The sequence below is a fragment of the Roseateles sp. GW835-FHT13E02 genome, assembly GCF_058794035.1.
This window is the reverse complement of record NZ_JBXAGJ010000029.1, coordinates 1-55,360: the sequence shown is the minus strand read 5'-3', so window position 1 is coordinate 55,360 and position 55,360 is coordinate 1. Positions and strand designations below refer to the sequence as shown.

52 protein-coding genes (1 of these 52 cut by a window edge) are annotated in these 55,360 nt (G+C 66.6%); 37 read left to right on the top strand and 15 right to left on the bottom strand.

Translation table 11 applies throughout. The features are described 5' to 3' along the window. Both AC1Q6P_RS22070 and AC1Q6P_RS22065 read right to left on the bottom strand, forming a co-directional pair. Positions 1–377 carry the 5' portion of an N-acyl amino acid synthase FeeM domain-containing protein gene (locus AC1Q6P_RS22070; RefSeq protein ID WP_102767804.1) on the bottom strand. It extends 457 nt beyond the left edge of the window, so only the first 377 of its 834 coding nucleotides appear in the window; it begins with the start codon at positions 375–377; the stop codon falls past the left edge of the window. A 185-nt stretch (positions 378–562) separates the two neighbouring features. Then, on the bottom strand, positions 563–1,189 hold the full coding sequence (locus tag AC1Q6P_RS22065) for a YqiA/YcfP family alpha/beta fold hydrolase (protein ID WP_492665983.1): 627 nt from the start codon (positions 1,187–1,189) through the stop codon (positions 563–565). Between the two features lie 227 nt (positions 1,190–1,416). On the opposite strand from AC1Q6P_RS22065, the gene AC1Q6P_RS22060 reads away from it, so the two are divergent. Further along, positions 1,417–4,236: a zinc-dependent metalloprotease gene (locus tag AC1Q6P_RS22060; protein ID WP_492665982.1), complete on the top strand. Its 2,820-nt coding sequence runs from the start codon at positions 1,417–1,419 to the stop codon at positions 4,234–4,236. Positions 4,237–4,987: 751 nt separating this feature from the next. After that, positions 4,988–5,998 (top strand): transporter, encoded by a 1,011-nt coding sequence (locus AC1Q6P_RS22055; RefSeq protein WP_492665981.1) that lies wholly within the window; start codon positions 4,988–4,990, stop codon positions 5,996–5,998. 2 nt (positions 5,999–6,000) lie between these two features. On the opposite strand, the gene AC1Q6P_RS22050 is transcribed toward AC1Q6P_RS22055, so the two are convergent. The 5 genes from AC1Q6P_RS22050 to thiD all read right to left on the bottom strand — a co-directional run bounded on the left by AC1Q6P_RS22050 (position 6,001) and on the right by thiD (position 10,930). Continuing rightward, complete coding sequence (locus tag AC1Q6P_RS22050) at positions 6,001–6,411, bottom strand: GNAT family N-acetyltransferase (protein ID WP_492665980.1); 411 nt, start codon at positions 6,409–6,411, stop codon at positions 6,001–6,003. Positions 6,412–6,457: 46 nt separating this feature from the next. After that, entirely contained in the window at positions 6,458–7,846 is a 1,389-nt protein-coding gene (mpl, locus tag AC1Q6P_RS22045; protein ID WP_492665984.1) for a UDP-N-acetylmuramate:L-alanyl-gamma-D-glutamyl-meso-diaminopimelate ligase, read from the bottom strand. Between the two features lie 57 nt (positions 7,847–7,903). Next, positions 7,904–8,578, bottom strand: coding sequence for an HAD family hydrolase (locus AC1Q6P_RS22040; protein WP_492665979.1), 675 nt, complete (start codon positions 8,576–8,578; stop codon positions 7,904–7,906). 17 nt (positions 8,579–8,595) lie between these two features. Further along, on the bottom strand, positions 8,596–9,882 hold the full coding sequence (gene hemL, locus AC1Q6P_RS22035; RefSeq protein WP_492665978.1) for a glutamate-1-semialdehyde 2,1-aminomutase: 1,287 nt from the start codon (positions 9,880–9,882) through the stop codon (positions 8,596–8,598). Positions 9,883–9,955: 73 nt separating this feature from the next. After that, a complete protein-coding gene (gene thiD, locus AC1Q6P_RS22030; RefSeq protein ID WP_102767796.1) occupies positions 9,956–10,930 on the bottom strand; it encodes a bifunctional hydroxymethylpyrimidine kinase/phosphomethylpyrimidine kinase in 975 nt (324 codons plus the stop codon). 280 nt (positions 10,931–11,210) lie between these two features. Between thiD and AC1Q6P_RS22025 the strand changes: the two genes are divergently transcribed. The 9 genes from AC1Q6P_RS22025 (at position 11,211) to AC1Q6P_RS21985 (ending at position 25,213) form a co-directional block, all read left to right on the top strand. Further along, positions 11,211–11,363, top strand: a complete 153-nt coding sequence (locus AC1Q6P_RS22025; RefSeq protein ID WP_102767795.1) for a rubredoxin — start codon at positions 11,211–11,213, stop codon at positions 11,361–11,363. 88 nt (positions 11,364–11,451) lie between these two features. Next, the gene (locus AC1Q6P_RS22020) at positions 11,452–11,865 is read left to right on the top strand and encodes a response regulator (RefSeq protein ID WP_102767794.1); all 414 of its coding nucleotides are present in this window, start codon (positions 11,452–11,454) and stop codon (positions 11,863–11,865) included. A 155-nt stretch (positions 11,866–12,020) separates the two neighbouring features. Next, on the top strand, positions 12,021–12,386 hold the full coding sequence (locus AC1Q6P_RS22015; RefSeq protein WP_102767793.1) for a response regulator: 366 nt from the start codon (positions 12,021–12,023) through the stop codon (positions 12,384–12,386). A gap of 17 nt (positions 12,387–12,403) precedes the next feature. Beyond that, positions 12,404–12,961, top strand: a complete 558-nt coding sequence (locus tag AC1Q6P_RS22010; RefSeq protein ID WP_492665977.1) for a chemotaxis protein CheW — start codon at positions 12,404–12,406, stop codon at positions 12,959–12,961. A gap of 103 nt (positions 12,962–13,064) precedes the next feature. Next, entirely contained in the window at positions 13,065–15,377 is a 2,313-nt protein-coding gene (locus tag AC1Q6P_RS22005) for a methyl-accepting chemotaxis protein (RefSeq protein ID WP_102767791.1), read from the top strand. A 15-nt stretch (positions 15,378–15,392) separates the two neighbouring features. After that, positions 15,393–22,307: a hybrid sensor histidine kinase/response regulator gene (locus AC1Q6P_RS22000; protein ID WP_492665976.1), complete on the top strand. Its 6,915-nt coding sequence runs from the start codon at positions 15,393–15,395 to the stop codon at positions 22,305–22,307. 147 nt (positions 22,308–22,454) lie between these two features. Beyond that, a complete protein-coding gene (locus AC1Q6P_RS21995; protein ID WP_492665975.1) occupies positions 22,455–23,555 on the top strand; it encodes a GGDEF domain-containing protein in 1,101 nt (366 codons plus the stop codon). Between the two features lie 230 nt (positions 23,556–23,785). Continuing rightward, a complete protein-coding gene (locus tag AC1Q6P_RS21990) occupies positions 23,786–24,367 on the top strand; it encodes a porin family protein (RefSeq protein ID WP_133155160.1) in 582 nt (193 codons plus the stop codon). Between the two features lie 219 nt (positions 24,368–24,586). Further along, the gene (locus AC1Q6P_RS21985; protein WP_492665974.1) at positions 24,587–25,213 is read left to right on the top strand and encodes a GNAT family N-acetyltransferase; all 627 of its coding nucleotides are present in this window, start codon (positions 24,587–24,589) and stop codon (positions 25,211–25,213) included. 47 nt (positions 25,214–25,260) lie between these two features. Here AC1Q6P_RS21985 and AC1Q6P_RS21980 read toward each other — a convergent pair whose 3' ends face one another. Further along, positions 25,261–26,025, bottom strand: coding sequence for a Crp/Fnr family transcriptional regulator (locus AC1Q6P_RS21980; protein WP_492665973.1), 765 nt, complete (start codon positions 26,023–26,025; stop codon positions 25,261–25,263). Between the two features lie 190 nt (positions 26,026–26,215). Between AC1Q6P_RS21980 and AC1Q6P_RS21975 the strand changes: the two genes are divergently transcribed. From AC1Q6P_RS21975 to AC1Q6P_RS21930, 10 genes are all read left to right on the top strand, one after another. After that, on the top strand, positions 26,216–28,162 hold the full coding sequence (locus AC1Q6P_RS21975; RefSeq protein ID WP_271008485.1) for an AMP-dependent synthetase/ligase: 1,947 nt from the start codon (positions 26,216–26,218) through the stop codon (positions 28,160–28,162). Positions 28,163–28,185: 23 nt separating this feature from the next. Then, complete coding sequence (locus tag AC1Q6P_RS21970) at positions 28,186–29,007, top strand: ABC transporter ATP-binding protein (protein WP_171829247.1); 822 nt, start codon at positions 28,186–28,188, stop codon at positions 29,005–29,007. Between the two features lie 12 nt (positions 29,008–29,019). Further along, positions 29,020–29,949, top strand: coding sequence for a branched-chain amino acid ABC transporter permease (locus tag AC1Q6P_RS21965; protein WP_102767784.1), 930 nt, complete (start codon positions 29,020–29,022; stop codon positions 29,947–29,949). Positions 29,950–30,065: 116 nt separating this feature from the next. Beyond that, positions 30,066–31,130, top strand: coding sequence for a branched-chain amino acid ABC transporter permease (locus AC1Q6P_RS21960; RefSeq protein WP_492665972.1), 1,065 nt, complete (start codon positions 30,066–30,068; stop codon positions 31,128–31,130). Positions 31,131–31,212: 82 nt separating this feature from the next. Then, a complete protein-coding gene (locus tag AC1Q6P_RS21955) occupies positions 31,213–32,538 on the top strand; it encodes an ABC transporter substrate-binding protein (RefSeq protein WP_492665971.1) in 1,326 nt (441 codons plus the stop codon). A 119-nt stretch (positions 32,539–32,657) separates the two neighbouring features. Continuing rightward, positions 32,658–33,464 (top strand): ABC transporter ATP-binding protein, encoded by an 807-nt coding sequence (locus AC1Q6P_RS21950; protein ID WP_171829233.1) that lies wholly within the window; start codon positions 32,658–32,660, stop codon positions 33,462–33,464. Between the two features lie 45 nt (positions 33,465–33,509). After that, complete coding sequence (locus AC1Q6P_RS21945) at positions 33,510–33,809, top strand: hypothetical protein (protein ID WP_171829232.1); 300 nt, start codon at positions 33,510–33,512, stop codon at positions 33,807–33,809. Continuing rightward, entirely contained in the window at positions 33,806–35,128 is a 1,323-nt protein-coding gene (locus tag AC1Q6P_RS21940; protein ID WP_492665970.1) for a phenylacetate--CoA ligase family protein, read from the top strand. The genes AC1Q6P_RS21945 and AC1Q6P_RS21940 overlap by 4 nt, the downstream gene beginning before the upstream one ends. 98 nt (positions 35,129–35,226) lie before the next feature. Beyond that, positions 35,227–36,207, top strand: a complete 981-nt coding sequence (locus AC1Q6P_RS21935; protein ID WP_102767778.1) for a tripartite tricarboxylate transporter substrate-binding protein — start codon at positions 35,227–35,229, stop codon at positions 36,205–36,207. Between the two features lie 207 nt (positions 36,208–36,414). Beyond that, positions 36,415–37,407, top strand: a complete 993-nt coding sequence (locus tag AC1Q6P_RS21930; protein WP_492665969.1) for an alpha/beta hydrolase — start codon at positions 36,415–36,417, stop codon at positions 37,405–37,407. 7 nt (positions 37,408–37,414) lie between these two features. On the opposite strand, the gene AC1Q6P_RS21925 is transcribed toward AC1Q6P_RS21930, so the two are convergent. The 3 genes from AC1Q6P_RS21925 to AC1Q6P_RS21915 all read right to left on the bottom strand — a co-directional run bounded on the left by AC1Q6P_RS21925 (position 37,415) and on the right by AC1Q6P_RS21915 (position 40,465). After that, on the bottom strand, positions 37,415–38,851 hold the full coding sequence (locus AC1Q6P_RS21925; protein ID WP_492665968.1) for a sensor histidine kinase: 1,437 nt from the start codon (positions 38,849–38,851) through the stop codon (positions 37,415–37,417). Continuing rightward, positions 38,848–39,510: a response regulator gene (locus AC1Q6P_RS21920; RefSeq protein ID WP_492665967.1), complete on the bottom strand. Its 663-nt coding sequence runs from the start codon at positions 39,508–39,510 to the stop codon at positions 38,848–38,850. The genes AC1Q6P_RS21925 and AC1Q6P_RS21920 overlap by 4 nt, the downstream gene beginning before the upstream one ends. Positions 39,511–39,577: 67 nt before the next feature. Further along, positions 39,578–40,465, bottom strand: a complete 888-nt coding sequence (locus tag AC1Q6P_RS21915) for a LysR family transcriptional regulator (RefSeq protein WP_492665966.1) — start codon at positions 40,463–40,465, stop codon at positions 39,578–39,580. Between the two features lie 129 nt (positions 40,466–40,594). On the opposite strand from AC1Q6P_RS21915, the gene AC1Q6P_RS21910 reads away from it, so the two are divergent. Genes AC1Q6P_RS21910 through AC1Q6P_RS21900 form a run of 3 tightly spaced genes read left to right on the top strand, consistent with a single transcriptional unit; the run spans position 40,595 to position 42,653 of the window. Beyond that, positions 40,595–41,020 (top strand): hypothetical protein, encoded by a 426-nt coding sequence (locus AC1Q6P_RS21910; RefSeq protein WP_492665965.1) that lies wholly within the window; start codon positions 40,595–40,597, stop codon positions 41,018–41,020. Between the two features lie 44 nt (positions 41,021–41,064). Further along, entirely contained in the window at positions 41,065–41,940 is an 876-nt protein-coding gene (htpX, locus tag AC1Q6P_RS21905; protein ID WP_102767772.1) for a protease HtpX, read from the top strand. A 38-nt stretch (positions 41,941–41,978) separates the two neighbouring features. After that, complete coding sequence (locus AC1Q6P_RS21900) at positions 41,979–42,653, top strand: tellurite resistance TerB family protein (protein WP_492665964.1); 675 nt, start codon at positions 41,979–41,981, stop codon at positions 42,651–42,653. Positions 42,654–42,665: 12 nt separating this feature from the next. Here the strand turns inward: AC1Q6P_RS21900 and AC1Q6P_RS21895 are convergent, their stop codons facing one another. The 4 genes from AC1Q6P_RS21895 to AC1Q6P_RS21880 all read right to left on the bottom strand — a co-directional run bounded on the left by AC1Q6P_RS21895 (position 42,666) and on the right by AC1Q6P_RS21880 (position 46,960). Then, a complete protein-coding gene (locus tag AC1Q6P_RS21895; RefSeq protein WP_492665963.1) occupies positions 42,666–44,927 on the bottom strand; it encodes a xanthine dehydrogenase family protein molybdopterin-binding subunit in 2,262 nt (753 codons plus the stop codon). Beyond that, the gene (locus AC1Q6P_RS21890; RefSeq protein ID WP_492665962.1) at positions 44,924–45,394 is read right to left on the bottom strand and encodes a (2Fe-2S)-binding protein; all 471 of its coding nucleotides are present in this window, start codon (positions 45,392–45,394) and stop codon (positions 44,924–44,926) included. The genes AC1Q6P_RS21895 and AC1Q6P_RS21890 overlap by 4 nt, the downstream gene beginning before the upstream one ends. Before the next feature lie 217 nt (positions 45,395–45,611). Further along, entirely contained in the window at positions 45,612–46,052 is a 441-nt protein-coding gene (gene dtd, locus AC1Q6P_RS21885) for a D-aminoacyl-tRNA deacylase (RefSeq protein ID WP_492665961.1), read from the bottom strand. Beyond that, a complete protein-coding gene (locus AC1Q6P_RS21880; protein ID WP_492665960.1) occupies positions 46,049–46,960 on the bottom strand; it encodes a cation diffusion facilitator family transporter in 912 nt (303 codons plus the stop codon). The genes dtd and AC1Q6P_RS21880 overlap by 4 nt, the downstream gene beginning before the upstream one ends. 105 nt (positions 46,961–47,065) lie before the next feature. Here AC1Q6P_RS21880 and argB point away from each other — a divergent pair, with 105 nt between their 5' ends. The 13 genes from argB (at position 47,066) to tatC (ending at position 55,159) form a co-directional block, all read left to right on the top strand. Further along, a complete protein-coding gene (gene argB / locus AC1Q6P_RS21875; protein WP_492665959.1) occupies positions 47,066–47,983 on the top strand; it encodes an acetylglutamate kinase in 918 nt (305 codons plus the stop codon). Between the two features lie 83 nt (positions 47,984–48,066). Then, a complete protein-coding gene (locus AC1Q6P_RS21870) occupies positions 48,067–48,756 on the top strand; it encodes a pyrimidine 5'-nucleotidase (protein ID WP_492665958.1) in 690 nt (229 codons plus the stop codon). Positions 48,757–48,928: 172 nt separating this feature from the next. Beyond that, positions 48,929–49,624 (top strand): response regulator, encoded by a 696-nt coding sequence (locus tag AC1Q6P_RS21865; protein WP_171829217.1) that lies wholly within the window; start codon positions 48,929–48,931, stop codon positions 49,622–49,624. 148 nt (positions 49,625–49,772) lie between these two features. Then, positions 49,773–50,444, top strand: a complete 672-nt coding sequence (slmA, locus tag AC1Q6P_RS21860) for a nucleoid occlusion factor SlmA (RefSeq protein WP_102767764.1) — start codon at positions 49,773–49,775, stop codon at positions 50,442–50,444. A 45-nt stretch (positions 50,445–50,489) separates the two neighbouring features. Beyond that, positions 50,490–51,440, top strand: coding sequence for an ATP-binding protein (locus AC1Q6P_RS21855; RefSeq protein ID WP_492665957.1), 951 nt, complete (start codon positions 50,490–50,492; stop codon positions 51,438–51,440). Continuing rightward, positions 51,433–51,900, top strand: coding sequence for an NUDIX domain-containing protein (locus AC1Q6P_RS21850; protein ID WP_263562339.1), 468 nt, complete (start codon positions 51,433–51,435; stop codon positions 51,898–51,900). The genes AC1Q6P_RS21855 and AC1Q6P_RS21850 overlap by 8 nt, the downstream gene beginning before the upstream one ends. A gap of 26 nt (positions 51,901–51,926) precedes the next feature. Then, positions 51,927–52,322, top strand: coding sequence for a phosphoribosyl-AMP cyclohydrolase (gene hisI / locus AC1Q6P_RS21845; protein WP_102767761.1), 396 nt, complete (start codon positions 51,927–51,929; stop codon positions 52,320–52,322). Next, the gene (locus AC1Q6P_RS21840) at positions 52,319–52,693 is read left to right on the top strand and encodes a phosphoribosyl-ATP diphosphatase (protein ID WP_171829215.1); all 375 of its coding nucleotides are present in this window, start codon (positions 52,319–52,321) and stop codon (positions 52,691–52,693) included. Before hisI ends, AC1Q6P_RS21840 begins: the two co-directional genes overlap by 4 nt. Further along, on the top strand, positions 52,686–53,081 hold the full coding sequence (locus tag AC1Q6P_RS21835; protein ID WP_171829214.1) for a DUF4870 family protein: 396 nt from the start codon (positions 52,686–52,688) through the stop codon (positions 53,079–53,081). Before AC1Q6P_RS21840 ends, AC1Q6P_RS21835 begins: the two co-directional genes overlap by 8 nt. A 70-nt stretch (positions 53,082–53,151) precedes the next feature. Continuing rightward, a complete protein-coding gene (locus AC1Q6P_RS21830) occupies positions 53,152–53,499 on the top strand; it encodes a histidine triad nucleotide-binding protein (RefSeq protein WP_171829213.1) in 348 nt (115 codons plus the stop codon). 76 nt (positions 53,500–53,575) lie between these two features. Next, a complete protein-coding gene (tatA, locus tag AC1Q6P_RS21825; RefSeq protein ID WP_102767757.1) occupies positions 53,576–53,818 on the top strand; it encodes a Sec-independent protein translocase subunit TatA in 243 nt (80 codons plus the stop codon). A 79-nt stretch (positions 53,819–53,897) separates the two neighbouring features. Next, positions 53,898–54,377, top strand: a complete 480-nt coding sequence (gene tatB / locus AC1Q6P_RS21820; protein ID WP_171829212.1) for a Sec-independent protein translocase protein TatB — start codon at positions 53,898–53,900, stop codon at positions 54,375–54,377. Next, complete coding sequence (gene tatC, locus AC1Q6P_RS21815; protein ID WP_102767755.1) at positions 54,374–55,159, top strand: twin-arginine translocase subunit TatC; 786 nt, start codon at positions 54,374–54,376, stop codon at positions 55,157–55,159. Before tatB ends, tatC begins: the two co-directional genes overlap by 4 nt. Positions 55,160–55,360: the final 201 nt, after the last annotated feature.

The following is a 55,360-nucleotide window of genomic DNA, read 5'->3' as shown; positions in this document are numbered from 1 at the left end:
ATGTTGCGACGCTCGGCTCGCAGGGCATCGGTTTCGTGGCCGAAGGTTTCATCGACATTGAGGCCGGCCGGCGAATCAAAGCCAATGGTGATGGTGCCGATGATGACTTCAGCGTCACTGGCCACCAAGGTGATGCGTTGTGGTTCGGCTTCCTCGGGCAGGTCGCTGGCGATGTAGCCGCGCGAGGCATAGCGGCGCTGGATCAGCACGCTGGCGGAACTGCGGCGACCTGACGAATCGGCGTTGCGGATCTTGAACAGCCGCTGATTGATCTCCACCCCATTGCCAGCCACCTCGCTCTGCAGCAACTCAGGCAGCAGCGATTGCAGTTTGTGTGGTGACTCGAACGTCACGCCAATGATGGTGTCGCCTTGCAAAGTACTACTTCCTTGTGCTCTCACGTGCAACCTGGCGACTGAGCGTTCGCGCCAGGCTCATTCCGAAGACTTGCGACCTTGGGGCGAGGATTGTCTCCAAATATCGGTCACCTTACACAAATTCCGTGCAATTTGACTCAGTATCGATCTCTAGTTTGATTCAAGTTGTCAGTGTGATTTAGGCGTCAGAGCTGGAGGAAGCGGACCAAGCCTTCCAGATGGTCTTCAAAATCGCTGAGGCCATGGTCGCTGCCTTCCAAGAGCTGGATCGGCCCCGCGGCATAGCGGGCCTGCATTTCACGCCAGTCCAGCAGCTCATCACCCTTGGCCACCACGGCGAGGCAACGCTCTGGGTTTAGCAAACGCTCCGGCCGCAGTGTGCGCAATTCATCGACGAACTCAGGCTGGAAGAAAAAGCGTTCCGCCGGATCCTGCCAGCAGCTTTGCTCGCCGATATAGGCCGCCAGATCGCGAGCCGGGTCGACGGCGGGGTTGATCACGACGGCGCGCCAGCCCGGGCGATCCTGGATCAAGGCACTGGTGTAGAAGCCCCCCAAGGAGCTGCCCATGACGGCCGATCGTTCTGCCGGCCAGTCTTGCGTCAAGGTTTGCAGCAGTGCGAATGCCGCACGTGGCGAGGGCGGCAGTTGCGGGCAGGCGAAATGAAGGTCGGGTCGATGGGCTGCCACCCAGGTCTGCATGCGCACCGCCTTGGCCGAGCGTGGCGAGGAGCGAAAGCCATGAAGGTAGAGCAGGTGGCTGCGGCGTGGCGTTTCAGTGCCTGAGCCGGCTGGATCGGAAGCGATGGACATGCGTCTGAGTGTAGGTCGCAGCCCGATCCGTGTTTACCCGCATGCGGTGGCATCGCTCAGCCATTGACGACAGGCAGATGACAGGACACAGTTGCGCGCTTCGCGCCGCTGCGGGTCGGGCCTGAGGCCCCTCGGGGCCGGTTTCCATGCTGGCACAGCCTCTCGTTTTCTGCGGCCGCGCGACACTCAATCTCTCTCGTTGCGCCTTCGCGCCAAGGATTTGTTGCATGTCCATTCCGAAACAAGACGTCCAGCCCGCTGCGCTGGTGACGACGACGCACCGCGCCCCCGTGCGCTCTGCCTTGAAGCTGTCGACGCTGGCCGCCGCCGTGGCGGTGCTCAGCGCCTGCGCCACCACCACCCCTCCGAGCGGCAGCGCCGGTGCCCCACCGTCTCCCGCTGCAGCTGCGACGCCGGCCGCAACGCCAGCGCCCGCGGCGGGCAGCACGGCTACAGCGGCCGCACCGGCTGCACCCGGCGCCGCGGCACCGGCCGCAGCGGCTGGCGCCCGTCCGCCGGCTGATCCCAGCGCGCCCAAGCCATTTGCCGACATCATCAAGGACGCCAAGGTCCAGGACGGTCTGTTCCCGATCTGGCGCAAGGACGAGAAAGTCTGGCTGGAACTGCCCAAGGACAAGATCGGCAAGCCCTTCCTGTTCACCGTCAATGTGGCCAATGCCATCGGTGAGCGCGGCCTCTACGCCAGCCAGATGGGCATGGACCAGATGGTCGAATGGCGTCGCATCGGCAACCAGATCCAGTTGGTGGCATTGAACACCGCCTTCCGTGGCGAAGGCGGCGGCAAGGCCGCGGTGGCCCAGGCCTTCTCGCCCAGCCTGCTGGCCTCTGGCACGGTGGCCAGTGCGGAGCACCCCGAGCGCAAATCGGTGCTGGTCGACGCCAGCATGTTCCTCGGCGATATCCCGGGCCTGTCCACCCGCCTGGAAGGCGCTTACCGCCTGCCTTTCGCCCCGGACCGCGCCAACTCCTTCATCGAAGCCAGCCGTGCCGATGCGAAGCTGAGCACGCTGACCGCGCGCATGCACTTCTCGACACCGCGCATTCCGGCTCCGCCGCTGACACCGACCCCGGTGCCCATGCCCACGCCGCCGCAGGCCACGCCCGATCCGCGCAGCCTGTTCGTCAGCTTCGTCTACAGCTTTGCGGCCCTGCCCGAGACTGCCATGCGCCCGCGTCTGAGCGATCCGCGCCTGGGTCACTTCATGGAGTCCTTCACCGACCTCGGTGACGACAAGAAGGCCAATGCCCGTGTGCACTACATCAAGCGCTGGCGCCTGGAGAAGAAGGACCCGTCCGCTGCGCTGAGCGAACCGGTGCAGCCCATCACGTACTGGATGGACAAGAACATCCCGGTCAAGTACCGACCTGCGGTTGAGGCGGGCATCGTGGAATGGAACAAGGCCTTCGAGAAGATCGGCTTCAAGAACGCCGTCGTCGCCAAGCAGCAGCCTGACGACGCCGATTGGGACAATATGGATGCCGGCCATGCCTCCATCCGCTGGTTCGTCGGTGCCGATGTGGGCTTTGCCATCGGCCCCAGCCATGCTGACCCGCGCAGCGGTGAGATCCTCGATGCCGACATCGGCATGAGCGATGTGTTCTCGCGTGGCTCACGCCGCATGATCGTGGAAGACGTGGCCACGGGCGCCGCGGCTCAGCCGCTGGCTGCTTTGCCGGGCCACCGCCATGGCGCCCATGAGGCGCTGTGCACCTACGCCCATGACGCAGCCTCCGAGATGAACTTCGCTCTCGATGTGCTGGAAGCGCGCGGCGACATCGCGCCCGACAGCCCCGAGGCCGAGGCCTTTGTGGCAGCGGTCATCAAGGACACCATCATGCATGAGGTGGGTCACACCCTGGGCCTGAAGCACAACTTCAAGGCCTCGACCACCGTCACCCAGAAGCAGCTGGCCGACAAGACCTACACCGATGCCCACGGCATCTCCGGCTCGGTGATGGACTACAACGCCTACAACCTGGCACTCAAGGGCGAGGCCCCGACCACCTTCAACAACACCACCCTGGGTGCCTACGACTACTGGGCCATCGAGTACGCCTACAAGCCCATCAGCGTCGAGAACGAAGCCGCCGAGCTGGCCAAGATCGCCAGCCGCAGCACCGAGCCAGCCCTGGCCTATGCCGATGACGCCGATGCCGGCGGCTTCGGCCCCTACGACGGCATGGACCCGCTGGCCAACCGCTTCGACCTGGGCGATGACCCGCTGGCTTACTACAAGAAGCGTCTGAAGCTGTCCAAGGAACTGTGGACCCGCGTGCAGGACCGCAAGCCCGAAGCCGGTGAGGATCCCTTGCGCCAGCGTCGTGCGCTGATGAGCGGTTTCAACCAGCTCTTCCGCGCCGCCGAGTTGGTGGGCAAGTACGTCGGCGGCATGCACGCCCTGCGTGATCTGCCCGGCAGCACCGGCCGTGCCAGCTTCAAGCCGGTCGAGCCCGCCAAGCAGCGCGAGGCCCTGCAGTTCCTGGCCAGTGGCCTGTTCAGCGCGGACAGCTTCAAGTTCAAGCCCGAGTTCCTGTCCACGCTGACCATCGACTACAACGAGTGGGAACGTGGCGGCCCGCTGAACGTGCCGGCCTCGGTGGCTCGTGTGCAGCTGGTGGCGCTGGATCGCCTGCTGAGCCAGAACACGGCGCTGCGCCTGATGGACATGCCGGCCTATGTGCCGGAAGCCCAGCGCAAGGGCCTGATTTCGCTCAACGAGGTCTATGCCACCTTGCAAAGCGCGATCTGGAGCGAGCTCAAGAGTGGCAGCGAGATCGACCGCCTGCGCCGCAATCTGCAGCGCGAGCACCTGAAGCGCCTGCAAGCCATCCTGACCAAAGGCGGCGGCGCCTCGGGCCAGATGGCCGATGCCTACGCTCTGGCCCGACTGCAAGCCAACAACTTGGCCGCCGAGCTGCGCGCCGCCGTGGCCAAGGGCGGACAAACCGTCGAGACCCGTGCCCACCTGGCCGAAAGCCTGGACACGCTGAACAGCGCCCTCAAGGCCTCGATGTCGCGCTCCTGATCTGACATCAGTTCTTGACGAACAAGGCCGGCGCCGAAGGGCGCCGGCCTTTTTTTGTGCGACTGCTTTTGACGGTAATCGGCATGAGGCCGCCTTTGGTTTTGCTCGTGAGGCCCTGCAGCCCCTGCCGCCACCGGGCTCATGGTCCCGGGGTCGGCCCTGGCGGGCCGACTTCCCTGCGCTGCTCGCGCCTCTGGGCCGGTGCCCATCTCACTTCATTCGCTTCGCTCATTGCGTTCAGACAAGGGGCACCGAGTCAGCGCTTGAGGCGCGCGAGTACGCGCGCGCCCCGAGGCGCTGTGCTGCTCGGCCCGGCACAAATCGCCCGGCAGCGGCACGGGCTGCAGGGCGCCTGCATCGCGGGCGAAGTGCCCCATCAACGGTGGAGCGCGCCACATCCGAAGGTGGCTCGGCTCGCCGACGGGCGATTTGTGCGCGGCCGAGGGCGCAGCGGAGAGGCTCAGGCGCGTGTATCCACGCGCTTCAAGCGCTGACTCGGCGCCACTGTTTGACCACAGTGAGCGCAGCGAACGGAGGGAGATTGGCGCCGCTGAGCCGCGGAGTGAGCACCGAGGGGAGTCGGCTCGCAGAGCCGACCCGCGAACCATGAGCCCGGCGGCGGGACGAGACACCGCAGCGAGAAAAATCAAGACAGCGGAGGTCCGCAATGTGCCAACACCCGCCACAGCAGCCCTGACATCTCCATGACGCACAATCGCGCCCGCAGCGGAGACAGGGGAGGGCCGTCGGTATGAGTTTCAGTTTCGGTACACATCAGGACAGCGCCCTGATTTGCGGCTTTGTGCTGGCACCGGGCCAAGCGGGGCGGGCGATTGGCTTGGCTGAGGCTTTGCGCTGGCTGGGCGACCAGGACGCGCGCGCCAGCAGTGCCGAATTCATTTGGCTGCACTTCAATCTCACCGATGCCTCGGCCCAGGCCTGGATGCAATCGCATCTGAGTTTGCCGCCCGAGTTCTTCGAGACTTTGCGCCAAGGCTCGCGCTCCACCCGCATCGAAGATGCCGACGATCATCTGATCGCCGTGGTCAACGATGTGGCCTACGAGTTTGCCTTCGACCCGTCCGAGATCGCCACGCTCTGGGTCAATGTCAGCCCGCAGGTGGCGGTCAGCGCGCGCAGCCATCCGCTGCGTTCCATCGACCGGCTGCGCGAGGCGGTCAAGATGGGCGCGCATTTCGACTCCACTGTCGCCCTGCTCAACCACCTGTTCCGTGACCAGGGCGATGTGCTGGTGCGCATCGTGCGTGATGCGACGGTGCGCGTCGATGCCATCGAGGACAGCCTGCTTGCCGGCCGTCTGCAAGCCAAGCGCAGCGAGCTCGGCCAGCTGCGCCGGGTGCTGGTGCGGCTGCAGCGCCTGCTGGCGCCGGAACCCGGTGCCTTGTTCCGGCTGCTGCGCCTGCCGCCGCCCTGGGTGGTGCCTCAGGATCTGGATGAGCTGCGTCAGGCAACCGAGGAGTTCTCTTTGGTGATCCGCGACATGGCCGCGCTGCAGGAGCGCATCAAATTGCTGCAAGAAGAAATGGCCGCCCAGGTGGGGGAACAGACCAACCGCAGCGTCTTCACCTTGACCGTGGTGACCGTGCTGGCCTTGCCGATCAACATCATGGCCGGCATGTTCGGCATGAATGTGGGCGGCGTGCCGCTGTCCGACCACCCGCATGGCTTTGCCATCCTGGCCGTGCTGGTGCTGCTGTTCACGGCGGTGGCGGGTTGGTGGGCCTTCCGCAAGCGCGACTGAGCTCAGTCCGTGTCGAGGCGCAGTTCTTCGTCGCCCTGCGCATCACGCCGGCCGCTGGGCCTCCAGCCCTGGGCGCGGTAGAAGCCATGCGCGCGCAGTGCTGGATTGACGCCGGCCATCAGCCAAGGCGGTGGGCTGCCCACCGATTGCAAATGAGTCACCGCCGCCTCCAGCAAGGCGCGCCCCACGCCTTGGCCTTCCTGGCCCGACAGCACAGCCAGCACCAGCACTTCACCGCTGGCCGGGTCCACATTGCAAAAGCCGACGGCCTGAGCTTCGTCATCGACGGCCAGCCAGCCGCAGACCGCGCCGTCATCGAAGGCCGCGCCCAGCGTGGCCGGCGTGATGCCCAGTTCGGCCAGTCTCTCGGATGAGATGGCGTTGTCCTGCGTGTGCGCTCGGATGTGGAACATGGCGCCCACATCGGCGCGGCAAGCTGCGCGCAGTCGCAAGCCCACCTCAGCTGCGGGCGGCGCGCTCGGCCAGGGCCGCCAGCAGCTTGTCGTGAATGCCGCCGAAGCCGCCATTGCTCATGCACAGCAGGTGGTCGCCCGGGCGGGCGGCCTTGAGCACCGCAGCGATCAATGCGTCGATATTCGCCGTCACGACGGCTTGCGTGCCCATCGGCGCCAGGGCCTCGGCGGCGTCCCAGCCCAGGCCGTCCTGGTGGCAGAAGCTCAGGTCGGCGGCCTCCAGGGCCCAAGGCAGCTGCGCCTTCATGGTGCCCAGCTTCATGGTGTTGGAGCGCGGCTCGAAAATGGCCAGGATGCGCTCCGCCGGTGCGATGCGGCGGCGCAGGCCGTCCACCGTGGTGCGGATCGCGGTGGGGTGGTGGGCGAAGTCGTCGTAGACCTTGATGCTGCCCCCGGCAACGGTGACTTCGCCGCGCAGTTCCATGCGGCGGCGCACGTTCTTGAATTCGGTCAGGGCGGCGGCACTCTGCTCGGGCGTCACGCCCAGGTGCTCGGCGGCGGCGATGGCGGCCAGGGCGTTGAGCTGGTTGTGCTCGCCGATCAACGACCACTCGACCCGCGCCACCTTGAGGCTGCCGCGCAGCACATCGAAGGCCTGCGGTTCGCCGCGCGCGCGCAGGGCGCCGCTTTCTTCCTTGCGAGCCCCGAATCGCTGCACCTCGCTCCAGCAGCCGCGGCTGAGCACGCGCTGCAGCGCCTCTTCGCGGGCATTGAGCACGATACGGCCGCTGGCCGGCACGGTGCGCACCAGGTGGTGGAACTGGGTCTCGATGGCGGCCAGGTCGGGGAAGATGTCGGCGTGGTCGTACTCAAGGTTGTTCAGCACGGCCGTGCGCGGGCGGTAGTGCACGAACTTGCTGCGCTTGTCGAAGAAAGCCGTGTCGTATTCGTCCGCCTCAATCACGAATGCAGGACCCGAACCGAGCTTGGCGCTGACGCCAAAGTTCTGCGGCACACCGCCGACCAGAAAACCTGGCTGCAGGCCGGCGTGTTCAAGGATCCAGGCCAGCATCGAGGTGGTGCTGGTCTTGCCGTGCGTGCCGGCGACGGCCAGCACATGGCGGCCCTGCAGCACATGCTCGGCCAGCCATTGCGGGCCGCTGGTGTAGGCGGCGCCAGCGTCGAGGATGGCTTCCATCAGCGGGAACTTCTCGCCGCGCGTGACCACATTGCCGATCACGAACACATCGGGCTTCAGCGCCATCTGCTCGGCGCCAAAGCCTTGGGTCAGCTCAATGCCCAGGGCTTGCAGCTGATCGCTCATCGGCGGGTAGACATTGGCATCGCAGCCGGTGACGCGGTGGCCCGCCTCGCGCGCCAGGGCGGCCAGGCCACCCATGAAAGTGCCGCAGATGCCGAGGATGTGGATGTGCATGGTCGTGATCGTCAATCGTCAGAAACGGGGTGCGAGCGTAGCTCGTGCGGCAATGGTTCAGGCCATGAACCACGCTTCGCTCAGGGGCAGGGCGTCTTCGAGCGAGTTCAGCACCAGGCAGCGCGGTGCGATCTCGGGGTCCGGGGATTTGAGATCGGGCACCAGCACCACACCGGCGCCCGCGGTCAGCGCCCCGCGGGCGCCGAAGCTGGAGTCTTCAAACACCAGGGTCTGCTCGGGCGGGCAGCCCAGGCTGCGCGCGGCCAGCTCGAACAGGTCGGGGTGGGGCTTGCCGCGTGCGACCTGGTCGCCGCCGTGGATGGGGCCGAAAAAGCCCAGCAAACCGGCCCGGCCCAGGCGCCGCAGCACCTCGGCATGGCGGGTGGAGGAGGCCACCGCGCAGGGCACGCGGCGCGCTTGTAGCGCCTGAAGCAGCGCCAGCGCACCGGGGCGCAAGGCAAAGCCCTGGCCCTGGAACTGCACCTCGACCTCGCGGTCCACCGCCTCGTACATGGCCTCGGCGATGGCGTGCGAGCCCAACATATCGCTCAGCACCCGCAGGCTGTCGCGGCGGTTGATGCCCACGGTCTGCAGATAGTCGGCTTCGCTGAGTGGGGTGCCAGCGGCCGCACTCTGGCGCAGCCAGGCGTCACGGATGGGCCGCTCGGAATCGAGCAGCAGGCCATCCATATCAAAGATGGCCGCGGTGAAGCGGCGGCCGGTGTGCGGCATGACAGGGGGCGCTGAGATCAGCGCAGGGCGTGGCGAGCGGCGTCCAGCGTGGCCTGGATGTCGGCCTCACTGTGGGCGGCGGAGACAAAGCCGGCTTCATACAGCGCCGGGGCCAGATAGATGCCGGCGTCCAGCATGGCGTGGAAGAAGCGGTTGAAGCGCTCCTTGTCGGTGGTCATCACGGTCTGGTATTCCTGCGGCAGCTGGTCCATCAGGAAGAAGCCGAACATGCCGCCTTGGCAATCGACGCTGAAGGGCACGCCGTTGTCTTTCGCGACGGCCGCCAAGCCATCGACCAGGCGGCGCGTCTTGGCCGATAGGTCTTCGAAGAAACCGGGCTTCTGGATCTCGCGCAGCGTGGCCAGGCCGCAGGCGGTGGCCACCGGGTTGCCGCTCAGGGTGCCGGCCTGGTAGACGCCGCCCAGCGGGGCCAGGTGCTTCATGATGTCGCGGCTGGCGCCGAAGGCGGCCAGGGGCATGCCGCCGCCGATGACCTTGCCAAACACGCTGATGTCGGGCTTGAAGCCGGGGATCAGGCTGGCGTAATGGCCTTGGGCGCTGTGCAGACCGACGCGGAAGCCGGTCATCACCTCGTCCAGCACCAGCAGGGCGCCGTGTTCGGTGCAGAGCTCTCGCAGGCGCTTCATGTACGCCGTCTGGGTGCGCACGAAGTTCATATTGCCGGCGATCGGCTCGATGATCACGCAGGCCAGTTCCTTGCCGTGCAGGGCAAAGGCTTCTTCCAGCTGGGCCAGATGGTTGAACTCCAGCACCAGGGTGTGCTGGGCCACCTCGGCCGGCACGCCGGCGCTGGTCGGGTGGCCGAAGGTGGCAAGACCTGACCCTGCCTTGACCAGCAGCGCGTCGGTGTGGCCGTGGTAGCAGCCCTCGAACTTGATGAACTTGCTGCGGCCGGTGGCGCCGCGCGCCAGGCGGATGGCGCTCATGGTCGCCTCGGTGCCCGAGGACACCAGGCGCACCTGCTCCATGCTGGGCACCAGCTTCAGGATCTCTTCGGCCAGCTCGATCTCACGCTCGGTCGGCGCGCCAAAGGAGAAGCCCTCTTGTGCGGCCTTGGTGACCGCTTCCAGCACGGCCGGGTGGCCGTGGCCGAGGATCATCGGGCCCCAGGAGCCGATGTAGTCGATGTAGCGCTGGCCTTCGGCATCGAAAATGTAGGCGCCATCGCCGCGGGTGATGAAGCGCGGCGTGCCGCCGACCGCGCGGAAGGCGCGCACCGGCGAGTTCACGCCACCGGGGATCACGCGCTGGGCGCGTTCGAACAAAGCTTGGTTCTTGGACATCTTGATGAGGCTCGGCGAACGAAAAGACGGCCCCGATCGGGGCCATGGGCTTCGGTGCCAGCAGGCACAGGTTTCAGTGCATGCGGCGCGGCGGACGGCCCGGTGCGGGCTCGTCCAGGGTCAGGGTGGGGGTGCTGGCATGGCCGGCAGCTTCGGCGGCCATGGCGGCTTCTTCCTCTTCGCTGGGCGGCAGGGCCCAGAAGAAGCGGTCGGGAACGACATTGCCCATGCCGGGGCGGAAACCGCCATCCAGGGCCTGGTCCAGAAAGGACAAGGCCTCGCCGACGGCCGAGTGGATTTCGGCGCCGACCGAGAGCAGGGCGGCCAGGCCGGCCGAGAGCGTGTCACCGGCGCCGACGAAGTTGACTTCGAAGCGCTCGAACTTCTCGCCCGTCACCGGGCCGGCCGGCGTGGCCAGCACATTGTCGACAAACTGATTGGGCAGCTGGATGCCGGTGACCAGCACATGGGCCGTGCCATGCTGGCCGGCGGCCACGGCCAGCTCGCGCGGTGAGGCCGGGCGATCGGCGTCCCAGTCGGGCAGCAGGAAGTCGCTCAAGGTCTTGTGGTTGCCGACCAGCACATGGGTCTGCGGCAGCACCAGCTCGCGGAAGGCATCCAGATAGCTGGCCTGCTGCTCTTCGTCGAGCCAGGACACATTGGGCAGGTAGGCGACCAGGGGCACGTCGGGGTAGTCCGACAGCACCTCGGCCACGGCGCTCACGCCCTCGGCGCTGCCCAGAAAGCCGACCTTCCAGGCGCTGATCTGCACATCTTCCAGAATCAGGCGGGCCTGCTCGGCGATGGTGTCGGGGTCCAGGGTGTGGTGCTCGAACACCTCGGCCGTGTCGCGCAGCACGATGGCGCTGACCACCGGCAGGCAGTGCGCGCCCATGGCGGCGATGGTGGCGATGTCGCCGGCCAGGCCACCGGCGCCGCTGGCGTCGCTGGCATTGAAGCTCAAGACGCAGGCCGGGGCTTGCGGCTCCTGCTCGTCGGCGGGCGCCGTCGGATCGGCGGCGCTGGGGGTGTCGGTCTTGTGATTCATGGTGTGCGGCGCGGGTTCAGAGGACAGAAATTGCAAGCAAATGCAAATGGCGGGCCGCAGGCGGCGAGGGGCTGGACAAGCTCTTTCTTTGGTCTCAGGTCAGTCTTTGAGGACTTGGTCACGAATTCGTTAGCCTGCTTTCGTGACGGGCGGGACAAGGGGAATCCTGATGTTGCGTCCTTGCCGACGGGAGCGCTCCGGCGGCCCCAGTTGGCGTGGCTACAATCTTCGCATTGTAGATAGCAAACCTATACCCATCGTGAGCGAAGCTAGTACCTGGATGTGCCTGATCTGTGGTTGGATCTACGACGAAACCACAGGGGATCCCGAGCACGGTATTGCACCGGGTACGCTGTGGGCCGATGTCGATATGAACTGGACCTGCCCTGAGTGTGGCGCCCGCAAAGAAGACTTCGAAATGGTTCGCATCTGACGCTGCCTCACAAGGCAGCGCATTCCCACCTGTTTGCTCGTGCCCGTGGCGCAGCCGCCCTGCGGGCATCGCTGTGAGGAGATAAGGCTTGAACGTACAAGTACCTGAAGGCTTTCAAGCTGCCGCAGCCGGCGCCGCGAAAGTGCTGGTCATCGACGACAGCAACACCATCCGGCGCAGCGCGGAGATCTTCCTCAAGCAAGGTGGGCACGAAGTCGTGCTGGCCGAGGATGGCTTCGATGCCTTGGCCAAGTTGAGCGACTACCAGCCGGATCTGGTGTTCTGCGACATCCTGATGCCACGCCTCGACGGCTACCAGACCTGCGCCATCATCAAGCGCAATCCGCAGTTCGCGGCGGTGCCCGTCATCATGCTGTCGTCCAAGGATGGTCTCTTCGACAAGGCGCGCGGGCGCATGGTCGGCTCTCAAGACTACCTGACCAAGCCCTTCACCAAAGACCAGTTGTTGCAGGCTGTGCTGTCCCATCGACGCGCGGCCTGAGCTTGTGTGGGTCTGACGGGCGCGGCCTGAAGGACCTGGACGTAGATGTAGTTACCGTTGTTGTTGCCGTTGTCCAAGCTTGTGTGTGCCGACAAGTCCGTCGGTTGAGTTGCCGAGGCGCAAAAGCTGCCGCCGCGGCGACGTGAGGATTCCAAATGCCGATACAAAAAATCCTGCTGGTCGATGATTCCAAGACCGAGTTGCATGTGCTCAGCGAGATGCTGGTCAAGCGCGGTTATCTGGTGCGAACCGCCGAGAACGGCGAAGAGGCGATGAAGCGCCTGGCCGAGGAAGTGCCCGACCTGATCCTGATGGACGTGGTCATGCCCGGCCAGAACGGCTTCCAGCTGACCCGCAGCATCACCCGCGACGAGCGCTTTGCTGCCGTGCCGGTGATCATGTGCACCAGCAAGAACCAGGAGACCGACAAGGTCTGGGGCATGCGCCAGGGCGCGCGTGACTATGTGGTCAAGCCGGTCAAGGCCGAGGAGTTGCTGGCCAAGATCAAGGCCCTGGGCTGAGCCCCGAGGGCGCTGACATGAGTAGCAACAACAAGCAAGCCCTGCGCGATCTGCAGACCCGCCTCGCGCAGCGCATGCAGGCGGCGCGCGATCAAGAGACCCAGGCGGCCAGCTGGCTGGCGGTCGAATGCGCAGGCGTCGGCCTGCTGCTCTCGCTGCGCCAGGCGGCTGAGATCTTCACGCCGGTGCCTATGCGGCCCTTGCCCTATGCCCAGCCCTGGCTGGCGGGCGTGGCCAATCTGCGCGGCGGCCTGTTCACCGTCGTCGATCTGGCGGTGTTCCTGGGCCTGCGTGAATCCGGTGCCCAGCGCAGTGAAGCGCGTCAGGATGTGGCCCAGGTTCGCCTGGTCTCGCTCAATGCCGAGCTCAATCTCAACTGCGCGCTCTTGGTGGATCGCCTGCTGGGCCTGCGCGGCGATGAGCAGCTGAGCCCTGATCCGGCGCAGGCCGAGGACGGCGGGGCACGCCCGCGTTTCGCCGGACCGCGCCTGCTCGACGCTGAGGGACGCAGCTGGCAGGTGCTCGATCTTGAGGCACTGTCCAAGCACGACCAGTTCCTGCGAGTCGTGGTTTGATCTGATAAGCAAACAGCCCGCCTTGAGCTAGGCTCAAGAGTCAGCGGCACGGCCAACGCCGATCCATGTGGGATCGGCTTCCAAACGTATTCACGAGGGTGAGATGAGCTTCCTGGACAAGATCAAAAACCTGGGCAAGAACGAAACCGAAGGCCAGAACGAGCACGCGGCCGCGGACTCCGTGCCCTCCGGTGCGGTGCTGGTGTCCACGCAGTCGCACACCGGCCCAGGCCAGCTGTCGAACTCCTCCATCATCTCCGAGGCCCTGCCGACCGAGCAGCAAGGCGCCACGCAGTTCGATGAAACTGCGGTCGGCACCAGCACCTTTGCCACCACCAGCGCCGCCCTCGACGGCCCGCTGACCGAACAGCCGCAGCCGGCCAAGAGCGCCGAGAACCGCCGCCAGACCCTGCTGACCGCCCTGGTGGCGGCCGGCCTGCTGGGCACCGCGGTCACCGTCAGCCTGAGCCTGGTCGGCGGCAGCCGCAGCTCGGCCCAGGTGCGTGCGGCCGGTCAGGCCTTGATGCACTCGCAGCGCATGGCCAAATCGGTGTCCACCGCCCTGGTGGGCAATCAGGGCGCGTTTGCGGAACTGCGTGAGAGCGGCAGCGTGCTGGTCGGCGTGATCGGCAATTTGCGCACCGGTGACGGCCCGCTGGCCGCAGCCCCCGGCAGCGTGCAGCCGGTGCTGGATATCGTTCAGCCTCTGGTGGAGCGGGCTGAAAAGAACGCCCAGGTGGTGCAGGCGCAGGAAAAGGTGCTGACCGAGGTCGGCCAGGCCCTGCGCGCCATCAACCGCCAATCCAGTGATCTGCTGGAAAGCGCCGAGGCCGTGGCCTCGGAATCGCTGCAACGCAACGGTTCGGCCGCTGAAATCTCGGCCGCCGGTCAGCTGGTGATGCTGACCCAGCGGATCGGCAAGAGCGCCAACGAATTCCTGACGCAGGAAGGCGTGAGCCCCGAGGCCGTGTTCCTGCTGGGCAAGGACTTGAACTCCTTCAAGCTCATTGCCGAAGCCCTGTTGAACGGCAACTCGGAGCTGCGCCTGAGCAGCGCCAAGGACCCGCAGCTGCGCGAACGTCTGGTCGCCTTGCTCAAGCAGTACGAGCAGACCCGCACCCAGGCCAAGGCCATTCTGGACAATCTGCAAGGCCTGGTGGCTTCGCGTGAAGCCCAGAAGAGCATCCTGGGCGACAGCGAGGCGCTGCGCAAAGGCCTGGAAGACCTGGCCCTCGAGTTGGAATCCGCCGGCGGCGTGAGCTGGTGGCTGGCCCTGTTGATGATTGCCTCGCTGGGCGCGTTGGTGGCAGGTTCGCTGGGCTTCCTGCGCCTCTACGTGGCGGATCAGAAGCAACGGGCTCTGCTGGCGGAAGCCCAAGAGAGCGAGGCGAAGGCGCAGGAGCGTGAAGCCAAGCGCGTCAACGACGCCAACCAGGCCGCAATTTTGCGTTTGATGAACGAGCTGCAATCGGTCGCTGAAGGTGACCTGACCCAGCAAGCGACCGTGACCGAGGACATCACCGGCGCCATCGCCGACTCGGTGAACTACACCGTGGAAGAGCTGCGCAATCTGGTCGGCCAGGTGCAGGCCACGGCCGCCCGGGTGACGGACACCACCGGCCAGGTTGACCAGACCTCGACCGATCTGCTGGCCGCCTCCAAGGAACAGCTGCACGAGATCCGTTCCACCGGTGAGGCCGTGCTGCAGATGGCCGAGCGCATCAACGAGGTGTCCAACGCTGCCCAGTCCACCGCTGAAGTGGCGCGTCAGTCGCGTCAAGCGGCCGAGTCGGGTCTGCAGGCCATGCAGAACAACATCAGCGGTATGAACGCCATCCGCGACCACATCCAGGAAACCTCCAAGCGCATCAAGCGTCTGGGCGAGTCCTCGCAAGAAATCGGCGAGATCACCGAGCTGATCTCCGACATTACCGAACAAACCAACGTGCTGGCGCTGAATGCGGCCATCCAGGCCGCCTCGGCCGGTGAAGCCGGTCGCGGCTTCTCGGTGGTGGCGGAAGAAGTGCAGCGCCTGGCGGAACGCTCGGGCGACGCCACCCGCCGGATTGCTGCCCTGGTCAAGACCATTCAGACCGACACCCACGACGCCGTGGCCGCCATGGAGCGCTCGACCCTCGGGGTGGTGCAGGGTACGCGTCTGTCCGACGCGGCCGGCAAGGCCCTGGAAGAGATCGACGCCGTGTCGCGTCGCCTGGACGAATTGATCGCGCAGATTTCCAGCCAGGCGCTCAGCGAAGCAGCCTCGGCCAATGAAGTGGCTTCCAACATCCAGCACATTTTTGCCGTGACCGAACAGACCAGCGAAGGCACGCGCTCGACCGCACAGATGGTGCACGAGCTGTCCCGTTCGGCCGAGGCTTTGAAGCAATCGGTGGCTCGGTTCAAGGTCGCCTAAGAGGCGGAGCCCGGCATGGATCAGTTCCGCGAGTCCGAGTTCCCTCCCGACCTCAGCCCTTTGGCGTGGGTGCAGGAGGAGTTGCGCCGTTCCCTTGAATCGGTTCACAAGGCGCTGCGGCGCATGCTGCGCGATGGCGACAGCAAGTTCAGCGTGCTGGGCGCCGAGGTTCCCTCCAGCTCCAAGTCGCTGCAGGCGGCCGCCGCCGAGCTGCACCAGGTGGCGGGCGTGCTGTCCCTGGTCGGCCTGCCGGCCGGTGCCACCGTGCTGCGCGCCGCCGAGCAGGCGGTGCTGCGCCTGGCCGATCGCACCGATCTGGTCGACCCTTTCCGGGTCGAGACCATCGAGCGCGCCAATTTCGCCCTGCTCAGCTATATCGCCCGCCTGCTGGCCGGCAACAAGGCCTCGACCCTGAGCCTGTTCCCCGCCTACCGCGAGCTGCAGACCTTCAACGACGCCGAGCGCGTGCACCCGGCCGACCTCTGGCAGTACGAATGGCGCTGGTGCGAGGTGCCGGCCGAGCCCGGCTGCGCGGCCCTGGCTCCCGAGCAGGGCCGCGCGCCCTTCGAAGCGGCCTTGCTCAAGCACATGCGCACGCCCAGCCCGGCCTTTGCCGGCCGCCTGAGCGATCTGTGCGCCGGCCTCGCTGCGGGCCTGATCGACACCCATGGACGCACGCTCTGGCAGCTGGCCGCCGCTCAGTTCCAGGCGCAAGCCCTGGGCCTGCTCGACGGCGATGCCTTCGTCAAGCGCCTGGGCTCGCGCCTGCTGTCCCAGCTCAAGCTCGGTCGCCAGGTCGACCCGGCGGTGCAGGAACGACTGGCGCAAGACCTCCTGTTCTTCTGTGCCCAGGCGCGCGATCCCGCCAGCGAACGCGCCGCGCCCCGCCTCAGCGCGGTGCGTCATGCCTTTGGCTTGAACGCTGATTTCCGCGGCGATTACGAAGACCAGACCTTGGGTCATATCGACCCGGCCTGGGTGGCGCAGGCGCGCCGCCGGGTCGGCGTGGCCAAGGACTCCTGGGGCAGCGCGGCCGAGGGCGACAGCCATCGCCTGGCCGGCCTGGACGAGCAGTTCGCGGCCGTGGCCGAGTCCTTGCAGCGCCTCTTCCCCAGTGGCGAGGTGCTGGGCCAGACCCTGCAGCGCGCGGTGGTTGCCACCCTGCGCTCGGGCCAGCCACCCAGCCCCGCGCTGGCCATGGAAGTGGCCACCAGCATGTTGTATGTCGAAGCGGCGCTGGATGACGCCGCTTTCGACCAGCCCGAACAGGCCGAGCGCGTGCGTGCCCTGGCCCAGCGCATCGACGCGGTCGCCCATGGTGACGCGCCGCAGCCGCTGGATGCCTGGATGGAGGACCTGTACCGCCGCGTCTCGGACCGCCAGACCCTGGGCAGCGTGGTGCATGAGCTGCGCGCCAGCCTGTCGGAAGTCGAGCGCCAGGCCGATGAGTATTTCCGCGACCCCAGCCAGCGCGCCAAGCTGATCCCGGTGCCGGCCCAGCTCTCCGCCATGCGCGGCGTGCTGACCGTGCTGGGCCTCGATCAGGCTGCGCAGGCCTGCGTGCGCATGCGCGATGAAGTCGATGAGCTGGCCAACACCGAGGTTGACACCGAGCGTGGGGGGCCGCGCGAGCTCTTCGAGCGCCTGGCCAACAATCTGGGTGCCCTGGGTTTCTTGATCGACATGCTCAGCGTCCAGCCTCAGCTGGCCAAGCGCATGTTTGTCTTTGACGAGGCCGCGGGTCGTCTGAACCCGGTCATGGGGCGGCGTGCCGATGCCAGCCCGCTGCCGCCCATGGCAGTCTCGGCACCGGCGCCTTTCGATGGCCTGATCCAGCTGGATCTGGACAGCAGCCCCAAGGCCGCCCCGCCGGCCCATCCTGCGCCGCTGGAAGAAGTCGGCGATCTGGGGCTGCCGGCCTTGCATCTCGATGGCGCCGATACGGTGGCCGCCGATGCGGTGGAGACTCCGGCCGCGGCAGCCGCTGTTGCCGCACCGGCACCCCCACCTGCACCCGCACCTGCCGCCTTCGCGCAAGACCCGGAGATGCAGGAGATCTTCCTGGAAGAGGCCACCGAGGTCCTGGCCCATGCGCGCCAGGCGCTGGCCGCCTTGCACGAAGATGGCAGCGACCGCGAACAGCTGACCACGCTGCGCCGAGCCTTCCATACCCTCAAGGGCAGCTCGCGCATGGTGGGCTTCGATGCCTACGGCGAGGGTGCCTGGGCCTGCGAGCAGCTGTTCAACGCGCGCCTGGCCGATGTCACGCCGCATGCCGATGCGCCATTGCTGGCCTTCAGCGCCGAGGCCCTGGACTATCTGGGCCAGTGGTGCGAGCAGATCGCTGGCCGCCAAAGCGGCGCCTTCCTGCCCGACCCGCTGCGTCGCAGCGCCGACGCGCTGCGTCTGCAGGGCGAAGCTCTGGCCCTGGATTGGCCGGGCCGCCAGTTGCCGGAGGCCGAAATGCCGCCCGAGCCGGCGATCGAAGCTCCGGCCCAGGAGCTGTTCCTGCCGGTCGAAGACCTGCCGCCGCTCAGCGATGCGGCATTGGATGAACTGAGCCCGGACGAACGGTCTGTGCCGGGTGTCGAGAGCCCGCAAGCGCTGGAGGCGGTCGCGCCGGAACTGGCCTTGCCAGAGCTGAACTTGCCCGAAGACGCGTCCTTGCCGGCCGTGAGCGTCAGCGAGGAGCTGCAAGCCTTGGCCGAGCTTGCCGGTTCGCTGGAGCCTGCGCCCGTCGAGCCGCCGCTGCCGGCGGTTTCGGTCGAGCCGCCGCTGCTGACCGAGGAGCCCGGGTTGGATCTGGAACTGGAGCTGGATCTGCCGCTGCTGGCAGAGCCTGCCGAGGCCGCCAAGGCCGAGGCGCCCGAGCTTCCGCCTCTGGAAGAAGCGTCTGATGCGGGCGCCGACACCGAGCTGTCGACCCAGTTGTCCACCCAGCTGATGCCGGAACTGCCCGAGTTGACCGATTGGGTGGCGACTGCGCCGCTGGACATGGGCGTCGCAGACGCCGCGTCAGCCGCGGTCGCGAGCGCAGCCCCTGAGCCCGATGCTGCGCAACCGCCCTTGCTGACCGAGTTGCTCGATCTGGCGCAGGCGGATGAAGCCGAGCCCGCTACCGCCACCGAGTTGATGGACATGGCGCCGCGCGAGGCAGACGCGAGTGCGCCCGCGCAGGACGTTCACGCGCTGCCCGAAGGTGGCAGTTTTGAGACCCTGGCGCTGGATCAGCCCTTTGTGCTGGACCTGCCGCAGGATGCGCCAGTGGCCGAAGACGCACCGCCGGCGGCCGACTTCGAACTGCCCGAGTTCGAGCTCGATCTGGAGCTGGGCGAGTTGGTGGAAGCCGCAGCGGAAATGAACGCCGAGGCCGATGCGCCGGCGGTGCCGGAGACCGCTGCTGAAACCGACCTGGAAGCCGGCGTGGATGCCGACGCGGCAGCCGAGCTGACGCTGAATCTCGACGGTGTCAGCGATGGTGCCCTCGACGAGGCATTGAGCCTGGCCGCGGCGCCCGACGAAACTCCGCAGGGTGAGGAATCCGCCGCCGAGCAGGTGCTCGAGGTGGCTGCAGACCCGGTAGACGAGGTTCAGGTTCTTGAGTCACCCGCTGACGCTGCCCACGCCCTGGAGGCCGAGGACGCGGCCGGTGCATCTTCGCCCGACGCCATCGAAGCCGCCGAGTTGCCGCTGGCGCCGGTGATTTCCCTGGTGCCTCACCTCAGCCTGGTCAGCTCGCAAGAGCGTCCGCAGGCCGAGTCGGCCGCTGCAGCGCAGGCTTCGGCCGAAGCAGACGAGGTTGGGCAGGGGCAAGATGTTGGCAGCGATGAAGGCGCCGATGAAAGCGCCGATGAGGGCGTCAAGGTCATTGGCCCGCTGCGCATCAGCATCACGCTGTTCAACATCTTCCTGAACGAGGCCGACGAACTTTCGCGCCGCCTGGCCACCACCCTGGCCGAATGGGCCATGGAGTTGACTCCGCCGGTGCCACCGCAGTGTGAGTCGCTGGCCCATGCCCTGGCCGGCAACTCCGCCACGGTGGGTTATGAGGACCTGTCGACCCTGGCCCGTGCCCTGGAGCATGCGCTGGGCCGGGCCCAGCGTGCCCAGCGCTTCAGCGAGGCCGAAGGCCAGCTCTTCGAGCGTGCGGCCGAGGACATTCGTCAGTTGCTGCATCAGTTCGCGGCCGGTTTCTTGCGCAGCGTGGATGCCTCGCTGGTCGAGCGCCTGCATGCGTACGAGCCCGAGGTGGACAGCAGCCATCTGGGCAGCTTCGATGAGCTGGACGATCTGGGCGAGCCCGAAGGCCCGACCCCGACCGTGGCCGACGACACCCTGGACCTGCATCTGCCGGCCTTCCAGGCGGCCGCGCCTGCACCGGTCGAGCCCACGCCCACGGCCGATCAGGACGAGGTGGAGCCGGGCTTGCCCGACGAGATCGACCCCGTCTTGCTGCCCATCTTCGAAGAAGAAGCCCGCGAGCTGCTGCCGCAGCTGCATGCCGCCTTGCGCGACTGGCTGGCCCGTCCGCAAGACCGCAGTGCAGCCGACGCTTGCATGCGCGCCCTGCACACCTTCAAGGGTGGCGCCCGCCTGACCGGCGCGATGCGCCTGGGTGAGCAGGCCCACGAGCTGGAGTCGGCCGTCGAGGCGGCGCTGGCCATGGACCCGCCGGACAGCGCCACCTTGCAGGCCTTGCAGGATGGTGGCGATGCGCTGGAAGCCGGTCTGGATCGTCTGCTGGCCCGCGAACAAGTGCCCGATCTCGACCCCTTCACCGCCACCGAGGTGGTGGAGGTGCAAGCGACAGCGGCCGCACCCGCCGCCGAGGTGGACATCGCCTTGCCCGATGCGAGCGAGACGCCCACTCCGGACCTGGCGGTCGAACGTCTTGCGGCGGAGAGCGATGCCTCGCTTGAACCCCCGCAGGAACCGGTCCCCGAGCCGGTGGCGCCGCGCCGCATCGACTGGTCGCGTTTCAGCGAGCGCCAGGCCAGCCCGGACGACATCACCATCGAGCTGCCGGGCGCGGGCCCGCAGGCCATGGTGCGCGTGCGCGGCAGCCTGCTGGAGCGCATGACGGCCCAGGCCGGCGAGGTCAGCATCCGGCGTGCGCGCCTGGAGTCCGAGCTGGCGCAGATGAAGGGCTCGCTGCTCGATCTGGACGACAACTTGTCTCGCCTGCGCACCCAGTTGCGCGAGCTGGAGCTGCAGGCCGAAGCCCAGATGGGCACGCAGCAGGAGCTGCATCAAAAGGCCGGCCGCGATTTCGACCCGCTGGAGTTCGACCGCTACACCCGCTTCCAGGAGCTGACCAAGATGCTGACCGAATCGGTCGGCGACGTGGCCACCGTGCAGCGCGCCTTGCAGCGCAATGTGCAGCTGGGTGAAGACGAGCTGGCGGCGCAATCGCGGCTGACGCGTGAGCTGCAGGACGATTTGCTGCGCACGCGACTGGTCGAGTTCGACAGCCTGGGTGAGCGCATGCACCGCGTGGTGCGCCAGGCCTCGCGCGATGCCGGCCGGCAAGCCCAGCTGGAGATCATCGGCGGCCAGACCGAGCTGGACCGCAGCGTGCTGGAGCGCATGGCGGGGCCGTTTGAGCATCTGCTGCGCAACAGCATCAGCCACGGCATCGAGGCGCCCGAGCAACGCCAGGCCCTGGGCAAGCCCGCGCAAGGCACGGTGCGCCTCGAGCTGCGCCAGGAGGGCAATGAAATCCTGCTCAGCTTCAGCGATGACGGTGCCGGCCTGGACCTGAAACGCATCCGCGAACGTGGCGAGCAAATGGGCCTGATCCAGGCCGGCGAGTCGCTCACTGATGCGGCGCTGATGCAGCTGATCTTCACCTCCGGCTTCTCCACGGCCACCCAGGTGACCGAGCTGAGCGGCCGCGGCGTGGGCATGGACGTGGTGCGGGCCGAAGTCAGCACCCTGGGTGGTTCGATCACGACCGAATCAACCCCGGGCCAGGGCACGCGCTTTGCGCTGCGCCTGCCGCTGACCACGGCGCTGACCCAGGTCGTGCTGCTGCGCAGCGGCGACCAGGTGGTGGCGGTGCCCGCCAGCTTGATGGATTCGCTGCAACGCGTGCCTCAGGATCAGGTCGAGGCTGCCTACGCCAACGGCACACTGAACCATGGCGGCGAGACCCTGCCGTTCTACTGGCTGGGCGGCCTGCTGGGCCAGCCGGGCCGGGGCCATGGTCAGGGCCGTTACCTGCCGGTGGTGCTGATGCGTAGCGCGCAGCAGCGCCTGGCCCTGCACGTGGATGAAGTGCTGGGCAACCAGGAAGTGGTGGTCAAGAACATCGGCGCACAGCTGAGCCGCGTACCGGGCCTGGCGGGTGTGAGCCTGCTGGCTTCGGGTGATGTGGCGCTGATCTACAACCCGGTGGCCCTGGCGGCCTGGTACGGTGAGCAAGCACAGCAGCGCCTGGTTGAGGCCCGCGAGGCCGCCGAGCTGGCCGAAGCGACCGGCATGGTGCCGCTGCAAGCGGTGGCCGAGCCGGCCGAGGATCTGCCGCCGCTGGTGCTGGTGGTCGACGACTCGCTGACCGTGCGTCGCGTCACCCAGCGCTTGCTGGAGCGCGAAGGCTACCGCGTGCAGCTGGCCAAGGATGGCCTCGATGCGATGGAGGCCTTGGGTGGCGACGAGTTGCCAGCCCTGGTGCTGTCCGACATCGAGATGCCGCGCATGGACGGTTTCGACCTGCTGCGCAACATCCGTGGCGATGCCCGCCTGCGTGCGCTGCCGGTGGTGATGATCACCTCGCGGATCGCGCAGAAGCACCGCGACTATGCCGAGCAGCTGGGCGCCGATCATTACCTGGGCAAGCCCTATGACGAAGCGCACTTGCTGGAGCTCATTGCTCGCTACACTGCGACGCAAGCGCACAGCAAGACGGAGGCAGCGGCCTTGCTGCCTTGAAGGGGCGGCAGGCGAGGGTGGCCATGCAGGCGGCCCTCGTCTTTTGCTGCTGCTGCTGCGACCGCAGCTCGCAAGCCGAATCTTGGGCCGGCGTTCACCGGCCCTCCGGCCCCGATTCGGGGCCATTCTTTTTTGACCGTAGCCTTCATGTCTGAAGTCGTTGATCATCTCGCCGAGTTGACCGGGTTCCGCGATCGCGATGTCATGGACGTCACCCTGGTGTCGGCCCTGCGCGATTTGCTGGAACCGAGCTCGGTGGCGATCTACCGCTGCATCGGCGAGGCCGGTCATGAACGCTGGTTGACGCGCGCCCGGCTGTGCGCCGACGACGTCGTGGCCACGGCCGACCCGCTCTGGATGGAGCCCGAACGTCTGCCGCTCGCGCAAGACTTCCCCGAGCGCCTGGAATGCATGCGCAGCCGCACCGTACTGCAGTGGCAGCTGGCGCCTGCGCTGGAGGCTGTTGAAGCGGAAGGGGCTGCCAACCCGGCCCCCGGGCTGTGGATCAACCTCTTCCCCATCGCCACCGAGCGTGAGGTGGTTGGCGTGGTGGAGGTCCATTCCTTGAGCCGCCTCAAGAGCAAGTCGCAGCGCATGGTCAGCAGCGTTCTGCGGATTTATCACAACTTCCAGGGCCTGCTGGACTACAGCGAACGCGACACCTTGACGGGCTTGCTCAACCGCAAGACCTTCGAGGAGAGCTTTCTCAAGGCCCTGGGCGAGCTGGCGGCCAACGCCTCCTCGGGCGTGATGTCGCATGACGAAGGCGAGGGCGAGCGGCGTCATGAGCACGGCCAGCCGCAGTACTTCCTCGGCGTGATCGACATCGACCATTTCAAATCGGTCAACGACCGCTTCGGTCACTTGATCGGGGACGAGGTCTTGCTCTTGCTCTCGCGCCTGATGCGTAGCAGCTTCCGCTTTCACGACCTGCTCTACCGCTTCGGTGGCGAAGAGTTCGTGGTGCTGATGCGCTGCGATGTGGGGCTGGACGCAGCCCAGGCCTTCGAGCGCCTGCGCCACAACACCGAGCACTACGCCTTCCCACAGGTGGGGCGGATCACGGTCAGCATCGGCTTCACCCAGGTCCGCGTGGGCGACTCGCCCGCGGCGGCCTTCGAGCGCGCCGACAAGGCCGTCTATCACGCCAAGGACAACGGTCGCAACCAGGTGCACAACCATGCCGATCTGGTCTCTGCCGGCCAGATGCAGGAAGTGGCCCAGCTCAGCGATATGGAGCTGTTCTGAGCTGAAGCGCTGAGTTCGGCCCGGCTCGGCAATCGGGTTCTTTTTTCCAGCCGTCACAGACCGTCACAGAGCACACACCGAGCGTGCACTGACCTGGCGGGCCCCCTTCGACACAATGAATTCATCGCAGCAAGACAGCAAGCCCTGAGGCCTCTGCCCCCGACTTGCCGCGAGTGTTGAAACCCTGTGATGCGGCCCGCCTCGGCGGCCGCGAAGGAAAGGAACCCACCATGACCAAGAACAAGAACTCCAAGATCGCCCTGGCTTCCATCTCGGCTTTGGCCCTCGCACTGGGCGCGGCCAGCGGCGCCGCACGTGCCGCATCGTCCGGTGATTCGGGCTTCTACCTCAGTGGTGACCTGGGTCAGTCCCGCAACAACCTGAGCAGCCCCACCAGCCCGGCAGTCGCCACCGACAAGCGCGGCACCATCTACGGCATCAGCGGTGGCTACCAGTTCAACAAGCACTTCGCCACCGAGCTGAGCGTGCAGCGCCTGGGCACCCACGGCATCGGCAGCACCGAAAGCAAGACCACGGCTTACTCCCTGGACGCCATCGGCCGCTTGCCCGTGAGCGACAAGTTCGCCGTCTACGGCCGTCTGGGTGCCAGCCATCTCGACCGCAAGTTCAGTGGCATCGACGGCCAGAACGCTCACGGCGTCGGCTTCAAGCTCGGCCTGGGTGCCGAGTACGCCTTGGACAAGAACTGGTCCCTGCGTACCGAGCTGACCCGCTACAACAAGGCGCCGGTTGCCAGCACCTACGGTGAGCACATGAACACCTGGACCGCAGGCGTGAAGTACCGCTTCTGATCAAGCTTGGCAGGGCCTTCGCCGCGAATCGAGGCCCTGCATGAGGACACGCCCCGTGCGCAAGCTTTGCCGCGGGGCGTGCTTGCTTTGTGGTGCCGTTACGCCGATTTGTGCGGATAGCGCGCCCCTGTGATCGGGGGGTGTTCGCATCCCCTGCATTGCCGTTAAGGTATGGCCTAGGGTTTTCACTGGTATTTCACCGTTGAAGGGCAGGCATTCATGGCATTGAGCGAGGCTTGGGGTCCCATGGCGAGCGGGCGGCTGTTGTTGCGAGCACCCGTGGCGAGTGATCTGGAGGCTCTGCATCGCATCCAGTCCGACCCGCTGACGCAGCGGACACGGCCTCAGCCCACCTCACGTGAGGCCAGCTTGGAGTTGCTGCAGTCCTGGCAGCTGCACTGGCAGCGCTGGGGCTATGGTTGCTGGGCCATGAGTCTCGGCGGCGATGAGGGCAAGGATCTGCTGGGCTTTGGCGGCCTGATGTGGCAGGCGGTCGATGGCCGGCAAAGCTTGTGCCTGAAGCTCTGGCTTCATCCGCAGTCCTGGGGCTTGGGCTATGCCACCGAGGTCGGTGAACTGGCCTTGCAGCAGGCTTTTCAGGAACTGCACGCACCTTCGGTTTTGGCCCTGGTTCGCCCCACCGATCTGCCCACCCGCCGCACCCTGGAGCGGCTGGGCATGCGCTTGAAAGGCGCTTTGGCCGATGTGCCCAAGCAGGCCCCCAGCCTGTTGTTTGAAACCACGCCGGCGCATCGGGCTCATTTGGCGCAGAGCCGGCGTCAAGCGGCGGCTCTAACCGAGCAAGCGCTAAGCCCAGAATCCTCGTTCGGCGCGTACAGCGCCTGAAGCTCATGCGGCGGCCATGTTCGGCCGCCCTGGTGCAACCGGCGGGCTCAAGCCAGCACCGGAAATCGCCTCAGCCCCTGCAAATCGAGCACCCGCAGGCCGCCGTATTCGATGCGGATCAGGCCATGGCCCGCCAAGGTGTGCAGGGCCAGGTTGACGCGTTGGCGGGACAGGCCGACCAAGTAGCCCAGCTCTTGCTGGGTGATACGCAGCAGGCTGCCCACGCCGGGGTAGAGCTGGGGGTGGAAGAGGGCGGCGAGGTTGCGGGCGACGCGCAGCTCGGGGTCGCTGATGCGGTCGATCTCGCGCGCGGCGATGAACTGGCCCAGGCGCTCGTTCAGCTGGTTGAGCATGAAGCGGTTGAAGGGGATGCTGCCCTCCAGCAGCTCATGAAACGCCTCGATCGGCAGGCCGGCCACCACGCTGCGCCGCAGGGCCTGGATGTTGTAGCGGTAGCTTTCGCGCTTGAGCAGGGTGCCCTCGCCAAACCAGCCGCCAGGCGGCACGCCGGTGAAGGTGATGGCTTGTCCACTGGAGTCGTCATTGCTCATCTTGAGCAGGCCATCGACCACGCCGAACCAGAAGGTCGCCGGCCGGCCGATGCGGCAGACGCGCTCGCCGACATCGGCCTCGGCCACTTGCAGCTGCTGCACGGCGCGCTCGCGCTGCGCCTCGTCCAAGAGATCCAGCCAGGGGATGGCGGCCAGCTCGGCCGCCGTGGCCGGGCGGGCGCGCTGGCGCAAAGGGATGCTGGGGCTGGATGGTGGATGAGGCCCGCCGCTCTCGGAACGGGGCCCTGACGCTGAATTCATACGGCAGTGTCCACCGCCCAAGATGACGCAGCGCTTACAGGCCACCCCCGGGAAAGTACCGGCGGGGGAGTCCCTTGAATTGTCGTTACAACGACAACACAGCGTCAAAGTGACGGCCTACCATGCAGGCAACAGATGTCGGCAGCACCGCTTCTTGCGGGTCTTGCATGCACGACACAGGAGACAACACGTGGATGCGACATTTCCTCGCCTCTTGCTGGCCCATGCCGCCGAGCGCCCCGATGCGCCGGCTCTGCGTGAAAAGGAATACGGGATCTGGCAGACCCTGAGCTGGTCGCAGCTGGCCGTGCTGGTGCGCGAGCTGGCCCATGGGCTGGCGCTCGCCGGCCTGCAGCGGGGCCAGCATCTGATCGTGGTGGGGGAGAACCGGCCGCGCCTGTCGGCAGCCATGCTGGCGGCCCAGTCGCTGGGGGCGATTCCCGTACCGCTGTACCAGGATGCGGTGGCGGCCGAGTTTGTCTTCCCGATCAACAACGCCGAGGTCGCCTTTGCCGTGGTCGAGGACCAGGAGCAGGTGGACAAGATGCTGGAGCTGCGCGAACACTGCCCGCAGCTGCGCCACATCTGGTTTGACGACCCGCGCGGCCTGCGCAGCTACCAGGAGATGGGCCTGCGCTCGCTCGACGAGCTCTGCGAGCGCGGCCGCCACGATGCCCTGGCTCGCCCCGGCTTTTTTGCCGCCGAGGTCGCGCAAGGGCTGAGCCATGATGTCGCGGCCATGTTCTTCACCTCGGGCACCACGGGCAACCCCAAGGGTGTGGTCCACACCCATGCCAGCCTGATCGACCGCGCCCAGGCGGGCGCGCGTTTCGACCGCCTCAGCCATGAGGAGGAGGTGCTGGCCTACCTGCCGCCGGCCTGGATCGGCCAGAACATCTTCAGCTATGCCCAGTGGCTGGCCTGCGGCTATGTGGTCAATTGCCCCGAGTCGACCAGCACGGTCAGCATCGATCTGAAGGAGATCGGCCCGAGCTATTACTTCGCGCCGCCGCGGGTGTTCGAGGGCTTGCTGACCAGCGTGATGATTCGCATGGAAGACGCATCAAGGCCCAAGCGCTGGCTGTTCGCTCGCTGCATGGCCCTGGCGCGGCGGGTCGGCCCGGCGCTGATGGATGGCCGCCCGGTCGGCCTGCTGGATCAGCTGAAATACCAGTTAGGCGATCTGCTGATCTACGGGCCTTTGCGCAACAGCCTGGGCCTCTCGCGGGTGCGGGTGGCCTACACCGCGGGCGAGGCCATCGGCCCCGATCTGTTCAGCTTCTACCGCAGCATCGGCATCAACCTCAAGCAGCTCTATGGCTCGACCGAGACTGCCGTCTTTGTCTGCCTGCAGCCCGACCATGAGGCCCGCGCCGACACCGTGGGTGTGCCCATCGAAGGGGTCGAGATCAAGCTGGCCGAGAGCGGCGAGATCCTGGTCAAGTCGCCGGGCCTGCTCAAGGGCTACTACAAGAACGAGGCGGCCACGGCCGAGGTGCTGACGCCCGAGGGCTGGTTCCACACCGGCGACGCCGGCTTCATCGATGCCCACGGCCATCTGAAGATCATCGACCGCGCCAAGGACGTGGGGCGGCTGCGCGGCGGGGCCTTTGATGGCGCCATGTTTGCGCCCAAGTATGTGGAGAACAAGCTTAAGTTCTTTGCCCACATCAAGGAGGCGGTGGCCTTTGGCGACGGCCGCGACCGCGTCTGCGCCTTCATCAACATCGACTTCGATGCCGTGGGCAACTGGGCCGAGCGGCGCAATCTGCCCTATGCCGGCTACACCGATCTGGCGCAAAAGCCCGAGGTGTACGAGCTGATCCGCGACTGCGTGCAGCAGGTCAATGCCGACCTGGCCCAGGATGCGCTGCTGGCCGGCAGCCAGATCAGCCGCTTCCTGATCCTGCACAAGGAACTCGATGCCGACGACGGTGAGCTGACTCGCACCCGCAAGGTGCGGCGTGGCGCCATTGCCGAGAAGTACGCGGTGCTGATCGAGGCACTGTATGCCGGCCGCAGTTCGCAGTACATCGAAACCGCCGTCAAGTTCGAGGACGGACGCAGCGGCAAGGTGGCCGCCGATCTGCGCATCAATGATGCCCAGACCTTCGCGGCCGTGAAGAGCGCCGCCTGATGATGATGAGCAGCAGCAGCCCGATGGACCCAAACGACATCAGCATTCCCGGCGACAACACCGCGGTCAAGAAGATCGGTGATGTCATCCTTGAGGTGCGCAACATCTCGCTGAGCTTTGGCGGCGTGAAGGCGCTGACCGACATCAGCTTCGATGTGCGCGAGCATGAGATCCGCTCCATCATCGGCCCCAACGGTGCGGGCAAGAGCTCCATGCTCAACTGCATCAATGGGGTCTATCAGCCGCAGCAGGGGCAGATCAGTTTTCGCGGCCAGACCTTCAAGCACATGAGCTCGCGCCAGGTGGCCGAGATGGGCGTGGCCCGCACCTTCCAGAACCTGGCCCTGTTCAAGGGCATGAGCGTGCTGGACAACATCATGACCGGGCGCAGCCTGCACATGCGCTGCAATCTGCTCCAGCAGGCCCTGCGCTGGGGCGCGGCCGAGCGTGAGGAGATCGCGCAGCGCGAGAAGGTCGAGCGCATCATCGATTTCCTTGAGATCCAGGCCTACCGCAAGACCCCGGTCGGCCGCTTGCCTTACGGCCTGCAAAAGCGCGTGGACCTGGGCCGTGCCCTGGCCATGGAGCCGCAGGTGCTGCTGCTGGACGAGCCCATGGCCGGCATGAATGTGGAGGAGAAGCAGGACATGTGCCGCTTCATCCTCGACGTCAACGCCGAGTTCGGCACCACCATCGTGCTGATCGAGCACGACATGGGCGTGGTCATGGACATCAGCGACCGCGTCGTGGTGCTCGACTACGGCAAGAAGATCGGCGATGGCGCGCCTGCCGAGGTGCGACAGAACGAAGACGTGATCCGCGCCTATTTGGGCACCTCGCATTGAGATGGAGTCGTGATGGGATTCGTCATTGAAACAATCTTCGGCGGCCTGATGACAGGCATGCTGTATTCGCTCATTGCATTGGGCTTTGTGCTGATCTACAAGGCCTCGGGCGTGTTCAATTTCGCGCAGGGCGCCATGGTGTTGTTCGCGGCCCTGGCGATGGCGCGCTTTGCCGAGTGGATCCCGCTCTGGACCGGCATCAGCAGCCCGCTGCTGGCCAATCTGCTGGCTTTTGTCGCGGCCTTTGCGGTGATGGTGGTGGTGGCCTGGGGCGTGGAGCGCCTGGCCTTGCGGCATCTGGTCAACCAGGAAGGCATCACCTTGCTGATGGCCACGCTGGGCATCACCTATTTCCTCGAAGGCCTGGGCCAGATGGTCTTCGGCTCGGACATCTACAAGATCGATGTCGGCATGCCCAAGGACCCGATCTTCCTGTTCGAGAAGAGTTTTGAAGGCGGGGTGCTGATCAACAAGGAAGACCTCTACGCCGCGCTGATCGCCGCGGCCATGGTGGCCTTGCTGGCCTTGTTCTTCCAGAAGACGGCCACCGGCCGCGCCCTGCGCGCCGTGGCAGACGACCACCAGGCCGCCCAGTCCATCGGCATCCCCCTGTCCACCATCTGGGTCATCGTCTGGAGCGTGGCCGGCTTTGTGGCCTTGGTGGCCGGCATCATCTGGGGCAGCAAACTGGGTGTGCAGTTCTCGCTCTCGCTGGTGGCGTTGAAGGCGCTGCCGGTGGTGATCCTGGGCGGGCTGACCTCGGTGCCCGGCGCCATCATCGGCGGCCTGCTGATCGGCGTGGGCGAGAAGGTCTCCGAGGTCTACCTCGGCCCGGCCCTGGGCGGCGGCATCGAAATCTGGTTCGCCTATGTGCTGGCACTGCTCTTCCTGCTGGTTCGGCCTCAGGGTTTGTTCGGCGAAAAGATCATTGATCGGGTGTGAGTGGGTGGGTGAGTAAGTGAACGGGTGAACAGGTGAACAGGTGATGGCGGACGGGGTTCCCCCGTTCACTTGTTCACCGGTTCACTGATTTGCCAGCAACAGAGCGTCCAAACGACATGATTTACCGCGAAAACGGCCAATTCAAAACCAGCTACCGCGCCGACAGCGCCATCCTGGCGATCCGCCAGGACCGCTGGGCCATGGCGGCGCTGCTGGCCCTGGCTTTTGTCGGCCTGCCCCTGCTGGGCAATGAGTACCTGTTCCGGGCCATCCTGATCCCGTTTCTGATCCTGTCGCTGGCGGCACTGGGCCTCAATGTGCTGGTCGGTTACTGCGGACAGATCTCGCTGGGCACGGGCGCCTTCATGGCGGTGGGCGCGTACACGGCCTACAACTTCCAGGTCCGCATCGAGGGCATGCCACTGATCCTCTCGCTGCTGCTGGGCGGGGTGTGCTCCACGGTGGTGGGCGTGCTGTTCGGCATTCCCTCGCTGCGCATCAAGGGCCTGTATCTGGCGGTGGCCACGCTGGCGGCGCAGTTCTTCTGCGACTGGGCCTTTCTGCGCATCAAATGGTTCACCAACAATTCCTCGTCGGGCAATGTCTCGGTGTCGGATCTCAGCGTCTTCGGCCTGGCCATCGAGTCGCCGGTGCAGAAGTATTTGTTCTGCCTGAGCTTTGTCTGCGTGTTCGCCCTGCTGACCAAGAACCTGGTGCGCGGCGCCGTCGGCCGTGAATGGATGGCCATGCGCGATATGGATGTGGCGGCGGCCGTCATCGGCATACGCCCGGTCTACGCCAAGCTCAGCGCCTTTGCCGTCAGCAGTTTCATCGTCGGCGTGGCGGGCGCGCTCTGGGGCTTTGTGCATCTGGGTTCCTGGGAGCCGGCGGCCTTTTCCATCGACCGCAGCTTCCAACTGCTCTTCATGGTCATCCTCGGCGGCCTGGGTTCCATCATGGGCAGCTTCTTTGGCGCCGCCTTCATCATCTTTCTGCCGCTGCTGCTGAACCAGATTCCGCACTGGCTGGGCCTGCCCATGAGCACCGAAACGGCTTCGCATCTGGAGCTGATGGTGTTCGGCGCCTTGATCGTGTTCTTCCTGATCAAGGAGCCCCATGGTCTGGCCCGGCTCTGGTCCACGGCCAAGGAGAAGCTGCGGCTCTGGCCCTTCCCGCACTGACCTTGTCCACACTGTTTTTTCGCGCCTGCTGTTTGTTCAACCCATAACGCACCGCTTGAGTGCGCATCGACTGGAGACACGCATGAAACTGAAGCCATCCCTCGTTCTGGCCCTGGCCGCAGCTGCATCGGGCCTGTTCGGCCCGGCCCAGGCCGCGCCCGAAGTCAAGGAGCAGTTCTTCCCCCTGCTGGTCTACCGCACCGGGCCCTATGCCCCCAACGGCACGCCCTGGGCCAATGGCAAGCAGGACTATCTGAAGATGATCAACGCCCGCGACGGCGGTGTGAACGGCGTCAAGCTGACGTATGAAGAATGCGAAACCGGCTATGCCACCGACAAGGGTGTCGAGTGCTACGAGCGCCTGAAAGGCAAGGGCGCCACACTCTTCGACCCGCAGGCCACCGGCATCACCTTTGCGCTGACCGACAAGGTCATCAAGGACAAGATCCCCCTGATCACCCTGGGCTATGGCCTGGCCGCCTCACAGGACGGCAATGTCTTCAAGTGGAACTTCCCGCTGATGGGCAGCTACTGGACGGCGGCCGACATGCTGATCCAGCATCTGGCCAAGAAAGAGGGCGGCTTCGACAAGCTCAAGGGCAAGAAGATCGCCCTGGTCTATCACGACTCGCCCTTCGGCAAGGAGCCCATCCCCCTGCTGGATGAGCGCCAGAAGATGCATGGCTTTGACCTGCTGAAGATCCCAGTCACGGCGCCAGGTGTCGAGCAGAAGTCCGCGTGGCTGCAGGTGCGCCAGCAACGACCCGACTATGTGCTGCTCTGGGGCTGGGGCGTGATGAATTCCACCGCGCTCAAGGAGGCTCAGGCCACCGGCTACCCGCGCGAGAAGATGTACGGCGTCTGGTGGGCCGGCGCCGAGCCTGACGTCAAGGACGTGGGTGAGGGTGCCAAGGGCTACAACGCGCTGGCGCTGAATACCTCGGGCCAGAGCCCCAAGGTCATCCAGGACATCCTCAAGCATGTGCATGACAAGGGCCAGGGCAGTGGGCCCAAGGATGAGGTCGGTTCGGTGCTCTACACCCGCGGCGTGATCATCCAGGCCTTGGGTATTGAGGCGGTGCGGCGCGCCCAGGAGCGCTTTGGCAAAGGCAAGGTCATGACGGGCGAGCAGGTTCGCTGGGGGCTGGAGAACCTGGCACTGGATCAGAAAAAGCTCGACGCCTTGGGCCTGGGTGGCGTGCTGCGCCCGCTGTCCACCTCCTGCGCCGACCACATGGGTTCCACCTGGGCCCGCGTGCATACCTGGGACGGCGCCAAGTGGAACTTCAGCTCCGACTGGATGCAGGCGGATGAGCAGATCTTGAAGCCCATGGTCAAGCAGGCCGCCGACAAGTACGCGGCGGAGAAGAAGCTCGAGCGGCGGACCCCCGCGGACTGCCAGTCTTGAGCGTGATGAACGGGTGACGCCATGAGCAGGTGAACCGGCGATGAACCATCGCCGATCACCTGCCCGTTAACCCAATCACCCGTTCACCCATTCACCGGTTCACTTTCTCCTTCACCACCATGTCCACCCCATTCCTCAACGTCAACGGCATCGAGGTCATCTACAACCACGTGATCCTGGTGCTCAAGGGCGTGTCCTTGCAGGTTCAGGAAGGCCGCATCGTGGCCTTGCTCGGTGGCAATGGCGCGGGCAAGACCACCACGCTGCGGGCGGTGTCCAACCTGCTGGCCGGCGAGCGCGGCGAGGTCAGCAAGGGCAGCATCGAGCTGCGCGGCGAGCGCATCGAAAAGCTCTCCACCGCCGAAATGGTCAACCGCGGTGTGGTGCAGGTGATGGAGGGGCGCCACTGCTTCGCCCACCTGAGCATCGAGGACAACCTGATGACCGGCGCCTACACCCGGCGCGACGGCCGCGCCGCCGTGGCCGAGACGCTGGAGAAGGTCTACAACTACTTCCCCCGCCTCAAGACCCGGCGCAGCTCGCAGGCTGCCTACACCTCGGGCGGCGAGCAGCAGATGTGCGCCATCGGCCGCGCCTTGATGGCCAACCCGCGCATGGTGCTGCTGGACGAGCCCTCCATGGGCCTGGCGCCGCAAATCGTTGAAGAGGTCTTCGAGATCGTCAAAGACCTCAACAGCAAGGAGGGCGTGACCTTTTTGCTGGCCGAGCAGAACACCAATATGGCGCTGCGTTATGCCGACTATGGCTACATCCTGGAGAGCGGCCGCGTGGTCATGGATGGTGAGGCCCAGGCGCTGCGCGAGAACGAGGACGTCAAGGAGTTCTACCTCGGCACCGGTGGCGGTGATCGCAAGAGCTTCAAGGATGTCAAGAGCTACAAGCGCCGCAAGCGCTGGCTGGCCTGATCCGTTATGGCCACGCCCATCTCCCTATCCGACAGAAAGCCGGCCATGAACGAAGACGCCTTCTTCGCCCTACCGCCCTTCAGGCCCGAGGAGGCCTTGCTCACCCTCAAGCGCAATCTGCGCGACCTGCGTGCGCTGGAGGCCCGCGGAGACAGCTTCTGGCTGCAAGGCCAGCCGGTGCTGGAGCTGAGTGCGCAAGATGGCCAACTGCTGGCCCGCCTGGTCAAACGCCCGGCGCGCAGCCCCGAGTGGGAGGCGCGGCATTGCAAGAACGCGGCCGAGGTGCGCAGCCTGCTGGACGAGGTCAAGCGCCGCCTGAACCGCTGGACGGACGAAACACCATGAGCGCCGCAGCCCCCTCGGACGCTTTCTTCGACGCGCTGGAAACCCGCGACCCCGCCGATCGCGAAGCCCAGCTCTTTGCCGCCCTGCGTCTGCAGCTCAGCCATGCCAAAGCGCACACCGCCGCCTATGCCGATCTGCTGGCCGGCGTGGAGCCGGCCGAGGTGGGCGACCGCGCGGTCCTGGCCCGCCTGCCCGTGATCCGCAAGTCGGAGCTGGCCGCGCGCCAGCTGGCTTTGCGCGAAGGGGCGGGCACGGCAGTCGACGGAGCCCATGTTCCCCACGAGGCATTGGGCGGCTTCTCGGCCATCGGCTGGCGAGGCTGCCTGCGCAGCGCCGGTGCCGGCCGTGTGTTTCAGTCCCCGGGTGGCTTGTACGAGCCTGAGGGCCGCGCGCCCGATTATTGGCGCGTCGCCCGTGCCCTGTTCGCCGCCGGCCTGCGCGCGGGCGACCTGGTGCACAACAGCTTCAGCTACCACCTGACCCCCGCCGGCGCCATGATGGAAGGCGGCGCCCATGCCCTGGGCTGCACGGTCTTTCCCGGCGGCGTCGGCAACACCGAGCTGCAGCTGCAGGCCATGCGCGATCTGCGGCCGCAGGCCTATGTCGGCACGCCCAGTTTCTTGAAGATCCTGCTCGACAAGGCGGCCGAGAGCGGCTTGCGCCTCGATTCCCTGCAGCGCGCCTTGCTCAGCGGCGAGGCCTTCCCGAACAGCCTGCGCGACTGGCTGGCCGAGCGCGGCGTGGCCGGCTACCAGTGCTATGCCACGGCCGACCTGGGCCTGGTCGCTTACGAGACCGCAGCGCGCGAAGGCCTGGTGCTGGCCGAAGGCATCATCGTCGAGATCGTCCGCCCCGGCGGCAGCGAGCCGGTGGCCGAGGGCGAGGTCGGCGAGCTGGTCGTCACCACGCTCAACCCCGACTACCCGCTGATCCGCTTCGGCACCGGCGATCTCTCGGCCATCCTGCCCGGGACCTGCCCGACCGGGCGCAGCAACCAGCGCATCCGCGGCTGGCTGGGCCGGGCCGATCAGTCGGCCAAGGTGCGCGGCATGTTCATCCATGCCTCGCAGCTGGCCGAGCTGCAGCGCCGCTTCCCCCAGGCCGGCCGGGCGCGCCTGGTGGTCGAGGGTGAGATGGCGCAGGACCGCCTGACCTTGAAGCTGGAGTTGCCCGAGGCCGTGCCGCGCGAGGGCCTGAGCGAGCAGCTGGCCGCGGCCCTGCGCGACATCACCAAGCTGCGCGCCGAGGTGGAGCTGCTGCCGCCGGGCAGCTTGCCCAATGATGGGCGCGTGATCGAAGACGCACGAAAACTCGATTGACCTTCTCGCTTGGCGGATTACGTAGTTCCCGCTGTCTCCGGCTTCGGCCTGCCGCCTAGGATCACAGTCCTCCCACTCGCCATTCGAGGACTGTTGACATGAAGAAGACTGCATTGCCCCTGCTGACCCTGAGTCTGCTGACCCTGGCCTCGGGCGCCGCCCTCGCCAACTACCCTGAGAAGCCCGTCAACATCGTCGTGCCCTTCTCGGCCGGCGGCCCCACCGACAAGGTGGCGCGCGACCTGGCCGAGGCCCTGCGCAAACCCCTGGGCGCCACCATCGTGATCGAAAACGTCGGCGGTGCCGGCGGCACGCTGGGCGCCACCAAGGTGGCCAAGGCCGCACCCGATGGCTACACCTTGCTGCTGCACCACATCGGCATGGCCACCTCGCCGGCCCTGTACCGCAATATGCAGTACAAGACCCTGGACGATTTCGAGTACCTGGGCCTGATCAACGAAGTGCCCATGACCCTGATCGCCAAGCCCTCGATGCCCGCGAACAGCTATGCCGAGCTGGCCAAATGGCTGGATGCCAACAAGGGCAAGGTCAACCTGGGCAACGCCGGCCTGGGCTCGGCCTCGCACCTGTGCGGCCTGCTGTACCAGAGCACCATCAAGATCGACATGACCACCGTGCCCTACAAGGGCACCGGCCCGGCCATGACCGACCTGCTGGGCGGCCAGATCGACCTGATGTGCGACCAGACCACCAACACCACCAGCCAGATCGAGGGCGGCAAGGTCAAGGCCTATGCCGTCACCAGCAGCAAGCGCCTGACCGCGCCCGCGCTGGCCAAGCTGCCCACGCTCGATGAAATGGGGCTCAAGGGCTTCAGCGTCAACATTTGGCACGGCGTCTACGCCCCCAAGGGCACGCCCAAGCCGGTGCTGGAAAAGCTGGCCGCGGCCCTGAAGGTGGCCCTGGCCGATGCCGATTTCCACAAGCGCCAGGAAGCCCTGGGTGCGGTCATCGTCACTGACAACCGCGTCAACGGCGCCGAGCACAAGAAGTTTGTCGAATCCGAAATCAACAAATGGGGCCCCATCATCAAGGCGGCCGGCCAGTACGCAGATTGATGATTTGATCGCGAGGAAGCCCGCAGACGCGCCCTGCGTCTGAGTCCCAGAGCCCGGCTTGCCGGGCTCTTTTTCTTTGGGGCCGCCGGCCAGGTGCGCGGGCGCTGCCATCTTTGGCTGGCCTAAAGCTTGGCCGCAAAGAATCGCATCTGTCTTCAACCACAGCGACCGCCCGGCGCCGCCGCCATCGGCCCCGGTCTTCATGCGATGCGATTCACACCCCCTGCCCATGCCGTCTCCCGTTTCTCCGCCTTGGCCCTGCGCCTCGGCCTGGCTGCCGCCTGCCTGCTGCCTCTGGCCGCCTGTCAGACCCTGCGCCTGGGCGACCAGGAGTTCATCAAGCCTGACCGCGTCAGCGGCTTCCAGGCTCGCAGCACCCTGCAGTCGACCGCGCTGGCGCGCCAGAACCCGGCCGTGCGCCTGCTGCCGCAAAGCCTGAGCGTGCCGGGCGCCAGCGCCGACGCTGCGCCGGTGCAACTGCAAGGCCTGAGCCTGCAGCGCCCCGATGCCCTGGCCACCGTGCTGTACTTCGGTGGCAATCTCTTCCACATCGACGATGGCGGCGACGCCGTGCTGGACGCCCTGGCCGGCTGCCCGGTCAATGTCTGGATGTTCGACTACCGCGGCTATGGCCGCAGCGGCGGTGAGCCCAAGGTCGAGACGCTGACCGCCGACGCGCTGCGCCTGTATGACCATGTGCGCGACCATGTTCGGGCCCAGCAGCCGGCCGGTGCCGGCCCCGTGCTGGTTCACGGTTATTCCCTGGGCAGCTTCATGGCCGGCCAGGTGGCCCAGGCGCGCCCGGTGGACGGCCTGATTCTGTCCGGCGCCGCCCCCAGCCCGCGCGCCACGGCCGAGCATGCTGTGCGGCGCCGTGCCGGCCTGCTGGCGCCCCTGCTCAAGCTGGAAATCAGCGAGGACCTGGAGCGCATCGACAACCGTCAGGCCCTGGCCGCCTACCGTGGCCCAACCCTGGTGCTGGCCGGGGGGCGGGATGAGACCACGCCGGCCGAGCTGGGCCGCGCGGTCTTCGAGGCCCTGCCCGGAGGCGAGCACAAGCGCTGGGTCGAGCTGCCCGAGGCCAGCCATGCCGGGCTGATCCGACAGGGGCCTGCCCAGCCGGCGTACTGCGAACTGGTGCGGCAGGTGGCCGGCAGCACCGCCACCCCCACAGCAGCCTCCACCGGCGCCGGGCGCTGAGCCAAGCTCAAGCCCGCGAAGCCATCGGCAAGCGCACTCCAAAGGCGCAGCCACGCGGCGGTTTCAGCTCCGGCCGCGGGCTGAGCAGGCTCAGCGAGGCGCCGAGGCGCAGGCTGGCTTGCTGGACGATGGCCAGGCCGAGGCCGGCGCCCTCCACCGGGGTCGAGCCCTCCGGGCCACGCTGAAAGCGCTGGAACAGCCGGCCCTGGGCCTCGGGCGGGATGCCCGGGCCATCGTCCTTGACCCACAGCTCCAGCACATCCGGCTGAGCCGGATCGCGCAGCAGCTGCAGTTCCAGCTGGGCGCCGCGGCCGGCGTAGCGCAGCGCGTTGCCGATCAGGTTGCCGACGATGGAGGCCAGCGCCTGCGGCTCCACCCGCCAGGGCAAGTGCTCAGGGGCATCCAGGCTCAGCTCGATGCCCGAGCGCTCGGCCTCGGGCAGAAAGGTGAGCAGCAGTTCGCGCAGCCACTCGGCCAGGTCCAGGTCTTGCGGCACCGGCGCCGAGGCAGCCTCCATGCGGGCCAGGGCCAGCAATTGCTCCACCAGGTGCGAGGCGCGCGCCACGGCGGCGTCGAGCTGCCGGCCTGCCTGCTCGCGCGCACCAGCGTCTTCGGCGCGGCGCAGCACATGGGCTTGGGCGCTGATCCAGGCCATGGGCGTGCGCAGCTCATGCGCGGCGTCGTCGAGGAAGGCGCGTTCACGCTCCAGATGGCCGCGCAAGCGGCCCAGCAGGCTTTGCAAGGCCTGCACCAGGGGTTGCAGCTCGCGGTGGCGCAGTGCTTGCTGCAGAGCCGGGGGCAGGGGGCTCAGGTCCTCCGGCCGACGCTGGCGCAGCTCGCGGCTGAGCCGGTTCAGTGGCGCGAGGCCGCGCGTCACCGCCAGCCACAGCGGCAACAGGATCAAGGGAAAGGCCAGCAGCAGCAGGGGCAGCAGGGCCTGGTGGATGCCGGCGAAGATCTGCCGGTCGCTCATCGGCAAGCTGATGCGGTGCAGCGCCCAACGGGCGTTGCGGCGGCTGCGCAGCAGGCAGTCCTGGCCGGGCATGCTGCAGCGGCCGGGGCTCAGCTGCCAGCTCAGGCCCGGCAGCTCGCGCAGGCGCTCGGCCACGTACACCGGTGGCGCATCGTCCGGCAGCCGGCGGTCGCGCAGGATGAAGCCGGCCCGGGTGCTTTGGCCGGCATCCTGAAGCTCCTGTTGCGAGAGCTCGTCGATGCTGCGCAGGCGCAGGGCGGCCTCGGCGGCGCTGTGCTCGGGGCGCAGCTGGGCCAGCACCTGGTCCACGGTCTGCTGCAGACGGGCCTCGCGGCCCTGGGCCCAGCGCTGCCAGTAGAGCAGCAGCAGGGCGGCCCAGACCAGCACAAAGGCCAGCAGCAGGGAGACGATCAGCCGCCGCGTCAGGCTGGGCCCGAACCAGCGCGCTCGCAAGCTGCCCGGCCCGCTCATTCCGGCCGTTCCAGGCGGTAGCCCACGCCGCGCAGGGTGCGGATGCGCTCGGGCCCGATCTTCTTGCGCAGATTGGACATGTGCACCTCCAACGCGCTGAACTCCAGCGCTTCGCCCAGCGGCTCCAGGCGCTGGGCCAGGGCGCCCTTGGCCACGGCCCGGCCAGGTTCGCGCGCCAGCTCCAGCAGGATGTTGAACTCGCGCGGTGACAGCTCCAGCGCCTGCCCGCCCACGCGGGCCGTGCGCGCGCCGGGCGAGATTTCCAGATCGCCGATGCGCCAGAGTTCGCTGGCCTGCTGGGCATAGCGCCGCTGCACGGCCCGCATGCGCGAGAGCAGCTCGGGCATGGCAAAGGGTTTGACCAGGTAGTCGTCGGCGCCGCCGTCCAGGCCGCGCAGACGCTCATCCAGACCCGAGCGGGCCGTGATCAAGAGCACCGGCGTCAGCGCGCCGCCGCGGCGCCAGCGGGCGAGCAGGTCGAAGCCGCTGCCGTCCGGCAGGCTCAGGTCCAGCAGCACGCAGGCGTAATCGGCCAGCTCCACGGCCTGGGGGGCGTCGGCCGCGCGGCGCAGCCACTGGCTGCTGAAGCCCTCGGTCTGCAGCACCTGCTGCAAGGCCCGGCCCAGCTCCAGATCATCTTCCACGATCAAGACATGCATGGCGCGGCATTGTCTCCATGCGCCTGCGCGGCCCGCCTCGGGACAAACCGCAGGCGGGGCGAGCCGATCAAGGCGCCCGGCGGGCCGCGTCCAGCAGCTGCAGCACCAGCGGGTGGTGCTGGCCACGGCGCGAGCGGATGGCGTGGATCTCTTCCTTCGCCTCCTCCAGATGGCCCAGCAGGCGCAGGCCGTGCATGCGTTCCAGGTCTTCACCGCCGAGGCGGCTGACCGGGAACACACCCAGCCCGCGCGAGGCGAACACGGCCATCAGGGCGCTGTCCTCGAACTCGCCGACGATATTGGGCAGCAGCCCCTGTTCGGCAAACCAGTGGTCGAGCGTGCCGCGCAGGGCCGAGTGCGCCGTGGGCAGCAGCACCGGCAGGCGGTTCAGGCAGAGCGGGAACTCGCGCAGCTCGGCCGCATGCACCAGGGTCTTCGGCCCATACCAGTCGACCGGGGCCTGCACCAGCAGCTCGCTGCTCAGGCGCAGGCCCGGCTTGTGCGGCGCCGGCCGCCCGGCCAGCACCAGGTCCAGTTTGTGCATGGCCAGCTCGGCCAGCAGCGGGTCGACCTCGCCCTCGTGGCAGAGCAGGCGCAGGGATTCGGTGCCCAGCACCGGCGCGAGCAGGGCGTGGGCGGCCAGTTTGGAGATGCCGTCGCTCAGGCCCACGGCCAGGCGGGCCGCCGGGCCCTGCGCCGCCTGTCGCACCTCCTCCGGGATCAGGCTGCCGAGGCGGAAGATTTCTTCGGCGCGCGCAAACGCGGTCTGGCCCGCCTCGGTCAAAGCTACGCCGCGGCCGGCGGGCTTGAGCAGCTGGTGCCCGAGCGATCTCTCCAGCTCGCGCACCTGGGTGCTGACCGTCTGGATGGCCATGTCCAGCCGCTCCGCGGCGCGCGCAAAGCCGCCTTCCTGGGCCACAACCCAGAAGTAGTGCAAGTGCCTGAAATTCAGCATGGAGCCTCCGCGCTCAATCTGTTGACTTCCGAAAAACAGAAGTGAATCGTATGCCAGCGCTGCTTGTTTGGAAGTGTGGCGCGGCAGAGAATGCAGTCATCTGTGTTTCGGACAAGAAGGGGGAAGACGATGGCCTATTACCTGTTGACCTGGTTGGTGGTGGGGCTGCTGGCTGCGCTCTGGTCGCTGGCCAGCTGGGCCTTTCACAGCCTGGCGGTGTGGACCGTGACCGCCCTGGGCTCGCAAGCGGAAGGTTTGCCCACCCTGGGTGCCCGCCTGTCCGACCTGCATTTGCCGGCCTGGCTGGCGCCCTGGGTGCCCGAGGGCTTGCTGCAAGGCCTGGCCGAGTTTGTGGATCTGTTCGCGCCCCTGCTCAAGTCGGTGCTGGAGGCCATGCCGGTGCTCGGTGAATGGCTCTCGCCCTTGATCTGGGTGGGCTGGGGTCTGGGCATGTTCTTGCTCTTGCTGCTCGGTGGCGGCTTGAGCCTTTTGCTCAAGCTGATGCAGAGCAAGGCGGCCAGCTTGGCCCCGCCGCGTTCGCTGCCTTCGGCTTGAAGTGCACCGGACTGCATCACATCTGAATTTGGAGGACTGAGACCATGAAACGCATTGCCTTGTTTCTATTGACCAACCTCGGCGTCATGCTGGTGTTGGGCCTGGCGGTCCACCTGCTCGGGCTGAACCGCTTCTTGCATGCCAACGGGCTGGACTTGACCACCTTGCTGGGCTTTGCCCTGGTGATGGGCTTTGGCGGCGCCTTCATCTCGCTCTTGATCAGCAAGCCCATGGCCAAATGGACCACGGGCGTGCAGATCATCAACCAGTCGAACGACACCACCCACATCTGGCTGGTGACCACGGTGGAGCGCTTCGCCGAGAAAGCCGGCATCGCCACGCCCGAGGTCGGCATCTACGAGGGTGCGCCCAATGCCTTCGCCACCGGCGCCTTCAAGAACTCGGCCCTGGTGGCGGTGTCCACCGGCCTGCTGCAGTCCATGACGCGCGAAGAGGTGGAGGCCGTGATCGGCCACGAGGTGGCCCATGTGGCCAACGGCGATATGGTGACCATGGCGCTGATCCAGGGCGTCATGAACACCTTTGTGGTCTTCCTCTCGCGCATCGTGGGCTACTTTGTCGACAAGATCGTCTTGCGCAATCAGAACGACGGCCCGGGCATCGGCTATTACGTCACCACCCTGGTGATGGACCTGCTGCTCGGTGTGGTCGCGGCCCTGATCGTGGCCTGGTTCTCGCGCCAGCGTGAGTTCCGTGCCGATGCCGGCGCCGCCCAGCTGATGGGTCGCAAGCAACCCATGGTCAATGCCCTGGCGCGCCTGGGCGGCCTGGACCCGGGCGAGATGCCCAAGGCCATGCAGGCCATGGGCATCAGCTCGCGCCCCGGCGGCATGCTGGCGCTGTTCTCCAGCCACCCGCCGATGGAGCAGCGCATCGCCCGCCTGCAGCAATCGGCCTGAGTCATCACCCATCCATCTGGTTTCAAGGAGCAAGCACCATGAGTGCACAACATATGCTGGAACAGCTGTTCAAGTCGGGCCTGAGCTTGCTGGAGGGCAAGAGCGGCGGCCGAGGGCCGGATTGGGGGCAGATCGGCGGCGGCGCCGCGGCGGGCGGTGCGCTGGGCCTGCTGCTGGGCAGCAAGCGCGGCCGCAGCTTTGGCGGCAAGGCGCTCAAGTACGGCAGCCTTGCGGCCCTGGGCGCGGTGGCGTACAAGGCCTACCAGTCCTGGCAGGCTCAGCAGGCCCAACAAGGGCAGCAGCAACAGCCGCCTGCAGCGCAACCGGCAGCCTTGGCCGCCCCATCGCAGAACCCGGCGCCCCAGGAGCAGCATGGCCGGGCCTTGCTGCAGGCCATGATTGGCGCGGCCAAGGCCGACGGCCATCTCGATGCCCGGGAGCGCGGTCTGCTGGAGACCGAGTTGCAGCGCCTGCAGGCCGAACCGGCCCTGCGCCAGTGGATGGAGGCCGAACTCGCGCGCCCGCTGGATCCGGCTCAGGTGGCGCAGGCTGCCAGCAGCCCGGAGCTGGCTGCGGAGATGTACCTGGCCAGTCTGCTGGTGGCCGACGAAACCAGCTTCATGGAACGGGCCTACCTCGACGAATTGGCGCGCCAGCTGCGCCTGCCCTCAGGCTTGAAAGCCGAGCTTGAAGCCCAGGCCCTTGTGAGCTGAGCGGCGGCGTGCTCAGGCGAACAGCTCGGGCCGCAGCGGCAGCTCGCGAATCCGCCGGCCGGTCAGTGCAAACAAGGCGTTGACCACGGCCGGCGCGATCGGCGGCGTGCCCGGCTCACCGACTCCACCCGGCGCCGCGCTGCTGGGCACGATGTGCACCTCGATATGCGGCATCTGTGCCAGGCGCACGGCCTCGTAGTCGGGGAAATTGCTTTGTTCGATGCGGCCGTTTTTCAGCGTGATCTGGCCGAACAGCGCAGCGGACAGGCCGTAGACGATGGAGCCCTGCATCTGGGCTTCGACCGTGTCGGGGTTGACGACCACGCCGCAGTCGAGGGCGCAGACCACGCGATGCACCCGCGGCTGCCCATCCTGCAGCGACACCTCGGCCACCTGGGCACACCAGGAGCCAAAGCTCTCATGCACGGCGATGCCGCGGGCCCGTCCCGCCGGCAAGGGCTGACCCCAGCCGGCCTTGGCCGCGGCCAGCTCCAGCACGGCGCGGTGGCGCGGCTTGCTAACCAGCAGGGCGCGACGGTACTCGAAGGGGTCCGCTTTGGCCGCATGGGCCAGTTCGTCGATGAAACCCTCGGTGAAGAAGGCGTTGTAGGAATGGCCGACGCTGCGCCAGGAGCCAATCGGCACCGGTGTTTTCACCCGCAGCTGGCGCACGCTCAGGTGCGGAATGGCGTAGGGCAGGTCGAACGCGCCTTCGATCTGGTTTTTGTCGGGCGAGTCCGCCGCCATCGAGGGCAGCAGGCGTTCGGTCGTGGCCAGGCCGATGGAAGGCGCGGCCACGCGGTTCAGCCAGGCCTGGGGGTGGCCTTGCGCATCGAGCGCGGCGCTGAAGCTGGCCATGGCGACGGGGCGGTACATATCGTGCTGCATGTCCTCCTCGCGCGACCACACGAGCTTGACCGGCCGGCCTTGGGCCTGCATGGCCAGCAGCACCGCCTGCTCGACCATGTCCAGTTCCAGGCGGCGGCCGAAGCCGCCACCGAGCAGGGGCACGTGCAGCGTCACCTGGTCGCTGTCGACGCCGGCCACCTGGGCGGCCTTCCAGCGTGCCAGTGATGCCACCTGTGTGCCGCACCATACCGTCAAATGGCCGCCCTTGAACTGGGCCGTGCAGTTGATCGGCTCCATGGCGGCGTGGGCCAGGAACGGGGCTCGATAGAGCGCGTCCAACTGGTGCTCGGCCTGCTGCAAAGCGGCCTCGGCGTCGCCAAGCTGGCGGAAGCCGCTGCCCTTGTCCTTGCTGTCCAATGCCTGCTTGAGCTGACGGTCGATCTGAGCGGAATCGAGCTGGGCGTTGGGGCCTTCGTTCCACTCGATGTCGAGCGCATCGAGCGCCTGCTTGGCGCGCCAGTAGCGATCGGCCAGCACCACCACCGCGCGTTCCTGCAGCACGATCACATCGGCCACGCCACGGCGGGCCTTGGCTGCGGCGCTTTCGAGCTTGTGGACCTTGCCGCCCAGCACCGGGCAGTGGCGGATGGCAGCGTAGAGCAGGCCCTCGGGGCGCATGTCGATGCCGAACTGCGCCTGGCCATTGACCTTGGCCGGAATGTCGGTGCGCGGCATGGGCTTGCCGATCAGGCGGAACTGGCTCGGGGTTTTGAGGGTCAGGTCTTGCCGCGGGCTGATCCGGGCCGCGTCCGGCGCCAGCTCGCCAAAGCCGGCCTGCCGCCCGCTGGCCGGGTGGCGAACCACGCCGGCTTGCACCTGGCAGCTTTCCCGCGTCACGTTCCAGCGCTGCGCCGCTGCATCGAGCAGCATGGCCCGCGCGGTGGCACCGGCCAGGCGCAGGGGCTCCCAGGCATCGCGGATGCTGGAGGAGCCGCCGGTGATCTGCAGGCTCAGCAGATAGCCGACCCGCTGCATCGAGCGCCGGGCCAGGTTCGCCAGCAGGCTGTCATCGTCAGCGCTGAAGGGCAGGACATTCACCATCACCGCCGTGTTGGCGTAGATCTGCGCCAGCGGTGCTTGTTCGGTGCTGACCTGCTTCCAGTCGGCGTCCAGCTCCTCGGCCACCAGCATGGCCAGGGCCGAGTGAACGCCTTGGCCCATCTCGGCGCGTGGTGAGGCGACGATGACGCGGCCGTCCGGCAGGATCTTGACCCAGCCGTTCAGCGCGACCTGGCCCGGCTCGGTCGGCAGCAGGGCTTTGTCACCCAGGCGAGAAGCGGGCGAGGGCGCCGTGGTTAAGCCCACGCCGAGCAGCACGCCGCCGCCCAGCAGGCCGCCGGCAATCAGAAAGCCGCGGCGCTTCATGCGGAGGCACTCCCGTTCAGTTGCTGGACGGCCAGATGGATGCCCGCTCGAATGCGCTGGTAGGTGCCGCAGCGGCAGAGGTTGTTGATGCCGGCGTCGATGTCGGCATCACTGGGCTTGGCATTGCTGCGCAGCAGCGCGGCCGCGGCCATGATCATGCCGCTCTGGCAGTAGCCGCATTGCGGCACCTGCAGCTGCACCCAGGCTGCTTGCAGGGCGGCGGTGATGCGGTCGGGATCGGCTTCGATGGTGCGGATCTTGGTGCCTTCGAGGGCCGAAATGGGCATGACGCAGGAGCGAGTGGCCACACCGTCCACGCTCACGGTGCAGGCGCCGCAGCTGGCCACGCCGCAGCCAAATTTCGTGCCGGTCAGGCCCAACTCGTCACGCAGCACCCAGAGCAGCGGCGTCTCGGGCTCCAGGTCCAGGCGGTGGTGCTGGCCATTGATGTTCAGGTCGATGCTCATGCGAAAGAATGGGTAGAACGAGGGCAAGCGGCTGGCGGGCCGCGCATCAGGACTGGGTCTCAGGGCTGTGCTTCAGGCTTGCACGCAAGCCGAGCCGCTGATCGGCAGCCCCGCATGCTATGCGGCTTCGGCTTCGGATGGCGCGTTTGGCAGGGCCGCACAACCTTAAGAAATTTAAAGTCGCTGCACGCTTGCACGTTCGTACGCCGGCCGCGGTCTACTGGATGCGCAGCGGGATCGTCACGGGCCCGTCGTTGAGCAGGCTGACCTTCATGTCGGCGCCAAACTCGCCGGCTTCCACCCGGGGGTGTAGGTGTCGAGCGGCTTGCAGGCAGTGGTCATACAAGCGCCGTCCCTGCTCGGCGCCGGCCGCACCGGTGAAGCTGGGGCGGTTGCCGCTGCTGCAATCGGCGGCCAGGGTGAACTGCGAGACGATCAACAGGCCGCCGGCTATGTCTTGCACGCTGCGGTTCATCTTGCCGGCCTCGTCGCTGAAGATCCGCAGCTTGAGCACCTTGGCAATCAGCTTGTCGGCCTGCGCCTCGCTGTCGCCCGGCTCGGCACAGACCAGCATCAGCAGACCCGGCCCGATGGCGCCGGTGATGCGGCCTTCCACTTCCACCTGGGCGTGTTGCACGCGTTGCAGCACGGCGATCATGGCTTCAACTCCATCTGGCTTTCATCTTGTGGGTCATCAAAATGCGCTTCCACATCGCTGGGCAAGAGTTGGATGCTGGCGCGCAAGCCGGGCACGGCGTCCATCAGCGCGCGCTCCAGCGCATTGCGCTCGGCCGCGGCCTGACCCAGGCTCCAGCTGGCGGGCATATGCATGTGCAGGTCGAGGTAGCGGCGCTGGCCGGCGCTGCGGCTGGCGATGTGGTCGAAGCGGATGTGCTGGGCCTGGGCGAAGCGGTCCAGCACCTGCTGTACCGCTTGCAGTTCTTCGGGGTCCAGGGCCGGGTCCATCAAGCCGTGGCTGGATTTCCAGACCAGGTGCACGCCCTCGCGCAAGATATTGAGCGCCACGACGGCGGCCAGCAGCGGGTCCAGCCATTGCCAGCCGGTCAGCATGACGCCGAGCAGGCCCAGCACCACACCGGCCGAGGTCCAGACATCGGTGAACAGGTGCCGTGCATCGGCCTCCAGGGCCATGGAGCGGTGCTCGCGCGCCTTCTTCAGCATGGCCCAGGCCAGGCCGCCGTTCAAGGCCGAGCTGATCACCGCCAGGGCCACGCCCAGGCCCAGGGCTTCGACCGGCTGCGGATCCAGCAGGCGGTGGCCGGCGGCCCAGAGGATGCCCAGGCCGGCGGCGATGATGAGCACGCCTTCAAAGCCGCTGGAGAAATACTCGGCCTTGTGGTGGCCAAACGGATGCTCGGCATCCGGCGGCTTGGCCGCCACCGTGACCATGGCCAGGGCGAAGATGGCGCCGGCCAGGTTGACCAGGGATTCCAGCGCATCGGCGGCCAGGCTGACGGAATCGGTCCACCACCAGGCGCCGGTTTTCAGGGCGATGGTCACCAGGGCGACGGCGATGGACAGCTTCAGGTAGGAGGCGACTTGCATGGCCTGCATTGTGGCGGCCTTCCGCTGAAGCGCGGCTGAATGGCTCGGCGCTTCAAACCTACAATCGCGCCAGTTTCAACCCCTGCCTGCCGAGCGCCCGCCGCCATGACGAACGACACGACTGCCACCTCCAGCACCGATGTGGCCCATATTGCCCCGCGCGAGAAGGCCGAGATCCTGTCTCAGGCGCTGCCCTACATCCGCAAGTACCACGGCAAAACCATCGTCATCAAATACGGCGGCAACGCCATGACCGACCCGGAGTTGCAGAAAGACTTCGCCGAGGATGTGGTGCTGCTCAAGCTGGTGGGCTTGAACCCGGTGGTGGTGCACGGCGGCGGCCCGCAGATTGAAGGCCTGCTGAGCAAGCTGGGCAAGCAAGGCCATTTCATCCAGGGCATGCGCGTCACCGACCAGGAGACCATGGACGTGGTCGAGTGGGTGCTGGCCGGTGAGGTGCAGCAGGACGTGGTGGGCCTGATCAATGCCGCCGGTGGCAAGGCCGTGGGCCTGACCGGCCGCGACGGGGGCCTGATCCGCGCCAAGAAGCTGATGATTCAGGACAAGGACGATCCGAGCAAAGAGCACGACATCGGCCAGGTCGGCGACATCGTCTCCATCGACCCCAGCGTGGTCAAGGCCTTGCAGGACGACCAGTTCATCCCTGTGGTCAGCCCCATCGGCTTTGGCGAGCACAACGAGAGCTACAACATCAACGCCGATGTGGTGGCGGCCAAGCTGGCCACGGTGTTGCGTGCTGAAAAACTCTTGATGCTGACCAATATCCGTGGCGTGCTGGACAAGGAAGGCCAGCTGCTGACCGAGTTGACCCCGCGCCGTATCGACGAGCTGGTGGCCGACGGCACCATCAGCGGCGGCATGATCCCCAAGATCGCCGGCGCCATCGACGCAGCCAAGAGCGGCGTCAACGCGGTCCACATCATCGACGGCCGCGTGCCCCACGCCATGCTGCTCGAGATCCTGTCGGATCAGGCGTACGGAACAATGATTCGGTCTCACTGAGACCGAAGGCTTGTTCCGCGTCTGACCGAAGGGAAGACTTGCAATGATTCGGTCGCACTGAAGTTGACCCACTCAGCTGTGTCGTGAACGAGCGCCGCGCGTCCCAGGTCTGGTTCTTCGACCTCGACAACACCTTGCACAACGCCTCGGCCCATGTGTTCGGGGCGCTCAATGTAGCGATGAACGAGTACATCGTCCGCCACCTGGGGGTGCCGGGCGATCAGGCCGCTGAGCTGCGCTCGCGTTACTGGCACCGTTACGGCGCCACGCTGCTGGGCCTGGTTCGCCACCACGGCGTGTCGGCCGCGCATTTCCTGGCGGAAACGCATGCGCTGCCGGGCATGGAGCCGGGCTTGCACAGCCATGCCCATGATCTGGCCGCCTTGCGCCGCCTGCCCGGGCGCAAGTTCCTGCTGACCAATGCGCCGCTGGACTATGCCCTGCGCGTGCTGCACACCTTGGGCATGGCGCGCGACTTTGAGGCCGTGATCGCGGTGGAGCAAATGCGCATGTTCGGCCAGCTGCGGCCCAAGCCGGATGCGCGCATGTTCCGCCACCTGCTGGCGCGTTTGAAGCTGCAGCCCGGCCAATGCATCCTGGTGGAAGACACCTTGGTGCACCAAAAAGCGGCGCGCCGCGTGGGCATGTCCACGGTCTGGATGCAGCGCTGGTTGAAGCGCGCCGCCACCGGGCCGGGCGCACAGCAGCCGCTGCGCCGCCGCCCGGCCTATGTCGACCGTCGGGTGCGCAGCCTGCAAACCCTGCTTCGCTGAAGCGTCGCCCCGGCGCTGCTCCGCGTGCATGCCGCTGGAATCCGGCGTCATGTCTGGCTGGCTTGCCTATCCCAAGGATGTGGGATGTGAGGCGGCCCAGCCCTAGGGGCTTGCCGCATTGGCCGCGGCGGGCGAGGGCGTGCAGAATGGCCCGGCGCAACCCGGATCTTCCATGCCCAATTTCTCTGTCCTGATCGTTGAAGACCAGCTCAGTTTCCGTGATGCCTTCACCCGCTCCCTGGCTTCGGTGTCGGACATCAAGCTGGTGGGCATCGCCACCGACCTGGCCCAGGGCCGCAGCCTGTTCGACCGCCTGCTGCCCGATGTGCTGCTGGTGGACCTGGACCTGCCCGGCGGCAGCGGCATCGAGCTGATCCGCCACGCCGCCCAGACCCGGCCACAGTGCGAGGTCATGGTGATCTCGGTGTTCGGTGACGAGCAGCATGTGCTGTCCAGCATCGAGGCCGGCGCCACCGGCTATCTGCTCAAGGATTCCCTGGCCCTGGACTTGCCGGAACAGCTGCGCTGCCTGCGCGCCGGTGGCAGCCCGATCAGCCCGGTCATCGCCCGCCGCCTGTTGCTGCGCCTGGCGCCGGCCCTGCCGCAAGGTGCCGCGGCCTCGGCGGCGGCCGGATCGGCCCACCACCCGCCGGCCTCGGACGAAGACGCGGTGGCCCTGTCCGAGCAGGAGTCCAAGGTCCTGCACCTGGCCGCCAAGGGCTTCACCTTCGACGAGATCGCCAAGTTCATGCAGGTCTCGCCGCACACGGTGATGACCTATGTGAAGCGCGTCTACCGCAAGCTCCATGTGCGCTCCAAGGTGGAGGCGATCTACGAAGCGCGACGCCTGGGCTGGCTGCGCGACTGAGCGTGGCGCTGACATCAGGAGCGGCCCCGGGCTGTGCCAGAATCGGCCGCGCGCTGGGTGCAAGCAGGCCCGGATCGCTGATTTCTCTGCCGTACCGTCTGCTCTTGCGGCCCTCAGCGGCCGGCCACTTCTTTCAAGCAATCGACCGATGTCAGCCTCCGTGCCCGAATCCACTGCCGTGCCCGTCGATGCGCCATCGGCTGAATCCTCCGACCCCGTGACTGCCGCCCCACCGGCCCGCAAGCGGCCCCGCCCGGGCGAGCGCCGCGTGCAGATCCTGCAGACCCTGGCCGGCATGCTGGAGCAGCCCGGTGCGGACCGCGTCACCACCGCGGCCCTGGCGGCCAAGCTCGAGGTCAGCGAAGCGGCGCTGTACCGCCATTTCGCCAGCAAGGCGCAGATGTTCGAGGGCCTGATCGAGTTCATCGAGGGCAGCGTCTTTTCGCTGGTCAACCAGATCATTGAGCGCGAAGGTTCGGGCACCGCCCAGGCGCAAAAAATCGTCGCCGTGCTCTTGCAGTTCGGCGAGCGTAACCCCGGCATGACCCGGGTGATGGTGGGCGATGCCCTGGTCTACGAGAACGAGCGCCTGGTCGCGCGCATGAACCAGTTCTTTGATCGCATCGAGAGCTCGCTGCGCCAGGTTTTGCGCGCCGCCGCCGAGGCCAACGGCAGCAGCACACCCACGGTGGAGGCCAATGCCCAGGCCTCGGTGCTGGTCAGCTTCATCATCGGCCGCCTGCAGCGCTATGCCCGCTCGGGCTTCAAGCGCAGCCCGATCGAGCAGATGGAAGCGGCGCTGCGCATGCTGGCGCGCTGAGGCGCTGGCATCAGCGCTGCCGGGGCGCACCCTTAAACTGCCGGCATGTCTTTGCTCGATGCCCTTGCCCCCGACAGCCCCTTGAACCGCCTGCTCAGCCGCGCCGAAGCGCTGCTGGGTCGGCTGGAGGCCGTCTTGCCTCAGTCCTTGGCCGCGCCCGACTGGCAGGCCGCTGCGGCCTTCCGCTACCGCCGCCGACGCGGCGCGCCGGTGCTGGAGCCGGTGCGCCATGCCGCCAGCATCCAACTCGATGATTTGCTGGAGGTCGAGCCGCAAAAGGCCCGCCTGCGCCAGAACACCGAGCAGTTCGTTCAGGGCCGGCCGGCCAACAATGTGCTGCTGACCGGCGCCCGCGGCACGGGCAAGAGCTCGCTGATCAAGGCGGTGCTGAATGCCTATGCACCGCAGGGCCTGCGCCTGATCGAGGTGGACAAGAACGACCTCGTCGACCTGCCGGACCTCGTCGATCTGGTGGCCGAGCGGCCCGAGCGCTTTGTGATCTTCTGCGACGACCTCAGCTTCGACGAGGGCGAGCTGGGCTACAAGGCGCTCAAGTCCATGCTGGACGGCTCCATCGCCGCCGCCAGCGACAACGTGCTGATCTACGCCACCAGCAACCGCCGCCACCTGCTGCCCGAGCAGATGCGCGACAACCTGGGCTACCGCCACACCGAAGATGGCGAGGTGCACCCGGGCGAGGCGGTGGAGGAAAAGATTTCTCTGTCCGAGCGTTTCGGCCTGTGGCTGAGCTTCTACCCTTTCAGCCAGGACGAGTACCTGGCGATTGCCGCGCAATGGTTGCGTTACTACGGTTTGGACGAGGCACAGATCGCCGCAGCGCGCCAGCCGGCCCTGGTCTGGGCGCTGGAGCGCGGCTCGCGCTCGGGCCGTGTGGCGGCCCAGTTTGCGCGCGATCTGGCTGGGCGCGGCGCGCCGGCCCAGGAGGCACCGGCCGTGATTGCGGGCCAGGCACCGGAGGGCCTGGATCATGTCTGAGTCCTTGACTGGAATGGCGCCCACCGACCGCGTGCCTGTCGAGGTGGCCGTGGGCGTCTTGGTGGAGCGCGATGCGCAAGGCCGGGAAGGGCGCTTCTTGCTGACCTCGCGGCCTGAGGGCAAGGTCTACGCCGGCTACTGGGAATTCCCCGGCGGCAAGCTCGAAGCCGGCGAGACGGTGGAGCAAGCCCTGCGCCGCGAGTTGCAAGAAGAACTGGGCATCACCATCGGTGCCGCCCATCCTTGGCAGGAGCTGGTGATGGACTACCCCCATGCCCGCGTGCGCCTGCATTTCTGCAAGGTCTTCGACTGGCAGGGCGAGTTCCAGATGCGCGAGCAGCAGACCATGGCCTGGCAGGCGCTGCCGGTCGAGGTTCGGCCGGTGCTGCCGGGCACGATTCCGGTGCTGGACTGGTTTGCCGCCGAGCGTTCGCACACCGGCCCCACGCACCAGGTCTGAGCCGGCCCGCCACTACACTGCTGCGCATGACTGACGACTGGCTGGATCAAATCAAATGGGATGCCGACGGGCTGCTGCCCGTGATCGCGCAAGAGCGCGACAGCGGCGATGTGCTGATGTTCGCCTGGATGAACCGCGAGGCCTTGCGCCGCACGGCCGCCCAGGGCGAGGCGGTGTACTGGAGCCGTTCGCGCCAGAAGTTCTGGCACAAGGGCGAGGAATCCGGCCACACCCAGACCGTGCATGAGATGCGCCTGGACTGTGACAACGATGTGCTGCTGCTCAAGATCACGCAGAACGGGCACACCCCCGGCATCGCCTGCCACACCGGGCGCCACAGCTGTTTCTTCCAACGTTTTGACAAGGGGGCCTGGGTGGCGGCGGACGCCGTGCTCAAGGACCCGGAGCGGATTTACAAATGAACCCGTCCTCGCAAGGCAATGACGTCCTGGCTAAGCTGGCCGCCGTGATCGAGTCGCGCAAGCCCGCCAACGGCGGCGACCCGGCCACCAGCTATGTGGCCAAGCTCTTTGACAAGGGCCTGGACGCCATCCTGAAAAAAGTCGGTGAAGAGGCGACCGAAACCGTCATGGCCGCCAAGGATGGCGACCCGCAGAAGGTCGTCTATGAAGTGGCCGATCTCTGGTTCCACTCCATCATCGCGCTCTCGGCCTTTGGACTGAAGCCGGCCGATGTGCTGAACGAGCTGGCGCGTCGTGAAGGTCTGTCGGGCCTGCAGGAGTTTGCGGCTCGGGGCCAGAAATCCAAGGCCGAGGAGGAACCCAATGACTGAGGACACACAGAACGATGCTTCGGTGCTGCTCGATCCTCAACGGGAGCAGAGCCTGCGCACCGTCGGCTTGATCAGCTACCTCTTGCATACCGTGGTGGCGGTCGGGGCCGTCTTGCCCGGGGTACAGGCCAGTGTGCTGCTCTTGCTGGTGGCCGTGGCCATCGACCTGATCAAGCGCGACGACGCGGCCGGCAGCTGGCAAGCCAGCCATTTCAGCTGGCGCCTGCGTTCGGTGGCCTGGGCCGGCTTTTTCTACCTGCTGACCTCGCCCTTGTGGTTGTTGCTGGTGGTGCCGGGCTGGATCGCCTGGGCGCTGGTGTCGATCTGGTTCCTGTACCGTGTCGTCCGAGGTTGGCTGGCCATGAACGCGGCTCGCAGCATCGTCTGAGGGTCCCAGGCCTCGCGGGGTTCCAGGTTTTTGTCAGCCCGTTTTTCGTTTTTCGAGTTTACTTACAACCATGTCACACGATCCCAACTGCCTGTTCTGCAAGATCGTCGCCGGCCAGATTCCCAGCCGCAAGGTCTATGAAGATGAACACATCCTGGCCTTTCATGACATCCATCCCTGGGCCCCGGTACACATCCTTTTGATCCCCAAGCAGCACATTTCCTCTCTGGCAGAGGCGACCGATTCGCATGCCGAGGTGCTGGGTCGTATGACAGTGCTGGCGCCCAAATTGATGCACGAGCTGGGTGTCACAAATGGTTTTCGAACTGTCATCAACACGGGCGCCGATGGCGGCCAAGAGGTCTACCACCTGCACATGCATGTCATGGGCGGCCCGCGCCCCTGGTCCAAGGGCTGAGCCTGGCCAAAGCCGCGCTCGCACAACTGTCATGTGCGCCAACTAGAATGACAGCTTCCATCTCAGGAGAAAAATAATGGGTTCTTTCAGCATCTGGCACTGGCTCATCGTGCTGCTGATCGTGATTGTGGTCTTCGGCACCAAGAAGCTGAAGAACGTGGGTTCCGATCTGGGTTCGGCCGTCAAGGGCTTCAAGGACGGCATGAAGGATGGCGCCGGCAGCGATGCCACCGCCGCCGCGCCTGCGCAGCAAGTCGCCAACGCCGCCAAGGCGAACGACGCCAACACGGTCGACGTCGAAGCCAAGACCAAGTCTTGAGCCTTGACGCGCCACGCTCTGGTTTGTTTTTCGTCTTGCTCTCCATTTCACGCAGGCCTTTTGAGCGCCTGCGACTCGCATGATTGACTTTGGATTTGACAAGCTCGCCCTGATCGGTGGTGTGGCTCTGATCGTCATCGGCCCCGAGCGCCTGCCGCGCGTGGCGCGAACCATCGGCCATTTGATCGGCAAGGCGCAGCGCTATGTGTCCGACGTCAAGGCGGAGGTCAACCGCTCCATGGAGCTGGAAGAACTCAAGAAGATGCGCACCGAAATGGAGACGGCAGCGCGGGAGGTGCAGGACACGGTGCAGCAGGAGATCAACTCCGCCACCCAAGCCTTTGACCAGACCTGGGCCGATGTCAGTGGCCGCAGCATCGGATCCACAGACGCTGAATCCAGCCTGCCCAGCTACCGACATCCGAAGAAGAACTGGCGGGTCAAGCGCGGCGCGACCCCGCAGTGGTACAAGCAACGCCAAGGCGTGCGCCGCCATGCTCAGTCCGGTGCCGCCCGTGTGGCGCGTTTCCGCCCCAGTCCTGCCCGCCGATTTCCATGACCGATTCCCACAAGCCCGAGGATGAACTCGCGGGCACCGAGCAGCCTTTTGTCTCCCACCTGATCGAGCTGCGCGACCGTCTGGTCAAGGCCAGCTTGGCGGTGCTGGTGGTGTTCGGTCTTCTGGCCTTCTATCCCGGCCCGGCTGCCCTGTATGACTTGCTGGCCGCACCCTTGGTGGCGCAGCTGCCCAAAGGCACGACCCTGATCGCCACCAACGTCATCTCGCCCTTCCTGGTGCCCTTGAAGATCACCTTGCTGGCTGCCTTCCTGGTGGCTTTGCCGATCGTGCTGTACCAGGTCTGGGCCTTTGTGGCGCCGGGCCTGTATTCGCATGAGAAGCGTTTGGTCCTGCCTCTGGTGTTCTCCAGCACCTTGCTGTTCATGGTGGGCGTGGCGTTCTGCTATTTCTTCGTGTTCGGCCAGGTGTTCAAGTTCATCCAGAGCTTTGCGCCCAAGAGCATCACCGCGTCGCCTGACATCGAGGCGTACCTGAGTTTCGTGATGTCCATGTTCATTGCCTTCGGCGCCGCCTTCGAGGTGCCCGTGGTGGTGGTGGTGCTGGCTCGCATGGGCCTGGTCTCGGTGGAGAAGCTGCGCGATTTCCGCCAGTACTTCATCGTCCTGGCCTTCGTGATCGCCGCCGTGATCACCCCGCCCGATGTGGTCTCGCAGCTGGCCTTGGCCATTCCCATGTGCATCCTGTACGAGCTGGGCCTGTTCGCCGCCAGCTACTTCATCCGTTACTCCAAGGCGCCGGACAGTTCGGAAGGGACATCTTGATCGGATTGGATTTGCCAAGAAAGCGCTCTCCGGAGCGCTTTTTCTTTGCTGCTGCATGTCTGTGCAGTGGCTGAATTCGGCACGAAGCAGCCTTTGGTTTTGCTCGTGAGGCCCTGCAGCCCGTGCCGCTGCCGGGCTCATGGTTCCGGGGTCGGCCCTGGCGGGCCGACTTCCCTGCGCTGCTCGCGCCTCGGGGCTGGC

What these genes read in the sequence shown, in the direction of transcription:
- hisI (WP_102767761.1), top strand. Translation starts at nt 51,927, where the DNA reads ATGACTGACGACTGGCTGGATCAAATCAAATGGGATGCCGACGGGCTG.
- AC1Q6P_RS22025 (WP_102767795.1), top strand. Translation starts at nt 11,211, where the DNA reads ATGTGCCTGATCTGTGGTTGGATCTACGACGAAACCACAGGGGATCCC.
- AC1Q6P_RS21940 (WP_492665970.1), top strand. Translation starts at nt 33,806, where the DNA reads ATGAGCGCCGCAGCCCCCTCGGACGCTTTCTTCGACGCGCTGGAAACC.
- slmA (WP_102767764.1), top strand. Translation starts at nt 49,773, where the DNA reads ATGTCAGCCTCCGTGCCCGAATCCACTGCCGTGCCCGTCGATGCGCCA.
- dtd (WP_492665961.1), bottom strand. Translation starts at nt 46,052, where the DNA reads ATGATCGCCGTGCTGCAACGCGTGCAACACGCCCAGGTGGAAGTGGAA.
- AC1Q6P_RS21970 (WP_171829247.1), top strand. Translation starts at nt 28,186, where the DNA reads ATGGACCCAAACGACATCAGCATTCCCGGCGACAACACCGCGGTCAAG.
- AC1Q6P_RS22015 (WP_102767793.1), top strand. Translation starts at nt 12,021, where the DNA reads ATGCCGATACAAAAAATCCTGCTGGTCGATGATTCCAAGACCGAGTTG.
- AC1Q6P_RS21980 (WP_492665973.1), bottom strand. Translation starts at nt 26,025, where the DNA reads ATGAATTCAGCGTCAGGGCCCCGTTCCGAGAGCGGCGGGCCTCATCCA.
- AC1Q6P_RS21920 (WP_492665967.1), bottom strand. Translation starts at nt 39,510, where the DNA reads ATGCATGTCTTGATCGTGGAAGATGATCTGGAGCTGGGCCGGGCCTTG.
- AC1Q6P_RS21865 (WP_171829217.1), top strand. Translation starts at nt 48,929, where the DNA reads ATGCCCAATTTCTCTGTCCTGATCGTTGAAGACCAGCTCAGTTTCCGT.
- AC1Q6P_RS21900 (WP_492665964.1), top strand. Translation starts at nt 41,979, where the DNA reads ATGAGTGCACAACATATGCTGGAACAGCTGTTCAAGTCGGGCCTGAGC.
- AC1Q6P_RS21930 (WP_492665969.1), top strand. Translation starts at nt 36,415, where the DNA reads ATGCGATTCACACCCCCTGCCCATGCCGTCTCCCGTTTCTCCGCCTTG.
- AC1Q6P_RS21985 (WP_492665974.1), top strand. Translation starts at nt 24,587, where the DNA reads ATGGCATTGAGCGAGGCTTGGGGTCCCATGGCGAGCGGGCGGCTGTTG.
- AC1Q6P_RS21840 (WP_171829215.1), top strand. Translation starts at nt 52,319, where the DNA reads ATGAACCCGTCCTCGCAAGGCAATGACGTCCTGGCTAAGCTGGCCGCC.
- AC1Q6P_RS21855 (WP_492665957.1), top strand. Translation starts at nt 50,490, where the DNA reads ATGTCTTTGCTCGATGCCCTTGCCCCCGACAGCCCCTTGAACCGCCTG.
- AC1Q6P_RS21830 (WP_171829213.1), top strand. Translation starts at nt 53,152, where the DNA reads ATGTCACACGATCCCAACTGCCTGTTCTGCAAGATCGTCGCCGGCCAG.
- AC1Q6P_RS21925 (WP_492665968.1), bottom strand. Translation starts at nt 38,851, where the DNA reads ATGAGCGGGCCGGGCAGCTTGCGAGCGCGCTGGTTCGGGCCCAGCCTG.
- AC1Q6P_RS21895 (WP_492665963.1), bottom strand. Translation starts at nt 44,927, where the DNA reads ATGAAGCGCCGCGGCTTTCTGATTGCCGGCGGCCTGCTGGGCGGCGGC.
- tatB (WP_171829212.1), top strand. Translation starts at nt 53,898, where the DNA reads ATGATTGACTTTGGATTTGACAAGCTCGCCCTGATCGGTGGTGTGGCT.
- AC1Q6P_RS22065 (WP_492665983.1), bottom strand. Translation starts at nt 1,189, where the DNA reads ATGTCCATCGCTTCCGATCCAGCCGGCTCAGGCACTGAAACGCCACGC.
- AC1Q6P_RS21955 (WP_492665971.1), top strand. Translation starts at nt 31,213, where the DNA reads ATGAAACTGAAGCCATCCCTCGTTCTGGCCCTGGCCGCAGCTGCATCG.
- tatC (WP_102767755.1), top strand. Translation starts at nt 54,374, where the DNA reads ATGACCGATTCCCACAAGCCCGAGGATGAACTCGCGGGCACCGAGCAG.
- hemL (WP_492665978.1), bottom strand. Translation starts at nt 9,882, where the DNA reads ATGTCCAAGAACCAAGCTTTGTTCGAACGCGCCCAGCGCGTGATCCCC.
- AC1Q6P_RS22040 (WP_492665979.1), bottom strand. Translation starts at nt 8,578, where the DNA reads ATGCCGCACACCGGCCGCCGCTTCACCGCGGCCATCTTTGATATGGAT.
- AC1Q6P_RS22005 (WP_102767791.1), top strand. Translation starts at nt 13,065, where the DNA reads ATGAGCTTCCTGGACAAGATCAAAAACCTGGGCAAGAACGAAACCGAA.
- AC1Q6P_RS22000 (WP_492665976.1), top strand. Translation starts at nt 15,393, where the DNA reads ATGGATCAGTTCCGCGAGTCCGAGTTCCCTCCCGACCTCAGCCCTTTG.
- argB (WP_492665959.1), top strand. Translation starts at nt 47,066, where the DNA reads ATGACGAACGACACGACTGCCACCTCCAGCACCGATGTGGCCCATATT.
- thiD (WP_102767796.1), bottom strand. Translation starts at nt 10,930, where the DNA reads ATGAATCACAAGACCGACACCCCCAGCGCCGCCGATCCGACGGCGCCC.
- AC1Q6P_RS22055 (WP_492665981.1), top strand. Translation starts at nt 4,988, where the DNA reads ATGAGTTTCAGTTTCGGTACACATCAGGACAGCGCCCTGATTTGCGGC.
- AC1Q6P_RS21950 (WP_171829233.1), top strand. Translation starts at nt 32,658, where the DNA reads ATGTCCACCCCATTCCTCAACGTCAACGGCATCGAGGTCATCTACAAC.
- AC1Q6P_RS21935 (WP_102767778.1), top strand. Translation starts at nt 35,227, where the DNA reads ATGAAGAAGACTGCATTGCCCCTGCTGACCCTGAGTCTGCTGACCCTG.
- AC1Q6P_RS21960 (WP_492665972.1), top strand. Translation starts at nt 30,066, where the DNA reads ATGATTTACCGCGAAAACGGCCAATTCAAAACCAGCTACCGCGCCGAC.
- AC1Q6P_RS21945 (WP_171829232.1), top strand. Translation starts at nt 33,510, where the DNA reads ATGAACGAAGACGCCTTCTTCGCCCTACCGCCCTTCAGGCCCGAGGAG.
- htpX (WP_102767772.1), top strand. Translation starts at nt 41,065, where the DNA reads ATGAAACGCATTGCCTTGTTTCTATTGACCAACCTCGGCGTCATGCTG.
- mpl (WP_492665984.1), bottom strand. Translation starts at nt 7,846, where the DNA reads ATGCACATCCACATCCTCGGCATCTGCGGCACTTTCATGGGTGGCCTG.
- AC1Q6P_RS21990 (WP_133155160.1), top strand. Translation starts at nt 23,786, where the DNA reads ATGACCAAGAACAAGAACTCCAAGATCGCCCTGGCTTCCATCTCGGCT.
- AC1Q6P_RS21915 (WP_492665966.1), bottom strand. Translation starts at nt 40,465, where the DNA reads ATGCTGAATTTCAGGCACTTGCACTACTTCTGGGTTGTGGCCCAGGAA.
- AC1Q6P_RS21835 (WP_171829214.1), top strand. Translation starts at nt 52,686, where the DNA reads ATGACTGAGGACACACAGAACGATGCTTCGGTGCTGCTCGATCCTCAA.
- AC1Q6P_RS21880 (WP_492665960.1), bottom strand. Translation starts at nt 46,960, where the DNA reads ATGCAAGTCGCCTCCTACCTGAAGCTGTCCATCGCCGTCGCCCTGGTG.
- AC1Q6P_RS22050 (WP_492665980.1), bottom strand. Translation starts at nt 6,411, where the DNA reads ATGTTCCACATCCGAGCGCACACGCAGGACAACGCCATCTCATCCGAG.
- AC1Q6P_RS21890 (WP_492665962.1), bottom strand. Translation starts at nt 45,394, where the DNA reads ATGAGCATCGACCTGAACATCAATGGCCAGCACCACCGCCTGGACCTG.
- AC1Q6P_RS21995 (WP_492665975.1), top strand. Translation starts at nt 22,455, where the DNA reads ATGTCTGAAGTCGTTGATCATCTCGCCGAGTTGACCGGGTTCCGCGAT.
- tatA (WP_102767757.1), top strand. Translation starts at nt 53,576, where the DNA reads ATGGGTTCTTTCAGCATCTGGCACTGGCTCATCGTGCTGCTGATCGTG.
- AC1Q6P_RS22010 (WP_492665977.1), top strand. Translation starts at nt 12,404, where the DNA reads ATGAGTAGCAACAACAAGCAAGCCCTGCGCGATCTGCAGACCCGCCTC.
- AC1Q6P_RS22060 (WP_492665982.1), top strand. Translation starts at nt 1,417, where the DNA reads ATGTCCATTCCGAAACAAGACGTCCAGCCCGCTGCGCTGGTGACGACG.
- AC1Q6P_RS21850 (WP_263562339.1), top strand. Translation starts at nt 51,433, where the DNA reads ATGTCTGAGTCCTTGACTGGAATGGCGCCCACCGACCGCGTGCCTGTC.
- AC1Q6P_RS21910 (WP_492665965.1), top strand. Translation starts at nt 40,595, where the DNA reads ATGGCCTATTACCTGTTGACCTGGTTGGTGGTGGGGCTGCTGGCTGCG.
- AC1Q6P_RS21965 (WP_102767784.1), top strand. Translation starts at nt 29,020, where the DNA reads ATGGGATTCGTCATTGAAACAATCTTCGGCGGCCTGATGACAGGCATG.